The sequence below is a fragment of the Natrinema versiforme genome (assembly GCF_005576615.1).
Lineage (GTDB): Archaea > Halobacteriota > Halobacteria > Halobacteriales > Natrialbaceae > Natrinema > Natrinema versiforme_A.
Genome location: NZ_CP040330.1, coordinates 2529298 through 2584627, shown reverse-complemented (window position 1 = coordinate 2584627; position 55330 = coordinate 2529298). Strand labels below are relative to the sequence as shown.

Annotated in this window: 57 protein-coding genes, 1 tRNA gene and 1 other RNA gene (2 of these 59 running past the window's edge); 35 read left to right on the top strand and 24 right to left on the bottom strand. The window is 65.8% G+C overall.

Annotated features, from left to right (window positions below; genetic code table 11):
* On the bottom strand, nt 1–8 hold the 5' end (the start) of the coding sequence (locus tag FEJ81_RS12720; protein ID WP_006181938.1) for a hypothetical protein. 298 nt of this gene lie to the left of the window's left edge; only the first 8 of its 306 coding nucleotides appear in the window; it begins with the start codon at nt 6–8; its stop codon lies off the left edge, out of view.
* A 503-nt stretch (nt 9–511) separates the two neighbouring features.
* Here FEJ81_RS12720 and FEJ81_RS12715 point away from each other — a divergent pair.
* From FEJ81_RS12715 to FEJ81_RS12705, 3 genes are all read left to right on the top strand, one after another.
* Nucleotides 512–1876, top strand: coding sequence for an adenylosuccinate synthase (locus FEJ81_RS12715; protein ID WP_138245639.1), 1365 nt, complete (start codon nt 512–514; stop codon nt 1874–1876).
* 74 nt (nt 1877–1950) lie between these two features.
* On the top strand, nt 1951–2145 hold the full coding sequence (locus FEJ81_RS12710) for a methytransferase partner Trm112 (RefSeq protein WP_006186475.1): 195 nt from the start codon (nt 1951–1953) through the stop codon (nt 2143–2145).
* 12 nt (nt 2146–2157) lie between these two features.
* Nucleotides 2158–2748: a DUF7524 family protein gene (locus tag FEJ81_RS12705; protein ID WP_138245638.1), complete on the top strand. Its 591-nt coding sequence runs from the start codon at nt 2158–2160 to the stop codon at nt 2746–2748.
* A gap of 27 nt (nt 2749–2775) precedes the next feature.
* Here FEJ81_RS12705 and FEJ81_RS12700 read toward each other — a convergent pair whose 3' ends face one another.
* The 4 genes from FEJ81_RS12700 to FEJ81_RS12685 form a co-directional block, all read right to left on the bottom strand.
* Nucleotides 2776–3183 (bottom strand): hypothetical protein, encoded by a 408-nt coding sequence (locus tag FEJ81_RS12700; RefSeq protein WP_138245637.1) that lies wholly within the window; start codon nt 3181–3183, stop codon nt 2776–2778.
* 83 nt (nt 3184–3266) lie between these two features.
* A complete protein-coding gene (locus tag FEJ81_RS12695; protein ID WP_138245636.1) occupies nt 3267–4421 on the bottom strand; it encodes a DR2241 family protein in 1155 nt (384 codons plus the stop codon).
* Nucleotides 4421–5338 (bottom strand): CbiX/SirB N-terminal domain-containing protein, encoded by a 918-nt coding sequence (locus FEJ81_RS12690; RefSeq protein WP_138245635.1) that lies wholly within the window; start codon nt 5336–5338, stop codon nt 4421–4423. Before FEJ81_RS12690 ends, FEJ81_RS12695 begins: the two co-directional genes overlap by 1 nt.
* A gap of 115 nt (nt 5339–5453) precedes the next feature.
* The gene (locus FEJ81_RS12685) at nt 5454–5798 is read right to left on the bottom strand and encodes a BsuPI-related putative proteinase inhibitor (RefSeq protein ID WP_138245634.1); all 345 of its coding nucleotides are present in this window, start codon (nt 5796–5798) and stop codon (nt 5454–5456) included.
* Nucleotides 5799–5923: 125 nt separating this feature from the next.
* Between FEJ81_RS12685 and FEJ81_RS12680 the strand changes: the two genes are divergently transcribed.
* Nucleotides 5924–6682: a DUF2797 domain-containing protein gene (locus tag FEJ81_RS12680; protein WP_138245633.1), complete on the top strand. Its 759-nt coding sequence runs from the start codon at nt 5924–5926 to the stop codon at nt 6680–6682.
* Between the two features lie 31 nt (nt 6683–6713).
* Here the strand turns inward: FEJ81_RS12680 and FEJ81_RS12675 are convergent, their stop codons facing one another.
* Together FEJ81_RS12675 and FEJ81_RS12670 are read right to left on the bottom strand one after the other, a co-directional pair.
* The gene (locus FEJ81_RS12675; RefSeq protein WP_138245632.1) at nt 6714–7343 is read right to left on the bottom strand and encodes a hypothetical protein; all 630 of its coding nucleotides are present in this window, start codon (nt 7341–7343) and stop codon (nt 6714–6716) included.
* A gap of 177 nt (nt 7344–7520) precedes the next feature.
* Nucleotides 7521–7871, bottom strand: a complete 351-nt coding sequence (locus FEJ81_RS12670) for a hypothetical protein (RefSeq protein ID WP_138245631.1) — start codon at nt 7869–7871, stop codon at nt 7521–7523.
* Nucleotides 7872–8004: 133 nt separating this feature from the next.
* On the opposite strand from FEJ81_RS12670, the gene FEJ81_RS12665 reads away from it, so the two are divergent.
* Nucleotides 8005–8388: a hypothetical protein gene (locus FEJ81_RS12665; RefSeq protein WP_138245630.1), complete on the top strand. Its 384-nt coding sequence runs from the start codon at nt 8005–8007 to the stop codon at nt 8386–8388.
* A 114-nt stretch (nt 8389–8502) separates the two neighbouring features.
* Here the strand turns inward: FEJ81_RS12665 and FEJ81_RS12660 are convergent, their stop codons facing one another.
* The 3 genes from FEJ81_RS12660 to FEJ81_RS12650 form a co-directional block, all read right to left on the bottom strand.
* Entirely contained in the window at nt 8503–10212 is a 1710-nt protein-coding gene (locus FEJ81_RS12660; RefSeq protein ID WP_138246784.1) for an ABC transporter substrate-binding protein, read from the bottom strand.
* Nucleotides 10213–10426: 214 nt separating this feature from the next.
* Nucleotides 10427–11290, bottom strand: a complete 864-nt coding sequence (locus tag FEJ81_RS12655; protein WP_138245629.1) for a phosphatase PAP2 family protein — start codon at nt 11288–11290, stop codon at nt 10427–10429.
* 5 nt (nt 11291–11295) lie between these two features.
* Nucleotides 11296–13131: an ABC transporter substrate-binding protein gene (locus tag FEJ81_RS12650; RefSeq protein ID WP_138245628.1), complete on the bottom strand. Its 1836-nt coding sequence runs from the start codon at nt 13129–13131 to the stop codon at nt 11296–11298.
* 211 nt (nt 13132–13342) lie between these two features.
* On the opposite strand from FEJ81_RS12650, the gene FEJ81_RS12645 reads away from it, so the two are divergent.
* The 3 genes from FEJ81_RS12645 to FEJ81_RS12635 all read left to right on the top strand — a co-directional run bounded on the left by FEJ81_RS12645 (nt 13343) and on the right by FEJ81_RS12635 (nt 14892).
* Nucleotides 13343–13618, top strand: coding sequence for a ribonuclease P protein component 4 (locus FEJ81_RS12645; RefSeq protein WP_138245627.1), 276 nt, complete (start codon nt 13343–13345; stop codon nt 13616–13618).
* 96 nt (nt 13619–13714) lie between these two features.
* Entirely contained in the window at nt 13715–13963 is a 249-nt protein-coding gene (locus tag FEJ81_RS12640) for a YhbY family RNA-binding protein (RefSeq protein WP_138245626.1), read from the top strand.
* Nucleotides 13960–14892, top strand: a complete 933-nt coding sequence (locus tag FEJ81_RS12635) for a mechanosensitive ion channel family protein (RefSeq protein ID WP_138245625.1) — start codon at nt 13960–13962, stop codon at nt 14890–14892. Before FEJ81_RS12640 ends, FEJ81_RS12635 begins: the two co-directional genes overlap by 4 nt.
* Nucleotides 14893–15236: 344 nt before the next feature.
* Here FEJ81_RS12635 and ffs read toward each other — a convergent pair.
* Together ffs and FEJ81_RS12620 are read right to left on the bottom strand one after the other, a co-directional pair.
* Nucleotides 15237–15548, bottom strand: an RNA gene (gene ffs, locus FEJ81_RS12625) — signal recognition particle sRNA.
* Between the two features lie 227 nt (nt 15549–15775).
* Nucleotides 15776–16144, bottom strand: a complete 369-nt coding sequence (locus FEJ81_RS12620; protein WP_138245624.1) for an Hsp20/alpha crystallin family protein — start codon at nt 16142–16144, stop codon at nt 15776–15778.
* A gap of 138 nt (nt 16145–16282) precedes the next feature.
* Between FEJ81_RS12620 and FEJ81_RS12615 the strand changes: the two genes are divergently transcribed.
* The 3 genes from FEJ81_RS12615 (at nt 16283) to FEJ81_RS12605 (ending at nt 18906) form a co-directional block, all read left to right on the top strand.
* Nucleotides 16283–16627 (top strand): DUF5798 family protein, encoded by a 345-nt coding sequence (locus FEJ81_RS12615; RefSeq protein WP_138245623.1) that lies wholly within the window; start codon nt 16283–16285, stop codon nt 16625–16627.
* 102 nt (nt 16628–16729) lie between these two features.
* Entirely contained in the window at nt 16730–17710 is a 981-nt protein-coding gene (locus FEJ81_RS12610) for a PLP-dependent cysteine synthase family protein (protein WP_138245622.1), read from the top strand.
* A 53-nt stretch (nt 17711–17763) separates the two neighbouring features.
* On the top strand, nt 17764–18906 hold the full coding sequence (locus FEJ81_RS12605) for a hypothetical protein (RefSeq protein ID WP_138245621.1): 1143 nt from the start codon (nt 17764–17766) through the stop codon (nt 18904–18906).
* Between the two features lie 33 nt (nt 18907–18939).
* On the opposite strand, the gene FEJ81_RS12600 is transcribed toward FEJ81_RS12605, so the two are convergent.
* The 4 genes from FEJ81_RS12600 to FEJ81_RS12585 all read right to left on the bottom strand — a co-directional run bounded on the left by FEJ81_RS12600 (nt 18940) and on the right by FEJ81_RS12585 (nt 21552).
* Entirely contained in the window at nt 18940–19350 is a 411-nt protein-coding gene (locus tag FEJ81_RS12600) for a CoA-binding protein (protein WP_138245620.1), read from the bottom strand.
* 184 nt (nt 19351–19534) lie between these two features.
* Nucleotides 19535–20167 carry an RAD55 family ATPase gene (locus tag FEJ81_RS12595; RefSeq protein WP_138245619.1) on the bottom strand — a complete coding sequence of 211 codons (633 nt, stop codon included), beginning with the start codon at nt 20165–20167 and terminating at the stop codon, nt 19535–19537.
* A 178-nt stretch (nt 20168–20345) separates the two neighbouring features.
* Nucleotides 20346–21200, bottom strand: coding sequence for a geranylgeranylglycerol-phosphate geranylgeranyltransferase (locus FEJ81_RS12590; protein ID WP_138245618.1), 855 nt, complete (start codon nt 21198–21200; stop codon nt 20346–20348).
* A 169-nt stretch (nt 21201–21369) separates the two neighbouring features.
* Nucleotides 21370–21552 (bottom strand): DUF7511 domain-containing protein, encoded by a 183-nt coding sequence (locus FEJ81_RS12585; protein WP_138245617.1) that lies wholly within the window; start codon nt 21550–21552, stop codon nt 21370–21372.
* A gap of 149 nt (nt 21553–21701) precedes the next feature.
* Here FEJ81_RS12585 and FEJ81_RS12580 point away from each other — a divergent pair.
* The 4 genes from FEJ81_RS12580 to FEJ81_RS23220 all read left to right on the top strand — a co-directional run bounded on the left by FEJ81_RS12580 (nt 21702) and on the right by FEJ81_RS23220 (nt 25026).
* Nucleotides 21702–21776, top strand: a tRNA-Arg gene (locus FEJ81_RS12580).
* A 790-nt stretch (nt 21777–22566) separates the two neighbouring features.
* Entirely contained in the window at nt 22567–23826 is a 1260-nt protein-coding gene (locus tag FEJ81_RS12575; RefSeq protein ID WP_138245616.1) for a carboxylate--amine ligase, read from the top strand.
* Nucleotides 23827–23964: 138 nt separating this feature from the next.
* Nucleotides 23965–24390: a hypothetical protein gene (locus tag FEJ81_RS12570; RefSeq protein ID WP_229504705.1), complete on the top strand. Its 426-nt coding sequence runs from the start codon at nt 23965–23967 to the stop codon at nt 24388–24390.
* A 474-nt stretch (nt 24391–24864) separates the two neighbouring features.
* Complete coding sequence (locus FEJ81_RS23220) at nt 24865–25026, top strand: hypothetical protein (RefSeq protein WP_175416413.1); 162 nt, start codon at nt 24865–24867, stop codon at nt 25024–25026.
* Nucleotides 25027–25231: 205 nt separating this feature from the next.
* On the opposite strand, the gene FEJ81_RS12565 is transcribed toward FEJ81_RS23220, so the two are convergent.
* The 5 genes from FEJ81_RS12565 to FEJ81_RS12545 form a co-directional block, all read right to left on the bottom strand.
* On the bottom strand, nt 25232–25549 hold the full coding sequence (locus FEJ81_RS12565; RefSeq protein WP_138245615.1) for a hypothetical protein: 318 nt from the start codon (nt 25547–25549) through the stop codon (nt 25232–25234).
* Between the two features lie 343 nt (nt 25550–25892).
* Nucleotides 25893–26549 carry a MaoC family dehydratase gene (locus FEJ81_RS12560; protein WP_138245614.1) on the bottom strand — a complete coding sequence of 219 codons (657 nt, stop codon included), beginning with the start codon at nt 26547–26549 and terminating at the stop codon, nt 25893–25895.
* Between the two features lie 234 nt (nt 26550–26783).
* Nucleotides 26784–27611 (bottom strand): alpha/beta fold hydrolase, encoded by an 828-nt coding sequence (locus tag FEJ81_RS12555; RefSeq protein ID WP_138245613.1) that lies wholly within the window; start codon nt 27609–27611, stop codon nt 26784–26786.
* A gap of 69 nt (nt 27612–27680) precedes the next feature.
* On the bottom strand, nt 27681–29270 hold the full coding sequence (locus FEJ81_RS12550) for a uracil-xanthine permease family protein (protein ID WP_138245612.1): 1590 nt from the start codon (nt 29268–29270) through the stop codon (nt 27681–27683).
* Nucleotides 29271–29351: 81 nt separating this feature from the next.
* Nucleotides 29352–31598, bottom strand: a complete 2247-nt coding sequence (locus tag FEJ81_RS12545) for a VWA domain-containing protein (protein ID WP_138245611.1) — start codon at nt 31596–31598, stop codon at nt 29352–29354.
* Nucleotides 31599–31632: 34 nt separating this feature from the next.
* On the opposite strand from FEJ81_RS12545, the gene cobN reads away from it, so the two are divergent.
* Genes cobN through FEJ81_RS12530 form a run of 3 tightly spaced genes read left to right on the top strand, consistent with a single transcriptional unit; the run spans nt 31633 to nt 37130 of the window.
* Nucleotides 31633–35529, top strand: coding sequence for a cobaltochelatase subunit CobN (gene cobN, locus FEJ81_RS12540; RefSeq protein ID WP_138245610.1), 3897 nt, complete (start codon nt 31633–31635; stop codon nt 35527–35529).
* A gap of 60 nt (nt 35530–35589) precedes the next feature.
* Nucleotides 35590–36339, top strand: coding sequence for a precorrin-8X methylmutase (locus FEJ81_RS12535; RefSeq protein ID WP_138245609.1), 750 nt, complete (start codon nt 35590–35592; stop codon nt 36337–36339).
* The gene (locus FEJ81_RS12530; protein ID WP_138245608.1) at nt 36336–37130 is read left to right on the top strand and encodes a cobalt-precorrin-7 (C(5))-methyltransferase; all 795 of its coding nucleotides are present in this window, start codon (nt 36336–36338) and stop codon (nt 37128–37130) included. Before FEJ81_RS12535 ends, FEJ81_RS12530 begins: the two co-directional genes overlap by 4 nt.
* A 79-nt stretch (nt 37131–37209) precedes the next feature.
* Here FEJ81_RS12530 and FEJ81_RS12525 read toward each other — a convergent pair whose 3' ends face one another.
* The 3 genes from FEJ81_RS12525 to FEJ81_RS12520 all read right to left on the bottom strand — a co-directional run bounded on the left by FEJ81_RS12525 (nt 37210) and on the right by FEJ81_RS12520 (nt 38871).
* Entirely contained in the window at nt 37210–37890 is a 681-nt protein-coding gene (locus FEJ81_RS12525) for a class I SAM-dependent methyltransferase (protein ID WP_138245607.1), read from the bottom strand.
* 196 nt (nt 37891–38086) lie between these two features.
* Complete coding sequence (locus FEJ81_RS23215; RefSeq protein ID WP_175416412.1) at nt 38087–38254, bottom strand: hypothetical protein; 168 nt, start codon at nt 38252–38254, stop codon at nt 38087–38089.
* A gap of 56 nt (nt 38255–38310) precedes the next feature.
* Nucleotides 38311–38871 (bottom strand): DUF1802 family protein, encoded by a 561-nt coding sequence (locus FEJ81_RS12520; RefSeq protein WP_138245606.1) that lies wholly within the window; start codon nt 38869–38871, stop codon nt 38311–38313.
* Nucleotides 38872–39286: 415 nt separating this feature from the next.
* Here FEJ81_RS12520 and FEJ81_RS12515 point away from each other — a divergent pair, with 415 nt between their 5' ends.
* The 17 genes from FEJ81_RS12515 to FEJ81_RS12435 all read left to right on the top strand — a co-directional run.
* Complete coding sequence (locus FEJ81_RS12515) at nt 39287–40603, top strand: cobyrinic acid a,c-diamide synthase (RefSeq protein WP_138246782.1); 1317 nt, start codon at nt 39287–39289, stop codon at nt 40601–40603.
* A gap of 195 nt (nt 40604–40798) precedes the next feature.
* Nucleotides 40799–42193, top strand: a complete 1395-nt coding sequence (locus FEJ81_RS12510; protein ID WP_138245605.1) for an RDD family protein — start codon at nt 40799–40801, stop codon at nt 42191–42193.
* 120 nt (nt 42194–42313) lie between these two features.
* A complete protein-coding gene (locus FEJ81_RS12505) occupies nt 42314–43096 on the top strand; it encodes a 3-oxoacyl-ACP reductase family protein (protein WP_138245604.1) in 783 nt (260 codons plus the stop codon).
* Nucleotides 43097–43256: 160 nt separating this feature from the next.
* A complete protein-coding gene (gene cbiT, locus FEJ81_RS12500) occupies nt 43257–43871 on the top strand; it encodes a precorrin-6Y C5,15-methyltransferase (decarboxylating) subunit CbiT (protein ID WP_138245603.1) in 615 nt (204 codons plus the stop codon).
* Nucleotides 43868–44611, top strand: coding sequence for a cobalt-factor II C(20)-methyltransferase (locus FEJ81_RS12495; protein ID WP_138245602.1), 744 nt, complete (start codon nt 43868–43870; stop codon nt 44609–44611). Before cbiT ends, FEJ81_RS12495 begins: the two co-directional genes overlap by 4 nt.
* On the top strand, nt 44604–45500 hold the full coding sequence (locus FEJ81_RS12490) for a cobalt-precorrin-4/precorrin-4 C(11)-methyltransferase (protein WP_138245601.1): 897 nt from the start codon (nt 44604–44606) through the stop codon (nt 45498–45500). The genes FEJ81_RS12495 and FEJ81_RS12490 overlap by 8 nt, the downstream gene beginning before the upstream one ends.
* Before the next feature lie 222 nt (nt 45501–45722).
* Nucleotides 45723–46721, top strand: a complete 999-nt coding sequence (gene cbiG / locus FEJ81_RS12485) for a cobalt-precorrin 5A hydrolase (protein WP_138245600.1) — start codon at nt 45723–45725, stop codon at nt 46719–46721.
* Nucleotides 46718–47596 (top strand): precorrin-3B C(17)-methyltransferase, encoded by an 879-nt coding sequence (locus tag FEJ81_RS12480; protein ID WP_138245599.1) that lies wholly within the window; start codon nt 46718–46720, stop codon nt 47594–47596. Before cbiG ends, FEJ81_RS12480 begins: the two co-directional genes overlap by 4 nt.
* Before the next feature lie 15 nt (nt 47597–47611).
* Nucleotides 47612–48652, top strand: coding sequence for a precorrin-3B C(17)-methyltransferase (gene cobJ, locus FEJ81_RS12475; RefSeq protein WP_138245598.1), 1041 nt, complete (start codon nt 47612–47614; stop codon nt 48650–48652).
* Nucleotides 48653–48673: 21 nt separating this feature from the next.
* Nucleotides 48674–48940, top strand: coding sequence for a ferredoxin (locus FEJ81_RS12470; protein ID WP_138245597.1), 267 nt, complete (start codon nt 48674–48676; stop codon nt 48938–48940).
* Nucleotides 48937–49623 carry a cobalamin biosynthesis protein gene (locus tag FEJ81_RS12465; protein ID WP_138245596.1) on the top strand — a complete coding sequence of 229 codons (687 nt, stop codon included), beginning with the start codon at nt 48937–48939 and terminating at the stop codon, nt 49621–49623. The genes FEJ81_RS12470 and FEJ81_RS12465 overlap by 4 nt, the downstream gene beginning before the upstream one ends.
* Nucleotides 49624–49649: 26 nt before the next feature.
* Nucleotides 49650–50882 carry a CbiX/SirB N-terminal domain-containing protein gene (locus FEJ81_RS12460; protein ID WP_138245595.1) on the top strand — a complete coding sequence of 411 codons (1233 nt, stop codon included), beginning with the start codon at nt 49650–49652 and terminating at the stop codon, nt 50880–50882.
* Between the two features lie 47 nt (nt 50883–50929).
* A complete protein-coding gene (locus FEJ81_RS12455) occupies nt 50930–51301 on the top strand; it encodes a DUF3209 family protein (RefSeq protein WP_138245594.1) in 372 nt (123 codons plus the stop codon).
* A 2-nt stretch (nt 51302–51303) separates the two neighbouring features.
* A complete protein-coding gene (locus tag FEJ81_RS12450; RefSeq protein ID WP_138245593.1) occupies nt 51304–52596 on the top strand; it encodes an outer membrane protein assembly factor BamB family protein in 1293 nt (430 codons plus the stop codon).
* Between the two features lie 117 nt (nt 52597–52713).
* Nucleotides 52714–54057 (top strand): DNA primase, encoded by a 1344-nt coding sequence (locus FEJ81_RS12445; protein WP_138245592.1) that lies wholly within the window; start codon nt 52714–52716, stop codon nt 54055–54057.
* Complete coding sequence (locus FEJ81_RS12440) at nt 54054–54581, top strand: hypothetical protein (protein ID WP_138245591.1); 528 nt, start codon at nt 54054–54056, stop codon at nt 54579–54581. The genes FEJ81_RS12445 and FEJ81_RS12440 overlap by 4 nt, the downstream gene beginning before the upstream one ends.
* A gap of 47 nt (nt 54582–54628) precedes the next feature.
* Nucleotides 54629–55330, top strand: the 5' portion of a protein-coding gene (locus FEJ81_RS12435) for a hypothetical protein (RefSeq protein WP_138245590.1). It continues 165 nt past the right edge of the window; the window shows 702 of its 867 coding nt (coding positions 1–702); its start codon is at nt 54629–54631; its stop codon lies off the right edge, out of view.

Here is a 55330-nt window from a genome sequence, read left to right as displayed (position 1 = left end):
TCTATCATGGCATTTGTTAACTTGTCTTTGGGCCTTTTAAAAGTTACTCTCGGCGACTGAAAGGTCCACTCTCAACCGAATGATCGGTCCTGTCAGTAGTTAACGTTTCCGATCCCGGTGGTCATAGGGTCTCGCTCCCTCTCTCGAAACCCCGGGTGTCAGTGGCTGCACGACCATGCGGCCACGCGATTTGATGGGGCCCACGCGATTGGATGGAACGGGTCGACGAGGACGGCATCCGTCGATCGCCCGGCGACTCGCGACTGGAAACCGACGGTCGTCGTGGCTCCGTGTTTCGGTCGTTAGCCCTGCCGGTATATATACTGATAGTTCTCCCGTCGCCCGCTCGTGTCGAGATTCGCCCGACCGATCGCGGCGAATCGGATCCCCGAGTACGGCCGGCAGCTATCCGGAGACGACGATTCGGCCGCGTTTCTCGGCGCGCTCGGTCAGTGTCAGCCACCCGTATACCGAAATCTGTTTATCGGCCCGGCAAGAATCCGCCGCTGTTATGACCGTCACTATCGTCGGGTCGCAACTCGGCGACGAAGGCAAGGGTGGGGTCGTCGACCTCTACGGCGACGCCGCCGACGTCGTGGCCCGCTATCAGGGCGGCGACAACGCTGGACATACCGTCGTCCACGACGGTACGAAGTACAAACTGTCGCTGGTGCCGTCGGGAGCCGTCCGCGGCAAGGTCGGCGTCCTCGGCAACGGCTGCGTCGTCAACCCCGAGACACTGTTCGACGAGATCGATACCCTCCGCGAACGCGGCCTCGAGCCCGACGTTCGCGTCGCCGAGCGCGCACACGTTATTCTCCCCTATCACCGCGCGCTCGACGGCATCGAGGAGGAAGAGAAGGAAGACCTCGCCGCCGGGACGACCAAGCGCGGCATCGGACCGACCTACGAGGACAAGGCCGGCCGCCGCGGCGTCCGAGTGGGCGACTTACTCGACCCCGATACGCTCCGCGAACGGCTCGAGTACGTCGTGCCCCAGAAGAAGGCCCTCGCCGAGGAGGTCTTCGACAAGGAGACCGGCGAGGCGTTCGACATCGATCACCTCTACGAAACCTACCGCGAGTACGGCGAACGCCTCGCCGAGGAGGACATGACCGTCGACTGCGGGACCTTCCTGCAGGACCGGATCGACGCCGGCGACAACGTCATGCTCGAGGGCGCACAGGGTACCTCGCTCGACATCGACCACGGGGTTTACCCCTACGTCACCTCCTCGAACCCGACTGCCGGCGGCGCGACCGTCGGCACCGGCCTCGGCCCGACCGTCATCGGCGACGGCGAGGTCATCGGCATCGTCAAGGCCTACCTCTCCCGTGTCGGAACCGGCCCACTGCCGACCGAACTCGGCGGCGTCGAGGACCAGACGCCCGACTACGACGCCGAACAGGGCAGCGCCGACGACGAGGAGGAACTCGCGACCTACATCCGCGACGAGGGCGGGGAGTACGGCACCGTCACCGGTCGCCCGCGCCGCGTCGGCTGGCTCGACATGCCCATGCTGCGCCACGCGGCCCGCGCGAACGGCTTTACGGGTCTCGCGGTCAACCACATCGACGTGCTCGCCGGGCTCGACACGGTCAAAGTCGGCCACAGCTACGAGTTCGACGGCGAGGAAATCTTCACGATGCCCCCGACGACCGAGCAGTGGGGGCGCTGTGAGGCCACGTTCAAATCGTTCGACGGCTGGCCCGCGGTCGACTGGGCCGCGGTCGCCGAGGACGGCTACGAGGCCATCCCGGAGAACGCGAAGGTCTACCTCGACTACATCGCCGAGGAACTCGACGCGCCGATCTACGCGGTCGGCGTCGGCCCCGGCCGCGAGGAGACCGTCATCGTCGAGAACCCCTACGAGTAGAACGCGCCGCGTCGGCCGCGCTTCGCTCGCGGCGTTCCCGAAACCTTTTGCTGGAGGCGGCAAGCCTACGTAGTATGAAGGAGTCGTTGCTGGAGATTCTCTGCTGTCCGCTCGACAAACACGACCTGGAACTCGAGGACGCCGAGTACGACGGCGAGGAAGTCGTCGGCGGCGACCTCGTCTGCACCGAATGCGGCGAGGCCTACCCGATCGAAGACGGGATTCCGAACCTGCTGCCGCCGGACATGCGCGAGGAGACGCCGGCCTGAGGCCACCCGACTATGTCCGGGACCGAGGTCACCGTCCACGTCAATCGCAGGGCCGCCGATGAACTCGAGGCGGCGAGCGACGCGCTCGAGACCAGCGAGTCGTTCGCGCTCCTGTTACAGGGCCACGAGACGCCCGCACACGTCCACTGTCGCCTCGGCGGTGACCTCGAACGGATCGCATCGCTCGGTGAAACGAACTACTACGTCGAACCCGACGGCGTCACCGCCGTCCCAGTTACCGTCACCGCGGACGCGATCGACCGGCCCGTCGACGGCCGCCTCGAGGTGCTAACCGGCTACGGGTCCGAATCGGTCTCGATCGCCGTCACCGTCACCCCCGGGCCGCCGGGCGTCGACATCGACGACTCGCTCGCCGAACCCGCGCGCTCGGAGCCCGAACCGACGGCGCTCGAGCGGGTCGTCGATCAGTTCGCCGCCGTGAGCGGCATCGAGCCGGCGACGCTCGTGGTCCTCGCGCTCGGACTGGTCGCGGTCGGGATCGCGGCGCTGACGGCGGCGACGATCGGCGGCCCGGTCGCAACGGTCGGGACGGGAATCGTCATCGTCGGCGTTCTCGTGGCGTTGTTTCTGTTGGTTCAGTAGCGTAGTGCGGCCAGCGTCGCGTGGTGCTCACGTGACATCGACGACCGTTCGATAGCGCCGCCCGTCGTACCGGCTCGGGGTTTCGAACGACGTTTCGTGGTCGACCTGCGGATCGTGCCCGACGTGGCGGGCGATCAGCTGGATTACCATCCGGAACGCCATCGTGATCCCCTCGCGACCGGGCAGCGAGTCCCAGTTGACGTTCGCTTCGCTGTACGTTCCCGTTCGGGCCGCTTCGTCGACGATCTTCGCCTGACTGCTGGCCAGTCCCGCGGTGTCGAAATCGAGCGGTCGCTCGTCGGGCTCGTCGAGCGCGTCCGAGAAGGTAAGCGTGTAGGTGTAGCCCGTTTCCTCGTCGCCGAGGCTCGAGCAGCCGGCGATCGCCGGCAGCGACGGCGCCACTGCTGTGGTCACGAGGAAGTCGCGACGGTTCACGATCGGAGTGTGCGACCGCCGGGATACCAAGATTGTGGCCGTCGACGGGTCGGCTGGAAAGGACAAGCGGGGGCAGCCGGCCGTCAATCGTCGACCTGCGTCGCCTCGAGGTTCCCCTCGTCGTCGAACCGCTTGGATCGCAGGTACCGCGCCCGATAGCGGTTCGCGCCGTCGTTGACGTCCGCCTCGCGGATCTCGTCGGTGCGGCCATCGGCGACGGCGTCGATCAGGTCCTCGAGCTGGTTCAGTTCGCTGGTAGTCAACTCGAGTTCGTAGGTCCGTTCCTCCTCGGACTCGAGGATGGCCCACTTGCGGGCCGCGGCGATCACGAGCGAGCAGGGCTCGCGACAGGGGAAGGGACCGTCGCCGCCGTCGGCGTCGAGGTCGTCGCCTTCCTCGTACTGCCACTCGCGGCGGCGCAGACACTGGGAGTCGACACAGCAGGCCTCGGCCATCCACTCGACGGCCTCGCGCGGGAGCTCGTCGATCACGTCGTAGATCCCCGTCTGTCGCTCGGCGGTCTCGAGCCAGTGGTCGATATCGAGGTTGCCCCGCAGTTCGCGGTGCCAGTTGGCGACCGTCGCGGGATAGAAGAACTCGACCGTCTCGACGAGGTCCGCGCCCGAGAGGCCGGTAAAGGCCCAGCCACCGGGCAGCGTCGGCGCGGTCTTCAGCGGTCGGTAGCGGCCGTCCTCGTCGTAGGTTGCGAGTTCCCGCGCCTCCCGCGGGTCGTCGTAGACCTCGAGATCCGTGATATCGCTGCCGGCGTCGTCGACGTGCCACAGGTCGTAGACGCGCTCGCCGTCGGGGTCGTCGACGTCGACGAACCGGGCCGTGATCGATAGCTGGCCCCACTCGCGGTCGATGCCGTCACGGAGCGCGCGGTACCGTTCGGGGACTGCGAGCGGTTCGGGAGCGTCGCCGTCGCTCCACGGCCCGGTCGTCGCGTCGGCGTCCGCGGCGTCGGCGAGCGGCGCTCGCTCGCACCAGCGGAGGAACGCGCGCCGGGCGGTTCCCTCGCCATCGACCGTCTCCTGCCAGTAGCGCCAGTTCGTGACGTACTCCTCGATCGATTCCAGCGCGCGCCGGCAGTCGGCCTCGTCGAGGCCGGTCCACTCGTTCGCCGGCGTCTCGAGGGTGTACTCCCCGTCCGTTTCCGTAACGTGCAGGCCGTCGAACGCGACGCCCGCGGACGCGCGTTCGAGCAGCGTCTCGAGGGCGTCCGTCGATACCGTCATCAGTCACCCGCGCCCGCTCCCGCGTTCGGTTCGGGGCCGGACTCGGCCCCGCTCTCCGCGACCGACGCGGCGAGTTCGCGGACCGCCTCGCGGGCGTCGCCGATGTCGGCCCCGGCGTCGGCCGCTCGCTCGAGGAGGACATCGGCCATCAGATCCTCGGTGCCGACCGCGCCCGTGTACCAGATTTGGTAGCCGTCGACCTCGCTCGGCACGTCCCAACCGAGGCGGTAGTCCTCGGTCAGCCCCATGTCCTCGGGGATGTCCTCTTGAGTGTGGTAGCCGTCGGCGATAAAGAGCGGGACGACGACGATGTCCTCGCTCTCGAAGTACTCAGTGACATCGTCGACCTCCGGCTCTTCGTCCATGAACAGCGCCTTCACCTCGTCGAAGCGGTCGCGCTCGGCGATGCGGTCGCTGTGGTACTCGATGGCCTTCGCGGAGTTCTCGTTCCGGTCGGTGCCGTGGCCGACGACCGAGAGGGCGACCCCCTCGCCGACGTCCGGATCGCCCGTCGCGGTCTCGGCCCGCTGGACGATCACGTCCGTCATGGCGTCGTGGGTGCCGACCGGCCCGCAGTAGTGGATCGTCTTCCCGACGTCCTCGGCCTCGAGGGTCGCCTGTGAGGCGCTCGTTCCGTCGGAGTCCCACTGCTCGGGGTCCCAGTCGTCGAGGCGCAGTTCCCGCGGGATGACCTGCTCGGTGAAGTAGCCCTCGCTGATAAACAGCGGGACGACGAACACCTCGTCGGACTCGAGGGTGCGGATCACCTCGCGGAAGTGCGGTTCCTCCTTCCAGAACGCCTCGCGGACCTCGTCGAACGCGCCCGTCTCGCGGATCGTGTCCGCGTGGGCGTAGGTCGGATCCGAGGCGTCCGGATTCAGGTGCGATCCGTGTGCCGCGATGACCAGCGCTTGCATGCCCGCGGCTTAGGATGGCGACGGTATATGGACTTCGCTGTCGGCCCTCGTCGCCGGCTCCGATGACGGCGCGTTCGACTGGTTCACCCCGCAAAAGACGGGTCTCGGAGACGAGTCACGACGGCACCGAAACGTCGGCCCGCGCCGCGCAGTGCTCGTCCTGCGCTCGCAACTCCGCGACCGCGGTGTAGTCGCCCGGGTCGGGATCGGACCACTCCGCCTCGTAGGTCGTCGCCTCGCCCGGCGCGAGGGCGTCCGAACTGAGCACCTGCGCGAACATGCGCCCCTCGGTGAACCGCCATATTTCGTCGCCGTCGTCCTCGAGCACGAACTCCGCCTTGCACGCGTCCGAGAACTGGAGATCGACCGGCTCGTCGCCCGAATTGGTGACGGTGAACACGAACATCACGGCGTCTCTGGTGCCGTCCGCCGCCGTCTCGAGCGAACCCTCGAGGCTCATGGGCCGGGCTTCGTGGCGGTCGCGGATAGGTCTTTTCTGCGACCGGCGGCGGGCGGTCGATCCGAGCGGGACCGCCACGACCGGAGAGCGCTACGTCTATTTGCGCCCGGTTCCAATCCGAACGCGTGCAACTGGTCGGGTATCAGCCGAGCGGGCGGGGATCGGCGCTGCTGGTCAGCGACGACAGCGGCGAGGTCGAACACCGCCCGCTCGAGGCCGGCGACGACCTCGCCTACTCGCTCGGGGAGCGCCACTGCGCCGGCACCATCGACGACGAGGGCGAACACGTCGCTTGCGACCGGCCGTCGACGCCCTACTGCGACTACCACACGAGCACGTGGGTCTGTGCGCGCTGTACGGGGACCTGCCTGAAAGACGAGATGGACTGCCACGAGGAGCACGCGGTCTACATCGCCGCGTTCGCCCCCGACACGTTCAAAGTCGGCGTCACGAAGCGGTGGCGGCTCGAGACCCGACTGCGCGAGCAGGGGGCCGATCGCGGGGCCCACGTTCATACGGTCTCGAACGGAAAAATCGCCCGCGAACTCGAGGCCGAGATCGCGACTCGACTTCCCGACCGCGTTCGAACCGGCACGAAGGTCGCCGCGCTCGCGGCCGCGGTCGACGAGGCCGGCTGGGAGGCCGCCCTCAAAGAATTCGACGTCATCGACACTCTCGAGTTCGACTACGGACTCGGCCTCGAGTCCCGCCCGGTGCGCGAGACCATCGCCTCGGGAACCGTCGTCGGCGTCAGGGGTCGACTGCTAATCCTCGAAAACGGCGGCACGACCTACGCCGTCGACATGCGCGACCTCGTCGGCTACGACCTCGAGGTCGGTCAGGCGGATCGCGACCTCCAGTCGTCGCTGGGATCGTTCGGGTGAGCGCGGTCGCGTTTTCCCGTCTGCGCTGCGGTCAGCCGGACACGTACTCGAGTTTCGTATCCCCGGTCGCACCCCAGTCCTCTCGTTTCCCCTCGTCGACGCTGTACTCGATACTGTAGGGCGTTTCCCGACGCCAGTCGTCCGCGGCGAGGTGCGCCCGGACCTCCCGCGTGGCAGCGTCGTAGCGAGCGCCGCGGTGGAAATAGTCGTACTCGAGGTCGATGACGTCTAAGTGCGCGTGTACCGCGGCGCGGTCCGCGTCAACTTCCCAGACGTGGACGTGGTTCCATTCGTCACCCAGCCGCGGCCGGCGAACCGAGACGTCCGAGGCGACGAATTCCTCGCCGTCGCTGTCCCACGCTCCGGCCTCCGAATCCGGAAAGACCCGTGTCCAGCGCGGGTTCTCGAGGCCGGTGAACTCGTCTTCGATCGCGGCGAGCGCCGCACGCTCGCCGGGGACGGTGACGTGCATATTGATCGGCATCGTGACCGCCCAGCCGTCGCCGTCGGGCTGGTAGACACATCGGGGAAAGTCACTCTCGCGGTCCGCCTCGGGGACCGACGACGGATCCGCCGCTCCGGTGACGACGCTCGCTCCGCCCGTGGACGCCAGCGCAGTTCCGATGCCGGCGATCGCTTCTCGTCTCGTTGCCCGCGTCATCGCCCGGCAGATCGTCGGTCCGATGGCGTTCGGTCGGGTCGTCGGTGCGTGCGTCTGACCATGCTGACTCAGTCTGTGCCGATTCGGCGACGCCCGTTACAACCGTTCGGCCTTCGCACTCGTGGTGGGTCGATCACGAACACTGATCTCCCCTCTCTCGAGTACGTCTCGCGGGGATTACGGCCCGATCCCCTCGACGGGGACCTCCGTCTCACAGTTCGGACACGATGCGTGCTCGTCCGATCCGGTGTACGTCCACGTCTTGCCACAGTCGTGGCAGGTCAGTTCGACCGACTCCGACGACTCCTCGGCGTCGGTTTTCAGCCCTCGAAGCCGGGAGACGGTGGTCGCGAGATTGTCGATAGCGGTCTCGTCGACCGGAACCTGGTACCGGTGCTCGTCCGCGTCGGCCGTCTCGTCACCTCGACTCGAGACGAGCCAGTAGTCCGCCGGGTCGCTATCGGTCGCGTCGACGATCGCGTACGGTCCCTCGCTGACGATCGGCTCTCGATTGGAGCGGTCGGTCATATGGCGGCTACCAGCTCAGGTCGGGTCGGTTTTGTGCAAGCATTGATCGCCGCGCGGGCACCGGAGAGCGACGGTCACCGCCGACATCGAAAACATGGCAACCCTTTTCCCTCACGCAACGGAATCCGATGGTATGACGGACGAAAACGAATCACCCGACGGAGACGCAGGCGACGACAGCGAGGAGAAATCCTTCCGCGAGCGGGTCGAGGAGATCCGCGAGAAGCGAGCCGAGGAAGGCGAGGGCGAGGGTGAGGCCCCCGAGAGCCCGTTCGGCGGCGGTGGCGGCCCCGGCGGCATGGGCGGTGGCGGCAACCCGTTCGCACAGATGATGGGCGGCATGATGGGCGGCGGCCCCGGCGGCCCCGGTCCGGGCGGCCCGGGTGCCGGCCCCGGCGCTGGCGGACAGGACGAGAGCAACGAGGAACTCGTCCGCGAAGTCCGACAGATGCGCGACGAAATGCGCGACCAGACCCGCGCGCTGAAGCGCATCGCCGACGCGCTCGAGGACCAGTAACCCGCTTTCGTCCCGCTTTTGCCGGTTGCGATACTCGCGTAGCGGTAAGTGTCTCGGTAACTGCAGCGAGGACGGGAAATCAACTGCGACTATCGGCCGTCTCCGACCGACGGCTCACTGTCTGGTTCGAAGCCGCCCTTGGTCGTCATACCGGAAGCCGGCGTCTTCGAACGCGATCTTTACTGCCTCGACATCGACCTCCCCGTCCGTTCCCAGAAACGGCATTTCGGGATCTCTGTCGTCCCATTCGAGACTCTCGGGAACCCAGTCGCCGGTAACGGGGGTCGCGATGGGACGAGCGTGGCCGTGGAATACGTCGTCGCACAGCCACTCCTTGTCGACGAGCTGTGCGATGATCTGCCGGAATCGGGGGTTGCTAAACGGCGCTTTACGCGTGTTGAATCCGAGGAAGTAAAACGACCACGACGGCGACTCGAGTAACGCCACGCTGTCGGATTCGTCGACGCCGTCGATCGTGTGGGCGTCGAGCGGGAGGCTCGTTACGTCGGCCCCGTCCTCCTGGACGGCTTCCGCCACCGTCGTGCTGCCCGGATGAATCGTGATCGGACAGTCGCCGACCGTCAGTTCCGGGAGGTCAACGCCGAGTCTGCGTGTGAAGTGGTCGTCGAAGCGCTCGAGTGTCAACTGGCCGCCCTCGGTCCGGCTTTCGAACTGGAAGGGGCCGCTTCCGATCGGCGGGACGTTGTCCGTGACCACCGCCTCAGTGGTGCCTTGCGCGACGCTGGGGCCGCCCGGTCCCGGCGTCTCGGTCGCGTACTCGTGCCAGATGTGTTCGGGGAGTATCGGGACGAGAAGCGCGCGTTCACCGACCGCTTGCGTCGTTTCGATCGGGAGTTCGACGTGGTGGTCGGTACGGATCGAGATCGACTCGACATCGACGGCGTCGACCTGCCCCCGATACATGGGAGCGGGCGATGGCGCATCGCGATCGTCGAGCGACGTATCCTGCAGGAATCGATACGTAAAGGCGACATCTTTGGCGGTTACCGGTTTGCCGTCGTGGAACTCGCACTCGTCTCGGAGTCGGACATCGATCGTTCCGTCGTCCCACTCCCACGACTCCGCGAGCCACGGTTGGATCTCGCCGTCACCGTTCTGCGTCGCCACCGAGTCGTACAGCAGGTCCATGATCATCCCGCGGCGACGATAGTCGGCTGCGATCGGATTGAGGTTCTCCGTCGGTCTGGCGTCGGTGTGGCCGACCCGAAGCGTATCGACGCCCACGGACGGCTCGAGGCCGAGATAGCCGTGGCGCGTCGCGAGGTGGCCCTCGCTCCAGCCGTCGAACCGATCGGTCCTGACGACCCGGTGTTCCTCGGGGAGACAGATCGGAACGAACGGCTGTTGGGTCGCGATTTCCTCGAGAACCGCTGTGATGGCCTCGCGACGCGCCTCGCCCTCGGCGTTGCGTTGCTCCTCGAGGAGTTCGTCGATATCCAAGTTGGTGAATCCGAAGGGGTTCTGCCAGCCGGATTCGTCGGCGTACCGCGAGTACAGCGCCTCGTAGAGGAAGTCGGGATCGGTCTCGCCCGGGTGACGACCGATGCAGATATCGAACTCGTGGTCGTACAGTACCGTCCGACGGAAGTCGATCTCGGATCGGATGTCGAGGGAAACGTCGATCCCGACGGCCTGGAAGTTCTCCTCGAGGCGACGGGCGATCTGGACGTTCTGCCTGTCCGAATCGGCCGGAATCGTCGTGATCGCTACGGAGAGCTGGTCGATATTATCCGGCATGACGATATCCCGGAGCCGGAGACAGCCGCTACTCGAGACCGTCAGCCCGGCCGTCGCTGCCAGCATCGCTCGCCGACTGCAGGTACCGCTGTCACCGCCGGGGTTGTCTCGGTTCGGGGCGGCCGATCTCCCGTTCATTTCGCTCGTTTCTCATAGTTGAAGAGCCACGATATAACAGTATTGTGCTCTTCCGACGCACAGAAACGCAGCCGATCGCCGTGCTGAACGGTGATTTGCCGTCCACGGTAGCTGCCAGCGACTGCGACCGATCGACAGGCGATCACTCGTCTCGGTCCAGCCACGGTAACCGATCCTCGATCTGGGGGAACCGGTCACCGAGTTCCTCGGACAGCGACCAGCGCCCGACGAGGCGATCCGAGAGGACGACACAGAGGGCCGCGAGAAGCAGCCCGCCCGCCACGTCGATCCCCCAATGGATCCCGAGGAACATGGTCGAAATCGCGACGCTGGCTGCCAGCACGACCGCGACTGGGAACCACTTCGGAAACGACGAGCGAGTCATCGCCGCGAACGTCGCAACGGTCGCCGAGAGCGAGGTGTGAAGCGACGGGAAGACGTTGGTGTTGCTGTTGACTTCGCGAGTGAGGTACTTGTACTGCGGATTGGTATCGTACAGCATCGTTTCCGCGACTTCCGCCGGCATCAGGTTCCGGGGTCCGTACGCGATGACGAAGATGTACAGGACGAGGCCGATCGCGTAGTTGAGTGCATACGCCGTCAACAGCCGCCGAAACGTCCGCGTATCCGAAAGCGTAAAGTAGGCTATGATCGGGAAGATCAACAGGAACGTATAGCCGTAGACGTAGATCGCCGAGAAGTACGCTGTCGTCTCGGGGTTTGCGATGGACTGGAAGAGCAGGATGAACTCCCCTTCGATATTATAAAAGCTCGAGGTGAGATGGAGCCCGATCTCCCGGGAGAGCCGCGGCGCTCGTTGTCTGGCGATCCGATTGATCAGCAACACCACGAGCAAGACGGCGATGGCCGGGGCGGCGGTCCTGAGTCGCGTTCGCCACTCCGATCGTGTCCGTACGAGGCGCTCACGACCGATGAAGATGGCTATCGATATCGGTAACAGGATACCGATGACGATGACGAGCTGTGTCAGCACCTCGGCGAGCATCGCTCCTAGTTGCCTCCAAGCAGCCGTCCGTTATCATCGTGTCGGAACCCGGCTCGCTCGAACGCCAGTTTCGCAACTTCGACGTTGAGGCTGCCGTTAGAGCCGGCAAACGGCGTTACTGGATCCTCTCCGTCCCACTCGAGGGCGTCCGGTACCCACTCGCCGGTCAGCGGTGTCGCGACGGGCGTCGCGTTCCCGTAGAACACCTCCTCGGTGATCCCCTTCTTATCGAGTAACTGGGTAATCGCTCTGCGGAAGTGGGGGTTGCTAAAGGGTTCGTTGCGGACGTTAAAGCCGATGTGATAGAACATCCGCGATTGCGTTTCCAGTCGTTCGACGCTCGAGGAGTCGGGGATCGCACCGAGCGAGTACGCGTCGAGCGTCGACGCCGTCACATCGGCACCACCGTCGGCGACCCGGCCGATAGCGGACGGACTGCCGGGATCGACCTCGAACAGGAGTTCCGAGACGGTCGGCTCGGACAGGTCGGCGATCGGGTCGGCGAGATCGATGTCCTCCCGGAGCGTAAAGTGCTCCTCGAATCGCTGCAGTGTGAGGTGTTCGTCTTCGCTCCGACTGTCGAACTGGAACGGACCGCTGCCGACGGGTGGGATATTGGTCATCGTGACCATGGCCCACTGTCCCTGCGTCGGGTCGAACGAATCGTCGTCTGCGCGCCGGTTGACCCGTTCGCTCCAGACGTGTTTCGGCAGGATTGGGACGGTAAGCGCCCGTTCGGCGGCCGCTCGACCGCCCGTGACGGTCATCGTCAGCTGATACTCGTCGTCACCGACGGCGATCTCGTCGATCGTATCGGCGTGGCTCCGGTACCGCGGTGCTGGCGACGGCATCTGAGACAGCGTCCACGACGTGTCCGTTATGAACCGGTAGGTGAATGCGACGTCCTCGGCGGTCACCGGCTCGCCGTCGTGGAACTGACAGTCCTCCCGGAGCGTCACCGTCGCAGTCAGCGACGGCTCGTCCCTGTCCTCGTCACCGTTCGATTCCGATTCGGCTGCCGGCTCGGACCACTCCACCGACTCGGCGAGCCACGGATAGAGGGAGCCGTCGTGCTCGGTCAGCAGCGAGTCGTAGAGCAGATCGATGATCGTATCGCGCTCCCGAAACACCGCCGAGATCGGATTGAGGTTCCGCGTCATGCGGCTGTCGGTCACGAGCGCGTGCAACTGATCGGTGTCGTCGGTCGGCTCGAGTCCCAGATAGCCGTGTCGGGACGCGAGCACATCCTGTCGCTCGCTCCAGCCATCGAACCGATCGTTGCTGGCGACGCGAATCTCGTCGGGGAGACAGATCGGCTCGAAGGGCTTTTCCTGTGCCAGTCCCGTCAGGAGCGACTGGACGTGTCGCTTCCGTTCGTCGCCGTCGGCTCGGCGCTGGTTCTCGAGGAGGGTATCGAAGTATATGGCACTGTACCCGAAGGGGTTCTGCCAACCGGATTCGTCGGCGTACCGCGAGTACAGCGCCTCGTAGAGGAAGTCCGGGTCGTAATCGGCGGGGTGGAGGCCGACGTAGATGTCGAAGTCGTGATTGATCAGCACCGACTCCAACAGCTCCGACCGCGACCGCATGTCCAGTGACACGTCGATGCCGACCTTCTCGAGGTTTCGCTCGAGCCGTCGGGCGATTTGGATGTTTTGCCTGTCCGCGTCGGCCGGAACCGTGGTGATGGACAGCGAGACTTGGTCGTCTCCGTTCTGATCGACGACGCTTCGGACGCGATTGATACAGCCGCCGGTCGTGACAGCAGCACCGGTCGCTCCGGCGGCGAGGAAGGAACGTCTGCTAACGCCGTCGTCGGACGGCGTGGGGGGCCAATTCATAACGTTGTGTAACACCTCATTTCAGTTAATATATAACAATATTGCGTACTACAACCCAATACGGGGTACCATAAAGAATCTTTTCACTCGATAGCACATTCGCCTCAACTGTCGACTGGTGTGATAATAGCTGACAAGTCCCTCGAGAGGCGTCGGCGAATTCGCCTCGACGGAGCGCAACATCAATAGGCCGACCGACGAAAAGCAGGGTATGGACGTCGCCGCCGAGCGGATCGACCGCCTACACGACCTCGCTCGAGCGGCGGCAGCGGACGGCGACGACGATCGCGCCCGGTACTACGTTCGTCTCGCGCGACGGGTCGCGGAGCGAAATCGACTGACGCTTCCCCGGGAGTTTCGACGGTTCACGTGCGATCGGTGCGACGCGTACCTTCGGCCGGGCGCGAACGCTCGCGTCAGATTGCGGGACGGCCACGTCGTGATCACCTGTGACTGCGGCGCGCACGCCAGATATCCCTACGAGTGATGATGCCGGTTTCCCCGCGGCGACGACAGTATTCGCTCCGCTGTGCGCTGCTACCGAATCGAGAAGATTGAAGCGCCTCGATTCGCTATTCAGGCCATGGATAAACAGGACCTTCGGCAGCGAGCACACGATCTCGACGTCACCGTCTGGGTCGGCAAGAGCGGTATCGACTCGGTCGTCGACGAACTCGACGACCAACTCTCCGACCGAGACCTCGTGAAGGTGAAATTCCTGCGTGCCGCCCGTGCGGGCAGTTCGACCGAGGAGAAGGCGGCCGATCTCGCCGAGACCGTCAGTGCGGACCTGATCGAGACGCGCGGGCACACGGCGGTGCTGCATCGATGAGTGCCGCCCTTGGTTCGACACTGCTGCAGAGTGGGGACCTGGGGCCGATCGGAGAGGCACTCGAGAGCACGAACCTCTTCGGGTCGTCGCTCGCCGCGAGCGCGGAGGGCGCGATCCGGTTCGTCCTCGCCTTCGTCGCGATCTGGGTCGTCGGTCGCTTCGTCGTACTCCCGCTCGTCGAGCGCGCGTTCGACAGGCGCGGCCTCGATGAACACGCCCAGAACCCGCTCCTGATGCTCACGAGATTCGGGGTCGCGTTCTTCGCGGTCGCGGTCGCGTTCGGCTTCGCCGGCTTCGGAAACTTCCTCGTCTCGATGGCCGGTATCGCGGCGGCCGGCGCGCTCGCGATCGGGCTCGCGATGCAGGACGTGATCTCGAACTTCGTGGCGGGCGTCTTCATCTACACCGACAAACCGTTTCGTATCGGTGACTGGATCGAGTGGGACAACGGCGACTACGCCGGCGTCGTCGAGGACATCAGTCTCCGCGTGACGCGCGTGCGGACGTTCGATAACGAACTGCTGACGGTGCCGAACTCGGCGCTCACTGACGGCGTGCTCAAGAACCCAGTCGACGCCGACAAGCTCCGACTGAAGTTCGTCTTCGGAATCGGCTACGACGACGACATCGAGCGGGCGACCGAGATCATCGTCGACGAGGCCGAGCGCCACCCCGACATCATGGACGACCCCGCTCCCTCGGTGCGACTGACGGAACTGGGCGACTCCGATGTCGGGCTCCAGTCCAGATTCTGGATCGCGAACCCGTCTCGAGCCGATTTCGTCCGAACGCGCGGGGAGTACGTCACCGCAGTCAAGGGCCGGTTCGACGATGAAGGGATCGACATCCCCTACCCGGTCCGAACGCTCGAGGGCGGGCTTAACCTCGAGAGCGGCGACGGCCAGAGCGTCGTGCAGCCCGCAGAATAAGGATCACCACTCCTCGATAGTGGTGTTTTCCGGCGGCCCGAACGCCAACCGTTCGTCCTCAAGGCCGACGGCGAACGCGATCGACTCGTACTCCATAAATCCAATCCCTCGAGCAACCAGCGGACGGCCGAGAGGACGACTCGAACGACAGTGAGGGTCGTCCGATCCGGGGGATGGCAGGCTATTGACCGATAGAACCGCGAGCGACCGCAGGGAGCGAGCGGGCCGATGACCGATGTGGAGTGAACGTAGTGAACGGAACGGAGGGAAGAGTGCTTTTGATCGAAATTTTACCGAAGGCGCGGCGAAGGCGCGCCTACAGAGTAAAATTTCGTGCCGTATGAATGCGGACGACCGCGATTGCCCGGCGTTCCGACCGGGGGAATCTCGGTTGCCTTCTCCACCCCGCGACCCGTCGAGCGACAGGTGTCCGGCGGTCCACTGCTCGCTTCCGCGCCTGATGGGCTGTCGCCGACTAACCGCGATGGGTCGTCCCTGCGGACGGCCATCACGGACCGCTGTCCCCGACGGACGAGGCTTCTCTGTTGGCTCCCGAGGCCCCGGTCGGTCTGACCGGACGCCTGCGGTGTTCGGTCCCCGCTGATGACCATAGCGCGGGTAACGAGCAGGGCCAAACTGCCCGACCTAGTCCATCCCATCATAGGCGACTGGTCCTTAAGGGCCTTTCGCCTCCGGAATCGCCCGACGGAATAGGGGAGACGAACACCCACTCGAGTACCGGCGAGGAGCGCGAGATCGCCGACACAGGGAACGGAACAGCTCCATCGATTCCCGACGGGGAGGCAATTCATCGGCTGGAGCCGGGGGTCGATTCATCGCCGGTGTCGATGCTGGGATTCGGGTGTGCCGACTCAGAGAGCGGTTAGCTCTCGAGCGGGATTTCCTTCCCGTGGGCGGTCGACTCGGCGGTCGGCAGCCGGACCTCGAGCACGCCGTTGGTGTAGTCCGCGCTGATCTCCTCATCGTCGACCGTCTTGGGGAAGCGGAACCGACGGTGGTAGGTCTTCTTCCGACCGCGGCCCTCGTCCGCATGTTCGGCGGCGACGTTCAGGACGCCGTCGTCCCACGCCAGTTGGATCTCGTCGGTTTCGAAGCCCGGCATGTCGATCGTGAGGACGAACTCATCGTCCTCCTCGTACAGTTCGTAGTCGTTACCGCCGGTGTCTCCGAACAGTTGGGACGGCAGGTCGAGGCCTTGCATCCATGTGCTCGGTGGGCTCGCTCGCACCATGGCTGATCACCTCGAGTTCAGTAGATGATTGTCCACGGTTCGTAATAAATTTGACGAATCACGAGGTATAGTACCACACTATCTCGCTCGAGCGAGGGGAGGAAAAGGCCCATTAGTTACCCGACACATCGTTCGAGTATGGGACTCGGCAGCACTGCGAAGAAGATTCAGAGCCTCTCGGATCGGGCCGAAGCGATGTATAAGCAGGTACAGAAACTCCAGCAGCGGATCACCGGACTGGAAGAGGAGATGGACGAAACCCACGAGACGGTCACGCGGATGGACCACCAGCTCACCGAGCAGCGCGCACTGCTGCTTGCGATGGCCGAGGAACAGGGGATCGACGGCGAGGAAATCCTCGCGGAGGCGGCGATCGACGAAGCCGAACTCGAGGGCGAGGGCGACGCCGAAAGCGCCGACGAGTCGGCGACCGGCGAGGACGGTGCGGCCGACGCGACCGCCGGCGAGACGACTGCAGAATAACGCCGCGTGGGCTGCGATCGCGTCCGCGTTCGATCTCCCTTTTGGCTTGCGGTCGGTTCCTCAGGATAAAAGCTAACAACGGGGGCAACTTTTGCCGAACCAATGACGACCCACGAGGAGCCAGTGGATTCTGTTCTCGAGACGATCGGTCGAACGCCACTCGTTCGGCTCCACGACGGCCCCGAGACGGTGCCGATCTACGCGAAACTCGAGACGTTCAACCCCGGCGGGAGCATCAAGGACCGAATCGGCCGGTACATGCTCGAGGCGATGCTCGAGCGCGGCGACGTCTCCGAGGGGGGGACGATCATCGAGCCGACGGCGGGCAACACGGGGATCGGGCTGGCGGTCGCGGCCGAGCAACTGGGCTTGGACGCCGTCTTCGTCGTCCCGGAGCGGTTCAGCGTGGAGAAACAGCAGTTGATGGCGGCGCTGGGCGCGGAGGTCATCAACACGCCCACGGAGGACGGCATGGACCGCGCTATCGACCGCGCTCACGAACTCGCCGCGGAGCTCGACGACGCCGCCGTCCCCCAGCAGTTCTCGAACCCGCTGAACACGGAGGCCCACTACGAGACCACCGCCCCCGAAATCTTCGGTGCACTCGACGGACAGGTTGGCGCAATCGTCGCCGGCTGCGGAACGGCGGGGACGCTCATGGGACTCGCCCGCTACTCCCTCGAGCAGGACCCCGACACCCACATCGTCGCGGTCGAGCCCGAGGGATCGGTCTACGGCGAACTCCTCGGGGACGAGCGCGCGGAAGCCGAGTACAAGACCGAAGGGATCGGCACCCACGACACCGCGACCAACGAACTGTTCGAGCCCGAACTGGTCGACGCGGTCGACGCGATTTCGGACCGCGACGCCCACGACGAACTCAAACGCCTCGCCCGCGAGGAGGGCCATCTGGTGGCCTCGAGTGCGGGTGCCGCGAGCGTGGCCGCGAAGCGAGTTGCTCGGCAAATCGCCGACGGCGACCTCGAAGTGCCCCACGAGACGGTCGTGACGCTCTTTCCGGACTCGAGCGAGCGCTACCTCTCGAAGGGAATCTACCGGTCGTTCGAGGAGTGGACGTCGTAGGCCGAGCGGGAGAGTACCAATAGACTCATTAAATTTCCTCGAACAGAGTGGATATGAGCCGGTTGTCGGATGCCCTCTCCTCGGAAGCCGACCTGCCGCCCGCCCTCCGGACGAAAGCCGACGCCTACGCCGATCAGGGCGGACTACTCGGTGCGTTCACGTACTTCTTTACGGTCCTCGAGACCGACGACGATGCCCTCGCCAAAACGCTCGGCTCGATCCCGACCGATCTCTTCGTGACGAGCGCGCTCCACGACGACGCCATCGACCAGGCCGACGAGTGGGACACGGACCGAAAGCGACGCCTGAACGAGCACGTCTCGCTCGGTGATATCGTCTACACGAACGTCGTCGAGGCCGTCAGCGAGGTCCCGGACGATGCCGATCTGCGCCCGGTCCTCGAGACCGTCCGCGACATCGGCGCGGGCCAGCTCGCCGAGGAGGAGTTCGACGCCGCGACGGCGTCCGTCGACGACGCGATCGCACGCGTCGAAGCGCGCGGGAGCATCTGGGGCGACCTCGCGGTACGGCTCGTCGCGACCACCGGCCGCTACTCCGACGCCCAACTCGAGCATCTCCGAACGATCGCGACGGACGGCCTGTTCGTCCTGACCGTCATCGACGACCTCGCGGATCTGCCGGAAGACGTCGAGAACGGCGTCGCGACGCTCCCGCTCGTCTGCTTCGACGGCGATCCCGACGAGTACGACTCGACCGAGGCGCTGGTCGAGGCCGTCCTCGCGTCCGACGTTCCCGACAGACTCGAGGCACTCGTGGCCCGCCGGCGAGCCGAAATCGACGCCGCCGCGACCGAGCTCGCCGACTCGCTCGAGCGGTCGAACGAAGCGCTGCTCGCGGCCGCCGCTCGCGCGTTGACGTGGTACTGCGAGTCGATCTGTTCGGTTCCGGTCGCCGAGACCGTCTCGCCGGCCGAGCAGCGGGAGATCCGTGAGAGGCTGACCGGCGACGAGCGCTCGACGCGTCGCTACGTCGATGAGCGCGTTTCGGAGTATCAGCGACAGGCTCCCGTCGATACGGCTGACGTGGCCGCAACCGTGGCCGAACTCCCCGACGAGCCGGTCGTTCGGACGGCGACCCGCCTGCGACACCTCGAGTCGATCGTCGACGGCGTGATGCACACGACGCTCGAGGACGCGCTCGCGGAACTTCGGAGCGCGACTACCCCGGCACCGTGATCGGGAGTCGGAGCGCGGTATCCCCTCGTCGCGTTACGCCGCAAGCCGTCGGTGTTGGACCTTCATACACCGGTCCTGTACGACGGTTCGGCCGTCGCTTTCCGCGCGGGCCGCCGCCTTGTCGTCGCGGATGCCCTGCTGGGTCCAGATGACGCTCACGTCGTCGCGCTCGAGGGCCGCGTCGACGATCCCGCCGACTTCGTCACTCGGTCGGAAGATACAGACGACATCGATTTCCTCCGCGACGTCCGCGAGGGAATCGTAGACCTCCCGGCCGAAGATCTCGTCCGCGAAGGGGTTGACCGGAATCACGTCGTAGCCGTGATCGAGCAGGTACTTCGGCACGTCGTGGGCCGCCTTGCCGGGCGTGCTCGAGCAGCCGACGACGGCGATCGTCTCGTACTCCAGTATCGCCTCGAGTTCGTCCGCGGATTCGACTGGCATACGCGGAGATAGGGGCTCGAGGAGTAAACGTCTCGGGGTCGTGGAACGGTCGGTTCGGATAGTCGATGACTTCGAGACGATATTCGCTGTGGCCATGCGCCGGCGTGCCGAGACCGCCCTGAGTCCTCGCTCAGCGGCGGCTGTGTGTGCTGTGTGTGGGTCGTCGGCTCCAGACTCGGACTGTCTATACCGAGAGGCCGGCAGTCCGGATCTCGGGCTCCTCGCCGTCGGCCGTCTCCTCGACTTCGACGACGGCGTCGAAGAGCTGCTTGAGCGTGTTCATCGTCTGGTCGTCGTGGGCCGTCGAATCGATGACGTAGACGCCCAGCGCGTCGGCGCTCTGGATCCGGCCCGTGAAGACGTGGAGGAACCGGAAGACGGTCTGGAGATCGGAGTACATCAGGAGCGTCGAGACGGAGTGTAAGAGCACACGGTTCTCGGTGAGCCCGCGGGTCTCGTAGAACTCCTGGAGGAACTCCGAGAGCTTGATCCCGATCCCGGTCATGTCGACGGGCGAGGAGGCGTACTTGATCCGGGGGTCATCGTCGACCGTCCCGATACCGCGTTGTTTCGTGACACAGTCGACGACGCCGATATCCGGCTCGACGCCCTCGTCGACGTGATCGCCGAAGCTCTCGAGAACCGTGTCGGCGCTGTCTTTCGTGGTGACGACGATCGAGCCGTCGCCGCGGTTCGCGCCGCTCCCGAGGATATCGAAGGCGATCCGTCGTTTCCCCGTCAGCGGCGGACCCGCAACGAGTACGTTCGTCCCCGGGTCGAGTTCGGTGTCCGGCAGGACATCTGCGAGGTCATACATATGGATACTCACATCCATCGCCGTGGCGACGACCGTTGCTGATACCGCATCCCACTCCGGTCCGGCGTGTTGTATGAAAATACGCGAAGCGGCTTATAGTACTTTTGATTATAAATCCCACTGGTTACGTTCGCTCCCGCGACGGCCGTCAGTCGGCCGGTACCGCCGCTCTTGCCCGCTACGTCACACCCGGTAGCTCGAGGGCGGCACGCCCGACGATAAACGCCAGCGCGGCGAGGAACATCCCGTACTTGAGCCGCGATTGGCCGACAGTCGGCTCCTCGAAGCTCTCGTAGGCCGCGGCGAGCATGACCGCGTCGGCGGGGGCGACGACCAGCAGATAGGCGATCCCGAACTCTCCGAGGAGGTACGGGACTGGGCTCGCGACGACGGCCGCGACGAGGAGAACGGCGGCGACGACCAGCGCTCGGCGCTCCCCGATCGCGATCGGAAGCGTGTGCAGCCCCTCCTCTCGGTCGCCCTCGATGTCCTCGACGTCCTTGATGATCTCTCGGGTCAGCGTCGCGATCGCCGCGAGCACGAAGAGCACGACCGCCGGCCCGATCTCGTCGACCGCCGCGGCACCGAAGAGGAACGTGCTGCCGACGAGGTAGGCGACGAGCGCGTTGCCGAGACCCGGAAGCCCCTTGAAGAGTTCGGTGTACGCGATCAGCGCGAGGAGATTGACCGCCGCGATTCCGATCGCCAACCGGGGGAGCGTGAGTGCGAGCGCGACCGCACCCGCGAAGAGAACGATACTGAACACGAGCGCGCCGCGCGGGCTCACCGCACCGCGCGGGATCGCCCGCTCGGGCTGATTGATCCGGTCGATCTCCCGATCGAAGTAGTCGTTGATCGCGTTCCCCGCGCCGACCGCCAGCGCCGTCGCTCCGACCGCCGCGGCGACCGCGACCGGCTTCTCGGCCACCCCGCCCGCGACGAACGCGCCGATGAACGTCAGCACGCCCGCCGCGATCACGTTCACCGGCCGCGTCAACTCGAGCAACCCGCGACCCGTCTCCCCGACTGTCATACGCGGCAGTGGTCATGCGGGCTGGTTAAACGGTGCGGTCCGCTGTCGGGTCGTGTAGACTAGTCGCGGACTGTTCGATCCGCGTCCTCAGCTCTGGGGACGAGGGCGGCTGCTCGAGGAGAGATAGAGACGGCAACTGGTCTCGCCGCCGCCACCGCCGATCGGCGTCTCAGCGCCACTCCTCGAGATCGCAGAGCACGTCGTCCTCGATCTCGAGCCACTTGCTCACCCGCTCGTCACCGCTCGCGTCCGCGGGGACGGCGGTCCAAGAGCCATCGTCGTCCGAGAGCAACTCGAGCGGTGTCGCGCCGGTCTGGGCCTCGTCTGGAACGGGGGATTCGGTTTCCGTCATGACTTACCTAGACGTTGAGACTACATAACAAAGACCCCCGGCGGCGATTGTCATCGGGTGAGAATTCACGACGGGTGAGTGTGTCGTTCCCTGTCGGAATCGGTGAAAATCGAGTGACTTATACGGAACCGGCCGGAACAAAGCGGTGCGGGCGCTTAGCTCAGTCTGGACAGAGTACTTGGCTTCGGACCAAGCTGTCACGGGTTCAAATCCTGTAGCGCCCACTCACAAACGGCCCGATTCTCGACTAATCCTCATTCTCCAGTAGAGGTATCGATAGTCGGCTTTTCAGCCTTTTCGGCGTTCGGAAGACGGAGGCCGAAATCTGATACCAGTTCGGAACGGGTTGCGGACCCACCACGTCACGGTGGACTGCCCTCGAGCGGGATTTGTCGATTACTCTATTCGCTTAGTCGTCGGCTGATCTCGGTGATCACCACGGAAATCGTAATTATTCCGCCAACAAAGGCCAGCAGAACCAATTGCGGTATCACTGCTGCAAACGCAGTCATCTGTATTGCGAAGGCCATCAAGATTAGATCCTTCTGGCGTGCTTCTCGATTTCCCATATTATCTTACATATATTATCCTAATCAAGTATCTTCTATCTTCCGACGAAACAATCGATCACTACAGCCGGGAACTGATCGAACGGACGGTGGTTCACGATGACCCGCCTCGTCGAATCCGACAAGTGCGAACGCTGTGGTGATCACGTCGGCGCACTCCGTCGGCTCTGCCCAGAGTGTACGCGCGCCGTCCGGAACTCGCGGGAGGGCCCGCTATAGGTTCTCGAGCGTCGGAACGCGATGGCATCTGCCTCCAGTTCGACAGCATGTCGGTAATTCCCGTGACAACATCCGTGGCATACGTTATTTCCGTCTCGATATCGGGAATAATCTCTCCGAAGGCAGCGAAGGAGTCGGCGGTGCAGAACGAGACAGCGCCGTAATACGTATCAACTCCTGTCTACGTGCTTAGGTATTAATATCGGAAGGGTGTCGGGGAAGATCGATGGAGAAGAGACCGCCAGAGCACGCACAGAGGCAGGAGCGACCGGAATCGGAGACTGAAGAGGTGACGGTACTCGTGACTGCGGCCCAGCGCAAACCGGCGCTCGCGATCGCCCGGACGTTAGGGAAGCGCGAGTACGAGGTGGTCGTCGCGAGCCACCACAGGATCGCACAGTCGTTCTTCTCGAGGTACGCGACCCACACTGCGGTGTATACGGATCCGAAGCGGAACGAACGAGCGTTCGTGGCCGACCTGCTGGCGACGGTGGCGCGGTACGACGTCGACGTGCTCTTGCCGACCGACCACGTGACGACCATTTCGGTACTGCGGTTCCGTGACCGGTTCGCGTCCGACCTCTCGATCCCCGCCGTCGAGTACGAGACCCTGCTCGCGACCGAAGACAAGGCGCGACTGCTCTCGATCGCCGACGATATCGGGATTCCGACCCCTGACACCCATCGGCCCGGGTCGCTGGCCGAACTCGAGGAGATCGCGGCCGAAATCGACTATCCCGCGGTGATCAAGCACAACAAGGGCGTCGGTGCGAGCGGCGTCCAGTATGTTACGTCGCCCGCGGAACTCCGCAGTGCCTACGACTCGAGCGGGGAGTCCACACAGCACATCGAGCGCGATTGGCCGCTCGTCCAGGAATACGTCCCCGGCGAGACCCACGACGTGAACGCGCTGTTCGCCGAGGGCGAGCCCCGGGTCGCGTTCACCGCCCATCGGACGTCGACGTTTCCCCGCTCGGGCGGGCGCGCGGTCATCACGGAATCGACGCGCGAACCGGAACTCGTCGACTCCGCGACCCGGCTGCTCGAGCACCTCGAGTGGCACGGCGTCGCCGAGGTCGAGTTCAAACTCGACGCCGACGGCGACCCGAAACTCATGGAGATCAACCCGCGGATCTGGGGCAACATCGACCTCGCGATTCGGGCGGGCGTCGACTTCCCGGCATTGCTCTGCGACCTCGCCCTGACAGGTGCTGTCACCCCGCCGATGTCGTACGCCGTCGGGCGGAAAGTGATCTGGATCGACGAGGGACTCGCGTCGAACCTGTGGGCCTCGAGCGGCCGGCTCGACTACGCGCGGTACGTCGCTCGCGAGTACGTCACCGGTGCGGAGACCCCGGTCGAACTGAGCGATGTCGCACCGCATGTCGTCCGACTGCTTCAGCTCGGAGCGCGAGGGGCGCGGGCGGCCGTGCAGGGCGGCTGGCAGACACTCGCATCGTCCGTGGCCGGGGAATCAGGAGCGTGACTGCTGACTCGGGCGCTCACTGAGCCGGTCTCGTCGTGGAGCATCCCGATGGCTCCCAATTCCCGCGGTCTCGATCGCATGGCGTCGATGGAATTACATGCTAGAGTTCGGAACTATATCGTGTATGCCCTCCAACACATGGAACCGACTCGCTCGTTCGACGCCGACGAGACCATGAACGAACGCCGTAATCGGCGACTCAGCGCCGTCGTCGGTGTATTTCTGGTACTCGTCGCCGCCGCCCTCCTGTTGCTCTCGCGGCCCCTCCTCGAGGCACCGATGGAGTTCGGGCAGGCGATTGTGTTCGGATTGGCCGGCGTGTTCGACATCGTGGCAGCGACCGACACCCGACTCACCGACCGCTGGGCGTGGTACCAGTGGAGCGGACTCGGGAATATCCTGCTGGGGCTGGCGTTCCCGCTCTCGTTCGTCGATACCGGCGGACTGCTGTTGCTCGTCGTAACCGTCGTCGGCGGTCTCTCGCTCGTGATGACTGGCGTCGACATGCTCGTGTATCACGGGGAGTATACTCGAGAGGACCGACTCGACCGCAACGGTGCCTGACCGGAGCGGTTGCAGTTATTCGTCCGCTCTACTCCAGAGGTAATGTGAAGTCCGATACCGAGAATCCGTTTTCAAACAGTCTCTTATCGATCCCACAGTGAGAAACGTGACGCGCTCACCGGCCTGAGAGACGAGTATACCGACGCATACAGTGATGCATCGAATGGTGGCCCGAAATGAGAGTTATCTATAGCCCGCATCTGATCGACCTGATTCTCGCACATTAGCAGTAGATATAAGTCATTATGGATCAACAATAAGAACGGAAGCCACTCTCTACGAGTCGCGAGGGGCATGCGCGCAAATGCCCGGGTGGTGGAGCACCCGAGACGTGGCTTCCAAATCCCCACGAGGGATTCGAAGCCATGATTCCGTACATTCTACCGGGATATAAACATCCCGCACGACGATCGATTGCACCGCCTCGAGGAGCCTCGCAACTCGTCTTCACCAGAGCCACGTCCGGAGGTCGCCGTGTCTGACCGTTCCGACTCGAGCGGCGATCTGCTCCCGGACTGTCCCGACTGCGGCCGACCGGTCGTCGGCGTGACGGCCGTCGGGCCGACGGAGGGCTACGCCTCGCCCTGTGGCTGTCAGGTGCCGCCCGGACTGATCGGGGAGGGCTGCGAACCCTAACGGCTCGAGTCGGCAACTGACACACCAGCCGCCGCTCGAGCCGCGGCGGGCAGTCGGGCCGTCGACGGCGGTCGTCTCACTGCCGTCTTGAAACCACCACCAGACGCCGCAGTCGGGACTCGGCCCGTGAGCGAGGCTCGAGCGCGGGACGTTCTTTTCGAGAAGGGCATTCGCTACCAACGCGGCCCACCCGCGAGACGAGCGCTCAGTTATCGGCCGCGAGCCACGACTCGAGGCGAGACACGACGGCGTCGGCGATGGCCTCGCCGATGCGGTCGGGCGAGTCGGAGAGGTCCCAGACGTAGTCGCCGCTCTGCGTAACGGTTACCCAGTCGACGTACTCGTGGCGATCCAACTCGAGCAGGAGGTCCTCGAAGACGGATTCGTTGAGGCGACAGCCCAGCGAGTCCTCGATGGAGTCGGCGAGTTGGGGCGTCGTCGCGACGATGGCGTCCTCGAGGGCGGTGTCGACGATCGTGGGGCCGGTCGCCGGCGTCGACGGGGATGGCGGTCGATCGGTCATGTCCGGACACTGGTTGTGAGCGTGGTAGTAATAGGTCTGGTGGTAGTCACGGAGCCACGACCATGACGGATTGATACCTGTTGAGACATTTTCGACGGAGAGCGACGAGCGAGACGACGGTTTCGACGGGGACTCGAGCGCGCTGCTCACGCCGACGGCAGGCGATCGCACGCCCCCGGCCGAGCCCTACGTACGCTGCTAGCCGTCAGTTGGGAAACAGGACAATACCGAACTCGAGGATCACTGGTCGTCAAATCCTGCGATCAGAAGGAGACCCAAGGCACCGCTCTTCGCCGTGTCGCTGGCCGCGTCTCCCGCGTGTCTGCCGAATTGAATCCGCCCGCTACGTCTCGGACATCTCGTTGATGATGACGACCGCCTCGCCGTCGATGACCGTCTCCTCGTCCTCGCCGACGACGGTCGTGTGCAGCCGGTAGCGGTCGCCGCCGAGGTCCTCGACGATCTCGCACTCGGCGGTGACCGTCTCGCCGATCCGAACCGGTCCCGTGAACTCGAGGTCCTGCGAGAGGTAGACCGTCACCCCGGGGAGCCGGGCCAGTGCGGCGCTGATCGTGCCGGCGACGAGCGTGCCGTGGGCGATCCGGCCCTCGAACTGGGTTGCCTCGGCGAACTCCGACTCGAGGTGGAGCCGGTTGGTGTCGCCGGAGACCTGCGCGAACGCGGTTACGTCGGTGTCCGCGATCGGTTTGCTGAATCGGACGTAGTCGCCGACGCCGAGCGAGTCGTAGTCGTCGGTCGAGCGCTCCATGACCCACGTCTCGTCGCCGAACGACACTTCGGCGGTCGACGGCGGGGTCGTCGTCTCTCCCTCCGCTCGGGCAGTGGACGTCTCGCCCGCCGCGGAGCCAAAGCCCATCGCCGCGAGGAACGCGTTGTTAGCTTCGACGTAGCTGTTGACGACGTGTTTCGAGATGCTGGACCACTGGTCGGCCGCCGGCGTGGCGTCTGCGCTATCGGTGTCCGGACATTGGCTACTCATAGCATTGAATGTTGAAAGCTACCATTCGACGGGAGCTGACGATTCCGGGTTGAGCTAGTACGGTCGTCGTCTTTGTGGTATCGCCAAATCACATTGGGATATTGACAGCGATCATCACCGATACTGACAGTTAGAGCACAGCGGTCCGAGACGGCACTGTGACTCGAGCCGAGCAGTCAGGGAACCCGGGATTCGAGTGAGGGACCCGAGACGCGGCGACGATGTGCAGTGACCCTACGCCGCGGGGAGGGCCGCGAGAAAGTCGGCCGCCGCCGAGTTGAACACCCGCGGTCGGTCCTGATTGACGAGGTGGCCCGAGTCGGCGAGTTCCAGCCGATCGCCGTCGGCGACCGCCGAGGCGATCTGGCGGCCCTGTCGCTTGACCAGCGGGGCCTCCTGCTCGCCGTGGACCACGAGCGTCGGCGTCTCGAGGCCGGTCAGTTCGGGCGGGTCGTACCGGTAGAGCGCGCCGAAGATCTTGCGGAACTCCGCCGCCGGGATGTCGCCGACGTCTTCGATCGCCGCGACCCTGGTCTCGGGATCGACTGACAGCCACCGCTCGCCGGTCGTCGCCTGAATCGACTGCAACATCGATCGGAAGGTCCCCTTCGAGCCGGACACCGACAGCGACGCCGACATCGCCGGCAGCGGCGACCAGAACGACTTCATCCCCGCCGGCAACTCCACCGGCGGCATCGACCGCACCGCACCGCCCAGAATCGCCCCCGTCGCGCCGTCGGGGTGGCGGGCTACGTACTCCTGGACGACCATCGACCCCAGCGAGAGCCCACAGAGGATCGGCCGCTCGATCTCGAGTTCCGAGAGCAGCGCTTCGAGGTCGTCGGTAAAGAGGCCGATCGAATACCGATCGGGCTCGGTCGCGCCGGTGTCGCCGTGGCCCCGCACGTCGAGCGTGACGACCCGGTAGTCGTCGGCGAAGCGCTCGACCTGCGGGTCCCACGCCTGCCCGTTCATCCAGCCGCCGTGGACGAACACCAGCGGGGGGCCTGCACCGCTCGTCTCGTAGTGGATCGTCCCGTCCGCGAGTTCGAGTGCTGCCATACGACTACTGGGGCTCGTGCGCTCTTAGAACGAGTGGTTGCGCTCGCACGGGCAGCGAGTCGCCCGCAATCAGTCCTCGCTGCGGGCCTCGGTCCGAACCCAGCGATCCCAGAACGATTCGAACTCCGACTCGTCTTCTGTGAGCCGGTTCCACTCCGCGAGGCCGCGTTCCTCGCGGGTTCCCGGGATCGTGTTGTCGAGGACGAGCGCCGCGAGCCCGCCGACGGCCATCCCCGTCGTGCCGATGATGAAGATGGTGTCGACGACGGCTTGCGCCGCGGCTTCGATCCACGTCGCAGCAGCGGTTCCCGCGACCCCGAGCGTTCCGACCAGCGCGTTGACGCCGGCCTCGAGGCCGACCGCCTCCCGGAACACGATCGTGCTCTCGAAGTTGCCCATGTACGCCGGGATCGCCAGTCCGACGAAGAGCGCGAAGCCGATGACGAAGGTGTTGCGCGAGGAGTCGAGATCGACGTGGCGCAGGTTCGAGATCCCGACGGCGACGATCTGGCCGAACATGGCGATGAAGAGGCCGCCGACGATCGGGTCCGGAATCGTCGCGATCAGCTGGCCGAAGTAACCGATGAAGCCGACGAACAGCATGATCACGGCCCCGATCTGGACGACGTACCTCGAGGCGACGCCGGTCAGCCCGATCGCGCCGATGTTCTCGGAGTAGGAGGTCGAGCCGGCGGTGCCCATCACGCCCGAGAAGACGTTCATGAGCCCCTCCATCCCGATGCCGTGATTGATCCGCTTCCCGCTCGGAGCGCCGGAGCCCGTGATGTTCGCCACCGCGTAGTAGTCGCCGATGCTCTCGACGATCGAGGCGAGCACCCCGGCGAACATGCCGACGACGAAGGCGGTCGTCACCTGCGGCGTCCCCCATTGGAAGGGGTAGATCGGCAGCAGGGCACGGGTGTCCGTTACCTGTCCGAGTTCGACGTACCCCGGATGGCTTCCGCCGATCACGCCGAGTACCGACAATGTGGCAGCAGCGAACCACGCGATGACGAGCGCCAGAATAACCGGATAGAGGCGGAACGCCCTGTGTTTGACGTCGAGGTACTGCGAGAACAGCAGAATGAGCCCGAGCGTGAGCCCGAGTAGCCACCAGCTCTGGTTCGCCGCGGTGATCTGATCGGCGTTGAACAGCGACAGTCCGATCAGCGCGATCGTGGGTGCGATGACGACCGGTGAGAGGAACCGCCGGAGCTTCCCGACCAGTCCGAAATAACCCATCGCGACTTCGACGACTGCAGCGACGATGATCGCCCCCTGTAACTGCAACAGCGCGGCCTCCCAGCCCGAGCCACCCGAGACGCCGCCGGCGGTCACGACGCCGACGATCGCCAGCGCGGGTGCGAGCATGGAAAACGGCGCGCCTTGGACGATCGGGTACCGGTTCCCGAACGTCGTCTGGGCGAGCGTCGCGATCCCGGAGACGACGAAGAACGTCCCGATGAACCGCGCGGTCACCCCGGGTGGCATCCCCATCGCGTCGGCCAATATCAGCGGCACTGCGATGTTCGCACCCACCATCGTCAGGTAGTGCTGAATCCCCAGCACCATCGATTCGCCGACCGGCGGCTGTTCGTCGATCCCGTATTCGATGCCGTCACCGACGGACTCGTCGGCGACTGGCTCGTCCCCCGTCATCGATTCTCGTCGGATAACGACCGAGGGTGGTCAAAGGGGTGTTGGTCCGTCCCTGCACCCAACCCCGATCGCTCGAGAACACTATCGCTGTGTCCCGTCGGCCGCCCGCTCGGCGGCCGCCCGCACCGTGTCGACCGACAGCGAGGCGAGGTCGACCAGTTCGCCCTCGGTTTCGCCGGCGACCAGTTCCGAGAGGCCGGCCCGGGAGTCGTCGCCCGCGTCGACGACGACCACCCGAGTATCGCTGGACGCCAGCGCTCGAGCCGCGGTTCGGGTCGCCTCGGTCGGGCTCCCGTCGGCGACGTTCGCCCGACCGTCAGTGACGAGGACGACGACTGAGGCGTCGGTTTCGGCCCGCTCGAGCACTCGTCTCGAGGTCTCGAGGCCGGCCGGTAGCGGGGTACGGTCGCCCGAGGGGAGGGTTTTGAGATGGCGGGCGGCCAGCGAGACGCTGTCGGTCGGCGGGAGCAAGACGTCGGCGTCTTCGCCGGCGAAGGCGACGAACGCGACCCGATCGCGGTGTTCGTAGCTGTCGCGCAGGAGTTCGAGGACGACGCCTTTCGCGGTCCGCATCGCCGGCCGCATCGAGGCGCTGGCGTCGACGGCGAAGACGATCGTCACCGACGTTTCGCCGGTACGAACCGATTGCCGGAGGTCCCGCTCCTCGACGCGGGACTCGCCTCGAGAGGCGGCCGAGCGGACCGACGCCGCGGCGTCGATCGATCCCTCGCCCGAGGCGGGTTCGGTGCGGACCCGAGCGCCCCGGTTGTCCGTACTCGGTGCCGTGCTCGCCCGGGACCCGGTCGCCGTCGCGTTCCCGCTGTGTTCGGCCGTCGGCGTCTCGAGGTCCGGCGCTCGCGCCTCGCCGATGTCGGCCCGCTGCTGGCCGGGGACCAGCGGCTGGGCGGTTTCGTCGTCCCCGTCGTCCCCGCCGTCCTCGGGCGATTCGTCCGAGTCCGAATCCCGCTCGCTCGAGTCGTCGTCTGACTCGCCGTCACCGGCTTCGGCGGGCGACTGGTTCGCCGACGCCGGCCGCTCGCCGTCGTCGGGTCGCCGTTCGGGACTCGAGTCCTCACCGGTTCCAGACTCGTCGCCGTCGGAACCCTCCTCGTCGCTCTCGCCGTCGCCGTCCGCGCCACCGTCACTCTCGCCGCCGTCTCCGCGTTCGTCCCCGTCGCCGGGTTCCGACTCGGCTCCCTCGTCCCTACCGTCCGCGCCGTCCTCGCTGGCACCGTCGTCCGCGTCGCTCTCGTCGTCTCCGTTTCCCTCGTCCGGCGACTCCTCATCGAATCGATCCTCGAGCAGGTCGTCGAGATCCGGTTCGTCCTCGAAGGGCGTGCTCCGGAGGCGGTGGGGGAGCGCGTACGTCGCGGCCTCGTGGATATCGGACTCGATGACCGTCTTGCGGCCCTCGAGCGCGGCCAGGGTCATGGCGGTCCGCGCCGTCGCCACGTCGCCGCGGTGACCGTCGACGCCGGCCTCGAGACAGAGTTCGGCAATTTCCGCCTTGAACTCGGCGGGGAGCGAGACGCTCGAGATCGCCGCTCGAGCGGCGGCCAGATCGTCGCGAAGGGCGTCGACCTCGTCGGCGTACTCCGTTCGCGGATCGGAACCGCCGTCACTGCCAGCGCCGCCGTCGGCCTCGAGCGCGCGGTCGATAATCTCGACCCGGTCGTCAATCTCGCGACAGCCCTCGACGCTGGCCTGTAGGGCGAAGCGGTCCCGCAACTGAGGGCGCAGATCGCCCTCTTCAGGGTTCATCGTCCCGATCAGGGTGAAGTTCGCGGGATGGGAGACGCTGACCCCATCCCGCTCGACGGTGTTGACGCCGCTCGCAGCCGAATCGAGGATCACGTCGACGAGGTGGTCGTCCAGCAGGTTGACCTCGTCGACGTAGAGGATGCCGCGATTGGCGCGGGCCAATAGGCCGGGGTCGAAGTCCGCGTCTCCCGCGAGGGCGTCCTCGACCGAGAGGGTGCCGACGACGCGGTCCCGCGTCGCGCCGAGCGGGAGGGTCACGAGGGGAACCGGTCGCGTCTCGACCGGCAGGTCGTCGGGGTCGCGGTCGCGGCACGTCTCGCACTGCAGATTCGGTTCGTCGGGGGAACAGCCGTACGGACAGTCCGCGACGGCTCGCTGCTCGGGCAGGAGATCGACGAGCGCCCGAACGGCGGTCGACTTCGCGGTTCCTTTCTCGCCGACGATCAGGGCCCCGTCGAGGCCGTCGTTGGCCGCCACGGCGAGCAGCACGCGCTTTAACTCCTCCTGTCCGACGATCGCCGGAAAGGGGAGTGACGATAGCTTTTTGCCTCCGGCGTCTGCAACCATACTTGAGCTAATACAACAGAGGTTTAAAAGTACGATGACACGGATCGGGATCTACACCGCGACGGAGAACGAACTCGGCTCGATCGGCCGGGCCGCACAGCGCCTCGAGGACGTCGAGTTGGTCGTCCGCTCGGAGAGCGACCTTGAGGACGAGGCCGACGTCGAGGAGTTCGTCGAGGAATTGCACGACGCCGCGGCGGCGATCTTCTGGCTGCACGGGGCCGAAGACAGCATGCCGGGCTACGACTACGCGACGGGCGCGCTCGAGGAGGCCGGCGTCCCGCTGGTCGTCAAGGCAACCGGCGACGCATTTGCGTTCGAGGACACGACGGTCTCGGCCGAACACCGCGATCTGATCTACGACTATCTGGAGAAGGGCGGGACGATCAACGTCGCGAACCTGTGTCGCTTCCTCGCCGCCGAGTACGAGGGACGGGACCTCGCGTACGACGAGCCGACTGAACTCCCCACCGAGGGCGTCTACCATCCCGACCATCCGGGCATCGAGTACGAGGACCTGCTCGCGACCCACGACCCCGACAAGCCGACGGTCGCGGTCTGGTTCTACGAGTCCCACTGGACCCACGAGAACACCCGGTACGTCGACGCGCAGGTCCGCGCGCTCGAGGCACAGGGGGCGAACGCCCTGCCGATCTTCTGTAACCCGGCAACGGATACGGACGAACAGGAAGACGCCGAATGGGTGACTGACAACTGGCTGCTCGATGCCGACGGGAATTCGATCGTCGACGCCGTGCTCTCCTCCTTTATGTTCTCGCTCTCGATGGACGAGCGCGGCCGCAGCGCCGACGACGAAGGCAGTAGTGCGGAGGACGTCTTCCTCGACCGACTCGGTGTCCCGGTCCTGCAAACGGTCACCACGATGCGCTCCCGATCGCGGTACGAGTCCAGCGACACGGGCGTCATGGGCTTCGAACTCGCCCTCTCCGTGGCGCTGCCGGAGTTCGACGGGAACGTCATCACCCATCCGATCTCCGGCAAGGAGCGAACCGACGACGAGGCCGGTATCGGCTCCGCGCCGAAACACCACTTCCCGATCGAGGACCGAATCGACCACGCGACGCGGCTCGCGGTCAACTGGGCCGAACTGCGACACACCCCGAACGAGGACAAACAGGTCGCCGTCGTCCTCCACAACTACCCGCCGAGCGACGACGGGATCGGCACTGCGTTCGGGCTCGATTCGCCCGAGTCGACGGTCAACCTGCTCGAGGAACTCGAGGCTCGCGGCTACGATTTAGGCGACGAAATGCCGGACAGCGGCCAGTCGCTGGTGGAGAAACTCACTGCTCAACTCACCCTCGAGGACCGCTGGGTCGCCCCGGAGGACGTTCGCGACCTCTCGGTCGACGTCGTTTCGTCGGATACGTACGCAGAGTGGTTTGCCGACACCGACGAACGCTTTCAGGAGAATATCGTCGAGGAGTGGGGCGAGGTTCCGGACCGCCCGTTCGCGGTTCCGGGCGTCGAGTTCGGCAACGTGCTCGTCACCGTCCAGCCCCCGCGCGGGTTCGGGATGGACCCCTCGAAGGTCTACCACGACTCGAATCTGCAGCCGCCACACGACTACTTCGCCTTCTACGGCTGGCTCCGGAATACCTTCGAGACCGACGCTGTCGTCCATCTGGGCACCCACGGCAGCCTCGAGTGGCTCCCCGGGAAGACGGTCGGCCTGAACGGCGAGAGCGCGCCGGATCAGCTGATCGACGACATCCCGAACGTCTACCCCTACATCGTCAACAACCCCGGCGAGGGGACGCAGGCCAAGCGCCGCTCGTATGCGGCGATCGTCGACTACCTGACCCCCGTCATGCGGAACGCGGGCACCTACGACGAGCTCTCGGAACTCGAGGAACTCGCGAACCAGTACCGCGAGGCCGGGATGGAAGACGCCCGCGCCGACGACGGCGACCACCTCGCGGACCTCATGCGCGAGAAAGTCGCGGAACTCGATCTCGCCGTCGAACTCGGTATCTCGGGCACTATCGACGAGAAGGCAGACGTTCGCGGCCCCGACGAAGCCGGCTCGAGTCTCGCGGAGGGCGACGTAGCTGGCGATGAGGTCGACATCGACGAACTGGTCGAGCGCATCCACGAGTACCTCACCGACGTGAAGACGACCCAGATCCGGCTCGGACTGCACACCATGTCCGAACCGCCGAAGGACGAGCGCCTGACAGAGTATCTGGTCGCGCTCACCCGGCTCGAGAACCCCGGTGCGCCGAGCCTGCGCGAGAGCGTGGCCGGCGCGCTCGGTGTGGATTACGAGAAAATGCTGAACGCGCCCGGCGAGTACGCCGACGACCTCGGGATGACTTACGCCGAGGCGGCCGACGAGGTCTACGAGACCAGCGTCGACCTGATCGAGACGCTCGCGGAACACGACTTCGACATCCCGGTCTCCGAGCGCGAGGCCGGCCCCGACGACGAGGTCAACATGAATCTGCTCGTGGTCGACCTCGAGACGATCGGCGACGGGCGCGCGAAGTCGGGTGCCCACAACGACCTGCGGAAGGCGCTGGCCTACATCTGCGAGGAGGCCCAGCCCCGCGTGCAGGGGGCCGAAGACGAGATTCCCCGGACCGCGGACGCCCTCTCGGGCGAGTACGTGCCGCCGGGCGGCTCCGGCGCGCCGACCCGCGGCGGCGTCGACCTGCTGCCGACCGCGCGGAACTTCTACACGCTGGACCCGCGGAAGGTGCCCGCGAAAGCCGCGTGGCAGGTCGGCAGCGACGTCGCGGAGGGCGTGCTCGAGCGCCACCACTCCGAAAACGGCGAGTACCCCGAAGAGATCGGCGTGGTCGCGTGGGGGACCCCCACAGTTCGCACCCGCGGCGAGACGATCGCACAGGTGCTGGCCATGATGGGCGTCGAACCGCAGTGGACCGACGCCGGCCGGATCGACGATGTCGAGCCGATCCCGCTCGAGGAACTCGACCGGCCCCGCGTCGACGTGACGACGCGCGTCTCCGGCCTCTTCCGGGACGCCTTCCCGGCCGCGGCGGGGGTCATCCACGACGCCGTCGACGCGGTCGTCGACCTCGACGAACCGCACGACATGAACTACGTGAAGAAACACGTCGAGGAAGAGCAGGCCGAACTCGAGGACGAAGAAGGCCTCGACAAATCGGACGCCCGCAAGGCGGCCAAACACCGCGTGTTCACGACCCGGCCGGGCGGCTACGGTGCCGGGACGAACAAGGCCGTCGACGAGGGTAACTGGGACGACCGCTCGGATCTCGCCGAGGTCTACGTCCAGTGGGGCGGCTACGCGATGGGATCGAGAGGGCGCGTCTCCGACGCCCACGCATCCTTCGAGCGCCGCCTCTCGAGCGTCGACGCGACGGTCAAGATCGAGGACACGATGGAGCAAGACGAGTTCGACTCCTCGGACTGGTACGCGTTCCACGGCGGCTTCATCTCCGCCGTGAGCGAGATTTCCGGCGAGGAGCCGGCTTCCTACGTCGGCGACTCCTCGGACCCCGACAACGTCGATGTCTACACGAACGAGGAGAAGGTCCGCAAGGCGATGCGCTCGCGCGTGTTGAATCCCGACTGGCTCGAGTCCATGGAGGAACACGGCTACAAGGGCGCAGGCGACCTCTCGACGACGGTCGACGTGACGCTGGGCTGGGACGCGACCACTGGCGTCGTCTCGGATACCCTCTGGGCGGAAGTCGCCGAGAAGTTCGCCTTCGACGAGGAGCGCCAGGACTGGATGCGCGACGTGAACCCGTGGGCGCTCGAGTCCATCACGGACACCCTACTCGAGGCCATCGAGCGCGACCTCTGGGACGCCGACGACGAGACGGTCGACCAACTTCGCGATTTGAATCTCGAGGTGGAAGGTGACCTCGAGGCGCGGACGACTAACGAGGCCGTCGGTGCGGAGGTATCGACCGATGACTGACGACGGGAGCGAACGGGTTCGGCCGACAGTCAATATTCGGAGCGCGGAGTGTGATACCAAATGAGCGACAGTCAAGAGTTCGAGGAGGAGTACGCCGATTTAGGCGCGACGACACAGAACGCGATGGACATCGCGGAGACGAGCATGGACATCGTCCGCCAGTTCGTCCCCGACGAGACGCTGGCCGACCGCGTTCGACAGAAGTCGGTTCACTCGATGGGCGACATCGAGTTCCAGCACCTGATCGAGTTCACCGGCGGGGACGACCTCGGCGACGACGAGGACGCGCCTGTCCGTGCGGGGGCTCGAGCCGTCCTCGACGAGGCCACGATCGTCACGGACATCACAATGTCGAAGGCCGGCATCACCGGTCGCGGCCACAACTGCGAGAAGCGCAAGGCGATCGGCAACGGCGCCGAACTGGCGGAGAAGACGGGGATGACCCGGACCGCGGCCTCGGTGCTCGAACTCGACAAGCAGGGCGTCTACGACGGCGCGATCGCGACGATCGGCAACGCGCCGACGGCCGCCTTCGCGCTGGCCGATTGCATCGAGAACGGCACCCGTCCTGCAGCCATCGTCGCGACTCCGGTCGGCTTCGTCAAGGCCGAGGAGAGCCGCCAGCGCATCCGCGAGATCAGCGCGGAGTACGACGTGCCCGCGATCACGAACGTCGGCCGACGCGGCGGGAGCGGCCTCGCCGCGGCCCTGACGAACGAACTGATCCACGTCGCCAAAGACGTTCGGACCGACGAGATCGACCTCGAGCTCGATGCCGAGACGCGGGCCGCGGACGGCCGGAACCGATGAGCGGCGAGTACGACCTCGAGTCGGGACCGGATCCGGCTACGTTCGCGGCGGGAGCGGCGGAGCCCGATAGTGACGAGCGCGCTGTCGACCCCGTCTACGCCGTCGGCGTCGGCCCGGGCAATCAGGAGTATCTGACTCCGCGCGGTCGGCGGGCGATCCGGGAGGCCGACGTCGTCGTCGGCTTCACTACCGTCGTGGAGTTCGTCGCGGACCTGACCGACGCGGACCTGCTGACCTGCGGCTACAAGGACGAGGCCGACGCGCTCGAGGCGTTCGGCGAGCGCGTCGCCGCCGGCGAGTCGGGGACTGCGGTCGCGATGGGCGATCCGAATCACTCGGGCTACCAGTTCGTCGGAAAGGTACAGGATACGGTGGAACGCCACGATTCCGAGATTCCGGTCCGCGTGATCCCCGGCATCTCCTCGATCCAAATGGCCGCGAGCCGCGCCCGGACGCCGATGGAGGACACCGAGTTCGTCACGCTCCACAAGAGCGGCGACCTCGAGTCGGACATGGACCGACTCGCGAGGGCAGCGACGGACGACGAGCGACACCTGCTCGTGCTCCCGCGGCCCTACGATCGGATGCCCGGCGACATCGCGGAGTTCCTGCTCGAGGAGGGCGCTGATCCGGATCTCGAGGCGCTGGTACTCGAGAAGTTAACCCACGACGACGAGCAAATTCATCGGTTCACACTGGCCGAGTTGTCCGAGCACGCTGGTGGCTCCGGACCGGAAGACACGCCGTTCTCGGATCTGGTCGTGCTCGCGGTTCGGCAACCGGTTCCGTAGTCGAACGGCAGAACGGATCGGTCGCGGGTATCGCAGGCGATCTCTCCGTCGTCGTCCCCGTTCGGTCTCCGCTGCCGTCTCACTCCGGAACGTCGCCGGCGACGACGTACTGCTCGTAGTTCGGCTCTTCGCCCCAGAGTACCGACTCCATCAGCGGCTCGTATTCGACCCGCTCGAGCCCGTGTTCTTCGAGTATGTCGACCAACGCTTCGGGCGGGCGTCCGTCGTACAGCGGTAACTCGTCGTGGATCTCTTGATAGCCGTCGAACGGTTCCTCGAAGTCCCAGTGGCCCTCGATCAAGACGATCCGGCCGCCCGGACGGACGACCCGTTGCCACTCCCGAAGCGCCGCCGACGGGTTCGGCAGCGTCCAGACGAGGTGCCGAGCCGTCAGCGTGTCGTATGCGTTCTCGGGATCCGAGATCGATTCCGCGTCCCCGTTTCGGAACTCGACCGACAGGTCCCGTTCGTCGGCTTTCGCTCGAGCGCGCTCGAGCATGTCCGTCGAGAGGTCGACGCCGGAGACGTCGTGACCGAGTTCGGCCAGCAACAGCGAGATGACGCCGGTTCCACAGCCGACGTCGAGAACCCGCTGGGGTGGGTCACCGTCACCGAACCAGTCCCGAAGGATCGACAGCCAGGCGTCGCGCTGCTCGTCGCCGTGTACGGCGTGGTGGCTGTCTCCGTCGTACGATTCCGCGCGGTCGTTCCAGTACTGCTGGACGCGCTCTTTGACGGCCTCGTCGTCTCGATCCGTCACGACTGTCTCCCCCTCCGGACTGCGGATCGGTGTGAACCGACGCGACGGTCCTCGAATGCCATTGTTCGCTGTGATTGTCGGCTGAACAAAATAACTGTTTCGCGAACGGGTAGCGGATTCTGCGCGGGCCCGTGAACGACGTATCTGCGATCGGCGGCCACGGAGCAGTCCGGTGACGGGCGACCGCTCGGGTCGGTCACTCGTCTTGCTCGTACTCCCGTAGGACCGTCGAGACGGTATTCTCGACCTCTTCGAGCGCGACGGAATGGGTCTTCCGCAGGTCCTCGTCGTCCTGTGTCTCCCCTAAGTGTCTGAGCGCCTCTCGGAGGTGCCGTTCGGTGTCGGGTCCTGTTTCTTCACTCATAGTTCGAGCGGCGAATCGTAACCGACTCGAGCGGTTAAGTTCGTCGGTGGGTGGGGTCACTCGAGCGCGTCTCGGACCGCCGCCCGCCATTCGGCGAAGGTCGCGTCGTCCAGCACGGGAGCGGTCGACTCGAGATCTACAGCCACCTCGTCGGCCAGTTCGATCCACGCGCGACAGCCCCGGTAGCTCCCGCGTTCCTCGATGAGACGCGGCGACTCGAGTGCCGACACCCGGAGCAACAGCACCCGCAGGTCGTCGTCCGGATCGTACTTGTCGCGGAGTCCCTCGGGCGTGTAGACGTAGTGGCGCGCGAGGGCGGCGAGGTCGTCGCTCGAGATCGTGTACTCCTCGCGGACCTCGGCGACGGCGCGGACCGGCACGCCGTCGTCAGGTTTCGCGCTCGAACGGTGGTAGTACTGCTCGTACCGGGACTGGTAGCGGGCCGGTTCTTGATGGCTGTAGGCCGGATAGAGGACGAACCGGTCGTCGATCGTTCCCGGATCGAGGGTCGGGTGGCGAACGAGCACCGTCTGCGCGCCGTCGAGCAGGGCGTTGACGACGCCGGCGCGTTCTTTCAGCGCCGGCACGGTCTCAGCGGCCGTCGTCGCGTCAGTCATTGATCTCGCGTTCTCGAACGCAGAGGACGCCCAACTCGGTTTCGGTTGCCTCAGATTGCGACGCGGATATCGATCGCTGTACACTGTCCTGAGAACAGCGCACTCCGGGAAACTAGCGTGTCGTGGCGCGCGCTCGGCCACGGTGAGCGACTGCGAACCGTGGTCCGAAGCCGCGCGAGGTCTTCGCGAACGTGTGAGCGAAGGCGTGTCAGCGCTCGCTCTGGCAATGGATGAGCGAACGAACCTGCGAGTGAGCGAATCGGCTGGGGAGGACGTGGTAATTCCCTGTTGGCACGATAGCAGAACGTTGTCCGATCTCTCGCCCTCTCTCGAGCGAACCGCTCTCCCATCGAAACAGCCGCTGACGCCCCGTTCCGACGGATTCAAGTTCAGTTGTGCGAACGCAACCACAATGATGAACGGATTCGTCCTCGGTGGCGTCAGCTCCGGCGTCGGAAAGACAGTCGCGACGCTGTCGATCATTCAGGCGCTCGAGGACGCCGGCCACGAGGTCCAGCCCGCCAAGGCGGGCCCGGACTTCATCGATCCGAGCCACCACGAGGCGATCGCCGGTCGGCCCTCCCGCACGCTCGATCTGTGGCTCTGCGGCGCGGACGGCCTCCGGCGGAACTACCGGCGCGGCGAGGGCGACGTTTGCGTCGTCGAGGGCGTGATGGGACTGTACGACGGCGACGGCTCGAGCACCGCGATGGTCGCCGAAGCGCTCGACCTACCGGTCGTCCTCGTGGTCGACGCCAAGGCGGGCATGGAGAGCGTCGCGGCGACCGCGCTCGGCTTCCGGGAGTACGCCGACACCATCGGTCGCGATATCGAAGTGGCCGGCGTCGTCGCCCAGCGCGCCCACGGCGGCCGCCACGAGCAGGGGATCCGCGACGCCCTACCCGACGACCTCGCATACTTCGGTCGGATTCCGCCGAACGACGACCTCGAGATTCCGGATCGACACCTTGGGCTCGAGATGGGCGGTGAAGCCGCCTTGCCGAGAGCGGCGTTGCGGGAGGCCGCCGAATCGCTCGAGGCCGAGCGATTGGCCGCCGTTGCGAGCGAGCCCCCGACTCCCGAATCCCCAGCACCGAGCGCCGCGAGTGCGGAGCCGGTCGACGCGACGATCGCCGTCGCCAGCGACGCCGCGTTTTGCTTCCGGTATCCCGCGACGCTCGAACGGTTCCGGGAGCGCGCCGAGATTGTCACGTTCTCGCCGGTCGCGGGCGATCCCGTCCCGGACGCCGACGCGGTCTACCTCCCCGGCGGCTACCCCGAACTTCACACCGCCGAACTCGAGTCGGCCGGCACCCTCGCCGAACTCGGCAATCTGGCCGCCGACGGGTTTCCGGTCCTCGGCGAGTGCGGCGGGCTGATGGCCATGAGCCAGTCGCTGACCACTGCGGCGGGCGAGCGCCACGAGATGGCTGGCATCCTCCCCGCGGACGTGACCATGCACGACCGCTATCAGGCGCTCGATCACGTCGAACTCGAGGCCGTCGAGGGGACGCTGACCGCCGACGCCGGCGAGACGATACGGGGCCACGAGTTCCACTACTCGAGCGCCGACGTCGACGGCGACGCCCGCTTCGCTTTCGAGACGGTGCGAGGCGACGGTATCGACGGCGACCACGATGGCCTGACTGAGTACGACTCGCTCGGTACGTACGTCCACGTGCACGTCGAAAGCGGGGCGTTCGATCGGTTCCTCGAGCGTGTCGAGGGATGACAAAGTGCGTCGGTCGCGCCCGGAACGCATCTCGGTTCGTCCTCGGCGATAGCGTTCGTCGGTCGGTGAATCCCACCGATCACGCCGACCGGCTGCGTTGACGGCATCTCTGCTTCGCGGCGATCAAACGTGGCCACTCTCGGTGAGCCATAGATAGCTGTATTTATGCGACTACGATTGGAAATTTGACTATAGATGGCGAAGCTCAGGATCTTCGGGTCGATCCACCCCAACACTCGGGGCGTCGTCGAAGACGACCTCCGGGAGTTCTCGCGTGGGGCGGACGCGATCGCGGTCGAACACCCGCGGCTCGGGGAGACCGCTCGTTCCGCGGTCGCTCTCGTCCTCCGGTATCCGTTCCTTTTTGTCGGGCTCCAGTTGGTGTTCCTCTTCCAGATGCCGCTGTACGCACTGTTCAATCGGGATCTGCGCTCTACCGAGTCCCTCGCCGCCCAGGCGGTGGCGGGGGAGCGGCCGGTCCACGAGGTCGATCGCCACCCGCTTGCGATCCTCGAGGACCGGAGTCCCGGATGGCTCGTCGCCAACTGGGTCGCGTTTCTTGCGCTCGCGATCGCGTACCCGGCCGAGACGTTCGTTGCGGCGGGACTCGCTGTCGGACTGCTCGCTATCGTGACGGTCCGATCCCGGTACGGCGTCCGGCGTCCGATGGTCGTTGCAGCAGTGGTGCTGACCGCGGTCGGCTGCGGGCTGGTCGCTGTCGATCTCTTCCGGACCGATATCGGGTCGAGTTTCGTCGCCCTGTCGTATCTCGTCGGCGGAATCGGTCTCATCAGGTACACACTCGAGGCGCGCAACGAGGCGATGCTCGAGGACATCGCCACGCTCGCGGCGACCCACGACTACGAGCGGATCTGTCTCACGACCGGGTATGCACACCTCCCGGGGCTGGTCGAACGGGCGGCCGACCACGGTCTGACGACGGTCGACATCTTCAAACCGCGGTGGCGAGCATCGGGCGAGATGGTCGACCCCGAAGCGGTCCTCGCGTCGGACGATCACGACGTTCGACCCGACATGGAAGCCGCGGGCAACGTCCTCGGCAGACGAGTCGTGGCGACGGTGATCGACTTGCTGGTACTCGCCCTGATCGCGCTCGCTGGTCCGGTAGTCATCGTCGGTATCGACTCGGCGCATTCGATCGGTGGCGATGCGGTTTTCAGCGCTTTCACACTCTGCTGGTGGCTGCTGTCGCCGCCGGCGTACTACGTGATCGGCGAAGCGATATACGGGCAGACCGTCGGGAAATCGATCCTCGATCTGACGGTCGTTCGGATCGACGGCTCCCCGTGTACGGTCCGCGATGCGGTCGTTCGAACGACGGTACGCCCGCTCGATTTCCTCCCGGCCGGCTATTTCCTCGGCGGTGTCATCGCCGCGGTAACCGACTACGGCCAGCGGCTGGGCGACCTCGCGGCCGGCACGACCGTCGTGAAACTTACCGAAGCGAACACCGGATCGTCGACAGCGGCCGCTCGCTCGGCTGACGATCGACGTGCGGGCCCCGCCGTCGATCGGCCGGTCGGAGCCGATGAGACGGAGCAGACGCCGACGGCTAGGCGGAAGCCGTAGCCGCCTTGTCGCCACTCGCGGGAGACCGGACTCACTGGTCGTATTGTACTCACGAAAGAAATTCACCCGATGCGACTGGTGGATAATTAATTAACAGACACTATCGATGGTAGCAATCGTATGGCCGAAACCGTCCAGCGCCTCGAGCCCCTGTCGCGTCGCCCGCTGACCGACCGAACCTGTCTCGTAACGGGATCGTCTCGCGGGATCGGTCGCGAGATCGCGTTCGAACTCGCTCGCTGCGGTGCCGACGTGGCGGTCAACTACCGCTCCTCGGAGGCACAGGCACGCGAGGTCACCGAGACGATCGAGGAAAACGGCGAGACGGCGGTTCCCGTCCAGGCCGACGTGTCGGACCCGGCGGCCGTCGAGCGGATGGCCGCGGCGGTCCGCGAGGAACTCGGCGAAATCGACGTGCTGGTCAACAACGCGGGGATCACCGTCGACCGGACGTTCGAGGACATGACCTACGAGGACTGGCAGACGGTCATCGACGTCAACCTCAATGGAACGTTCAACTGCACGAAGGCGTTCTACGAGGACATCAAAACGTCCGAGCACGGCCGGCTGATCAATATCTCGAGCGTGGTCGGCCAGCAGGGCAACTACGGGCAGGCCAACTACGCGACCTCGAAGGGCGGGCTCTTCGCGTTCACCCGGACGCTGGCGCTCGAACTCGCCAGCCACGGCTCGACGGCTAACTGCGTCGCGCCGGGCTTTACCGAGACGGACATGCTCGAGAAGGTGCCCGAACGAGTTCAGGAGAAGATCCGTGCGGACATTCCCCTCGATCGGTTCGCCGACCCCGAGGACATCGTCGGCATGGTCCGATTCCTTGCCGGCGATCAGGCCGAATACATGACCGGGCAGGTCCTCGGAATCAACGGCGGAATGGAGTGGTGACCGTCCGCTGCGGCGGCTTCTCGGCGGCATTTTCAGTCTGAGCGAACGGTCCGGCTGTGTTCGACAACTCCCGTTGTCCTACTCCAACTCCACCTGAGCAATCGTAGTTGTTCTACCCCAAACAAAATTGTTTTAGGGACGGGCTCTGTTCCAACGGATGATGCCACCCATCGCGCTTCCACACGACGCGAAGGCCGGACCCACGAAGTCGGAGGTCCGCGCCGTCGTCCGCTCGAAGCTCGCGCTCGAGCCGGACGACCACTTCGCGGAGGTCGGCTCCTGTACGGGGGCCGTCACCATCGAAGCCGCACAGCGAGCCGGGCGGGTGACCGCTCTCGAGCGGAAACCCGAACGACTCGAGACGACCGAGAAGAACCTCGCCGCGAACGAGGACGCCGTGCGAGCGGACGTCGAACTCCGCAACGCGGAAGCGCCCGAGGGGCTGCCCGACGACGCCGATGCGCTCTTTCTGGGCGGGAGCCGGAACTTCGAGGCGGTCCTCGACCACGCCGTCGAGACCGAGATCGACCGCGTCGTCATGAACGTCTCGCGGCTCGAGGTCGCGGGCGAAGCGACCGAGGCCTTCCGCGAGCGGGACCTGCTCGAGGAGGTCATCCAGTTCCAGGTGAGCCACGGCTACGAACTCGCCGGGGCGACGAGTTTCAACTCGGACAACCCGGTGTACATGCTGGTCGGGAGTGCAACGCCGGACGACGAGGACGGAGACGGCGGGAAGACAGTTGCAGCCGACGGTAGCGGGGAGAGTCGACAATGACGCTCTACGGCGTCGGACTCGGCCCCGGCGAGGCAGACCTCGTGACCGTTCGCGGGCAGGAAGTCCTCGAGAACGCGGACGTGGTCTACTCGCCGGGCCGCCTCTCCCGGACCGTCGCGCTGAACCACGTCGACGAGTCGAAGATCGGGGACCTCGACTTCCCGATGACGAAAGACGAAGAGAAGCTGCGAGCGGCCTGGAAGGAGGCCGCGGCGGAGATCGCACCCAACGCTCGCGACGGCGATGTCGCCTTCGTGACGCTGGGCGATCCGAACGTCTACTCGACCTTCGGACACTTGCGTCGGACGATCGACGCCTTCCATTCGGACATCGACCTCGAGATCGTCCCCGGCGTCAGCGCCGTGACCGCGTTCGCGACCGCGATGGGGGTCGAGATCGAGGCCGGTGCCGGGCTCTCCCTACGGGAGGCCGCGAGCGGCGCGAGTCCGACGGGACCGGACCGGATGATCCTGTTCAAGGTCACCGACGCGCCGGCGACCCACGAGGGACTCGTCGCGGCCGGCTACGACGTGACCTACGGCCGCCGGCTGTTCATGGAACAGGGCGAGACCCTCGTCACCGACGACCCAAGCGAGATCGACGAACGGGACTACTACACCCTCGCCTACGCCGAGAAGGAGGACCTCGAGGTCGAGCAGGCGACAGCCGCCTTCGCTGACGACGAGTCCGGATCGGAAGAGGCGACAAGTGCGGACACGGCGGAGGCCATCGATGACTGACGACACACCGAACGACCCACAGGACGCGATCGACTCCCAGGGCGAGCGCCGCCGCGAGGAACTCGACGACCGGATCTTCGAGCACAGCGCCGGCGACGAACAGGAGGGGATTCCCTTCGTCGGTGCCGGCCCCGGCAACCCGCGACTGCTGACCGTCGCCGGGAAGGAACTGCTCGAGGAAGCCGACCTCGTCGTGCACGCGGGTTCGCTGGTCAACAGCGAACTGTTGGACGAGTACTGCGGCCACGCCGAACTCGTGAATTCGGTCGGGAAGGACCTCGAGGAACTGATCCCGCTGATGCGGGACGCCTACGAGGACGGCGACAACGTCGTCCGCCTGCACAGCGGCGATCCGGCCATCTACGGCGCGGCGCTCGAGCAGATGGACGCGCTGGAACACGAGGGCGTGCCGACCCACTTCGTCCCCGGCGTCACGTCGGCGTTCGCGGCCAGTGCGACGCTGCGGACCCAACTGACGCTCAACGAGGTCTCGAATCACGTCGCGTTCACCCGGCCGCAGGGCAAGACCCTGACCCCGGAGGAGGACCACATCTCCGACTTCGTCGAGATGGGCGACGTGACGACCTGCATCTACCTTGGCACCCACGCGGTTCGGGACACGATGGACCGACTGCTCGAGGACGACCACGACCCCGAGACGCCGGTCGCGGTGATCTACCACGCCTCGTGGCCGGACGAGGACGTGATCATCGGTTCGATCGGCGATATCGCCGATAAAGTGGAGGAGGCAGGGTATCGGGCCTCGGCGCTGGTCGTCATCGGCGACGCCGTGACCGGCGCGGGCTACGAACGATCCTTCCTCTACGGTGATTGGGCCAATCGCGGTTCTTCGGAAAATTCGGCTGAAACGGAGGCGAGCGATGATTGAGATGATTCGGACTCGAGACCGCAACCACGGTGAAAGCCCCCAGTTCCCTCGACTCGGGGGCCTCGCTGCGCGTCTCGGTCGGTCGCAGGGCTCCCTCCCTGCGGTGCTTGCTTCGTCCGCCTTCGCCGAGGGAACTGGCCCCTTTCAGTCCCACCCGAGCGGTGGACTGGACGGGTCGGTTAGACGTGGAACGGACAATTTCGGTACGAGAGGAGTTACACAATGAGTTCAGGCACTGAGAACGCGGATACGACGGACGATTCTGGATCGGACTCCGGCGGCGGCCACTGTTCGACGGCGGACTCGGACGGCGAAGTCGCCGAGGAGATCGCGATCATCTCCTTCGGCCGGAAGATGGACACCGCCGAGGAGATCAAAGCGGAGATCGGCGATCGCTACGAGGCGATCGACATCATCGAGTACCACGGCGACGTCTTCGAGGAACATTGGGGCGAGTACGACTGTTTCATCGGGCTCATGGCCTCGGGGATCGCGATGCGGAAGACGGCCCACCTGCTCGACGACAAGTGGGACGATCCCGCGATCTGCGTCGTCGACGAGGAACTGACGTGGGCGATTCCGATCACGGGCGGCCACCACGGCGCGAATCAGGTCGCCCAGGATCTGGCAACGATGGGTGCCGTGCCGGCGATGACCACCGCGAGCGAGGCCGCCGGCAAGCAGGGCGTCGAGTCCCGCGCGAAGGCGATGGACACCCACGTCGTCAACGGCGATTCGACGGTCAAGACCAACCTCGCTGTCCTCGACGACAATCTCGGCCCCGTCGAGCGACTCGAGGGCCCGAAGGCCGTCCTCGTCGGCGACGACGTGACGGTGCTCAAGCGCAACGAGGACGACGGCTGCGTCCTCGGCACCGGCAGCGTCTCCGGCGCGAGCAAAGAGGCGTTCCTCGCCGCGTGGGAGGACGCCCTCGAGCAGACCGACTACGACCTCGCGGACGTCGAGTTCGTCGGCACCGCGACCCGGAAGGAAGACGAGGAAGGCCTGCTCGAGGCAGCCCAAGAACTCGATCTGGGCGTCGTCGCCTTCGACAAGGAGACGCTGCTCGAACACGAGGGGCCGACCCCCTCGAAATCGAAGGAGCTGATCGGCTGGCCGGGCGTTTCGGAAGCGTCGGCGATCGCCGGCGGAGCCGAGCAGGAACTGATCCTCGAGAAAATCAGCTACGAGAACGAGGTCACGGTGGCGATCGGCCGATGAGTTCGGACGCCGAATCGACCGACGCGACGGCCGGCGGCACCCCCGACGACCACGGCACGCTCTACGTCGTCGGCATCGGTCCCGGCCTGCCCGAGCACATGACCAAGCGGGCCAAGGAGGTCATCGAGTCCTCGGAGGTCGTCATCGCCTCGAGCCTCTATCAGGAGTTCCTGCGCGACGACGGCACCCTGCTGCCGGAGGAGGAGACGGACGATGACGGCATCGCGGTCCGCGACGATGGCTTCGAGCAGGAGATCATCCGCTCGACGATGGGTCGCCAGATCGAACTCGCCCGCGCGGCGTTCGACCACGTCCGCGAGGGGAAGGACGTAGCCCACGTCTCCGGCGGCGATCCGTCGGTCTACGGCAAGTCCGACCTCATCTTCAAGATGGCCGAGGAGGACGACGCGACGGACGTACCGATCGAGATCGTCCCCGGTCTCACCGCGGCACTCGGCGGGTCGGCCAACGTCGGCGCACCGCTGTGTAACGACTTCTGTACGGTCTCGCTGTCGGACAAGTGGCGCGGCTGGGACGAGATCGAGGAGAAGCTTCGCGCGGCGGCGATCTCCGATTTCGTGATCGTCCTCTACAACTGCTGGCGCAACTACGAGAAGGCCGTCGAGATCGTCCGCGAGGAGCGGACCGACGACGCCTACGTGGCCATCGTCAACGACGCCGGGCGCGCGGATGCCGGCCGGAACGGCGAGAGCCAGTTCATCACCACCCTCGGCGAGGCCGCCGACCACGACGACAAGGTCTCCGGGATGGGCACCTCGCTGATCATCGGCAACCACGAGACCGAAACGTGGCGCAACGACGACCGAACGTACCTCGTCACCCCGCGCGGCGGGCGTGATGTCGACGACTTCTGAAACACTACCACACCCATGAGTACGGACACTAACGCGGACACCGACGACGAATCGACTTCCAAATGCGGAGCCTCGAGCACGGAGAGCAACAGCGAGGCCAGCACCGATAGCTCGAGTTCGAAGTGTGGCGCGTCGAGCACGAGTACGGACGACTCGAGCAGTTCGAAGTGCGGAGCGTCTTCGAGTTCCAGTTCCTCGTCGTCCTCGAGTTGCGGTGCGAGTTCGGACGACGACAGTTCGAACGAGAAGGAGGTCGGCTCCACGGTCGACGACTTCGACGCCGAACCGGGCCAGCTGAGCGCCGTCGGCCTCGGCCCGGGCCACCCGGAGGGGATGACCGATCGCGCGAAGACCGCGCTGCTCGAGGCCGACCATATCGTCGGCTACACGACCTACATCGACCTCATTCCGGACGAGATCACCGAAGCGGCCGACGAGCTGTACGACACGCCGATGTGCGGCGAAGTGTCCCGCACCGAGGAAGCCATCGACCGCGCGCTCGCAGGCAACGACGTCGCCATCGTCGGCAGCGGCGACCCCAACGTCTACGCACTGGGCGGGCTCGCGCTCGAGATCCTCGAGTCCAAGGGCGCGACGGCGTCGATGGTCGACTTCGAGGCCGTGCCGGGCGTCCCGGCGGCCCAGTCCTGTGCGGCCCGACTGGGTGCGCCGCTGGTCAACGACACCGTCTCGATCTCGCTGTCGGATCACCTCGTCCCGATGCCCGAGATCGAGTCGCGACTCCACTCCGCCGCCAAGGAGTCCTTTACGATCACGATCTACAACCCGTGGAGCCGCAAGCGCCGGGAGAACTTCGAGAAGGCCTGCGAGATCCTCATGGCCCACCGCGACGCGGACACACCCGTTGGCATCGTCCACGGCGCCGGCCGCGAGGACGAGCAGGTGATGATCACCGAACTCGGCGAACTCGAGGAGTTAGGCGAGAGCGAGATCATCGACATGACGACGACGATCGTCGTCGGGAACGAGGACACCTACGTCTGGGACGACCGGATGGTCACCCCGCGCGGCTACGAGACGAAGTACGACTACTGAGGATTCGGAGGACACCCCACAATGCCACGATACGAAGTTACAATCGAAAAGGACGCCTGCGACGGCATCTTTGCCTGCCTGACCCGCGACCCGCGCTTTATCGAGGGCGAGGACGGGCTCGCGACCGTCGACCCCGGCGCGGACCCGGTCTACGACTGCGAGGGCGAGGTCACCGACAACGCCGAGCGCGTCGTCGCAACGTTCGACGACGATCGCATCGACGAAGCTCAGCAGGCTGCAGCGGCCTGTCCGACGGACGCGATCATCGTCGAGGAGGTAGGCGAATGAGCGAGACCGAAGCGACCGAAATCGAAGTGCCGGCCGATCCGCTCGCGGGTCACGCCGCCACGGCGTACTTCTGGGGTCACGTCGCCGGGAGCGGCGACGTTTCCGATAACGGCATCGAGGTCGTCGCCAACGACGAGGCATCAGCGCAGGTGCTCGCCGCCGTCGCCGGCGGCGACCTCGAGCACGACACGACGACTCGAGACTACGCCCACGACACCTCGATCACGCGCACGGAAGACGAGTACACGCTGACGATCGGCGGCGACGAGTCGGGGCTGCTCGGTCGCAGCGGCGCGCTCGGGCTGCCAGTCGACGGCCGTGGGAACTACCGCTTCGGCGCGTTCTCGGACTACGATCGGGAACTGCTCCGGGGCCTGCTCGAGGGGTGTGGCACCGTCTGTTTCAAGTCCTCGAGCGGTACCGTCGGCATCTCGTTCGTCCACGACGATCGGGACCTGCTCGCGTTCGCGCGGGAACTGATCGACGAGTGTCCGGTCGACGCGCCGATGGGCGACCTCTCCGAGACCTCCTCGGGCGGCTACTGGTTCGGCGTCGACGACGACGCCGCGCCCGAGTTCGGCACGTGGCTCTACGAGAACTGCGAGGAAACCGGGCTGTTCGCCCCGAGTCGCCGCCGCAAACTCGAGCGGAGCCTCGAGCAGGCAGCGGCGTACGACGAGTAGCTACCCGATCGACATCCACGATATCGATGAGCACACCCGACCAGACCACGCCCGCATCGACAGCCGGGTTCGACGACGAGGCCGTCCTCCTGATCGGTCACGGCTCCCGGCGCGAGAAGTCCAACGAACAGGTCCGCGAACTGGCCGCCGCCCTCGAGTCCCGACTGGGGATTCCGGTCGACGCCGCGTTCCTCGAACTCGCGGAGCCGGCGATCGACGAGGCGTTCGCGCAACTCGCACCCGTCGCGTCGCAGGTAACCGTCGTTCACTGCTCGCTGTTCGCCGCGAGCCACGTCAAAAACGACGTGCCGCTGGCGATCGAACAGGCCCGCGCCGAACACGACCTCGAGATCAACAACGGGTCGCATCTCGGGGTCCATCCCGCGATCTTGGACCTGCTTGACGACCGCGCCGCTGCGGTCGAAGCGGAACTGGGCGTCGATCGGACGGAAGACGACGTGGCCGTCGTCGTCTGTGGCCGCGGCTCGAGCGATCCGGACGCCAACGGCGACGTGCACAAACTCGCCCGGCTGCTCTACGAGGGCCGCGCGTTCGACCGCGTCGAGGCGACGTTCATCGGCGTCACGGAGCCGACGCTCGAGGAGAGTCTGCACGGACTCTCGAAGCACCGCCCCGACGCGGTCGTCGTCCTGCCGTACATGCTCGGCGACGGCGTGTTGACCCAGCGGGTCCGGGACTGGACCGCGGAGTTCGACGCGGACTACCCCTACGTCGACGCGCTGGCCGGCGACCCGCTCGGCACCGACTCGCGGCTGCTGGACGTCTTCGCCGACCGCTGGCAGGAGGCCCGCACCGACAGCGTCGAGATGTCCTGTGACACGTGCAAGTACAAGGTCGACCTCGAGGGCTATGAGGAAGACGTCGGCGGGGCGCGAGCCATGCTCCGGGCGCTGGCCCATCAGGAGGCCCACGCCGACCGCGAGGACATCGACGACGAACCCCACAGCCACGACGCGCCCGAAAAGCACGTCGCGGTCTGTACCAACCAGACCTGCGCGAAGATGGGCTCGCCGGCGGTCCTCGAGCGACTCCGGCAGGAAGTGCGGGACTCGGAGCACTGCGATGCCCGCATCACCCGCTCCTCGTGTCTCGGCCGCTGTGGCGACGGACCGATGGTCGCGGTCTACCCCGACGGCATCTGGTACGGCGGCGTCGAGGACGACGACGCCGAACGGATCGTGGGCGACCACCTCGATCGGGACCGCATCGTCAGCGACCTCGTCGATCAGACGCTGTAGCACTGAGACGAAACCAGAATTCGATACCCGAAATTCACCATACACCTATGAGCTGCTACGAAATCGAAGCACTACGACTCGGACTGATGAACGTCCTCGGCGTCGGGGACGACAGCGCCCGCGATCACGCGGAGAAGGAACTCGAAGGCCATCTCGAGGGCCCCATTCAGGGGCTCGCGGAGGCCGACAGCCTCGCCGAGGTCGAGCGCCACCTCGACGCGGCGCTGGTCGACCTCGAGGAGGAGGTCGCGTCGATGGACAGTGACGACCCCGAGTACGACTACACGCGGGGGCGGCTGCTGGCGGTCCGCGATGCCGAGCGAGCCGTGCAACGGCTGAGCGCGCAGGGCGAGCACATCGTCGGCGGACTCGGCGACGCCCACGACACGCTCCACGAGACCTTCCCCGTCGAGGAGTGACGATGGCCGACACTGCCGATATCGAACGCGACCGGCCCCGCCAGTTCCGCTCGGTCCCGCTCGGCGAGATCGAAACGGCCCGCAGCCGCCACATGTGGACCCGATCCGCGGTCGGGTTCGCCGAATCCGGCGACCTCGTCGTCACCGGCGAGTGGGACGGGACCGTCACCGCCCGCGAAACCGACTCGCTCGAGGCCCGGTGGACGGTCGATCATCCGGACCATGCAGTTGGAATCGCATCGCTCGCGGACGATGGAGCCCAGCACGATGAGACGATCGTCGTCGCCGGCCGCGGCGAGAGCGGGACGATCGCGGCCTACGACGCCGAGACGGGAGCGCGGCGCTGGCGGTACGACACCGTCGACGACCTCGGCGAGGCGGTCAAAGACACCGTCTTCTACCTGCCCTACGTCGTCGCCTGTGAGACGGGGATCGACGCCGACGGCAACGAGCGACTCTACGCCGCTGCCCGGCGCTACGAACGCGACGGCGAACGGCGGCAGTGGCACAGCACCGTCTACGCGTTCGACGCCGACGGCTCGATCCGCTGGACGTACGAGACCGACGCCTCGCCGATCGCGCTCGATCTCGACACTGCGGGCGAGCGACTGGCGGTCGGCTACAACCGCTGTATGGGCGACCACGACACCGGTCTGGTCGTCCTCGCAACCGAATCGGGCGACCTCGAGTGGACGTGGGACCCCGGCACGGAGGGCGACCGCCGCGTCGGCGACGTCTCGTTCGACGGCGATTCGATCGCGGTCTCGAGCCACGGCGACAAGCGGGGCTACCTGCTCGGTCCCCGCGGTGCCGAGCGCTGGCGCGTCGACCTCGCGACGGAGACCGAGATCGACGGCGAGCGGCTGTACGCCTATCCGAACCACGCGTACGCGAGCGACGGCCGCGTGGCGTTCGTGACCGGCAACACCTACGCGGTCGAGAGCCGGGAGACCGACTCCCGCCATCCGAACGAACACCGAGTGGCCGCGTTCGACGCCGACGGCGACCTCCTGTGGGACGACGCGGTTCGGGGCTTCGTCCACGGTCTCGCCGCAGACCGCGGGCGGTTGGTCGCGCCCTGCGCCCAGAACTTCCGCGTCCGTGATCCCGATACGCACGCCGTCCGCTGGTTCGACCTCGAGTCCGGCGACGGCGGCTGCGAGCGCGTCGACGGCATCGCGACCGCGGCCGCCGTCGAGAACGAGACTGTCGCGGCCGTCGAGGAACCCGTCGAGTACCACGACGAGGGCGAGACCCGCGGCGAGTACGCGCTCCGGGTCGGCTCGCTCGAGTAGCGACGGTCGCCGGTTCGACCGATTTTCCGCGACGACTTTTTTGTTCCGTACCTGTCGGAGAGTCGCATACGCAAGGCCAACCACCACAACGCTCACTGCCGTCTCTTCGTCCGTATAATGACCAAGGATTTCGCACATGACGGCCGCGAGGACCGTTCGGATCCCGCGAGGGTCGAGCGCTCCTCGAGCCGTCCCGATGAGGAAGACCGGGAGGCGGGACCGCCGCCCCGGGTGATGACTGACGGCGGGCAAGCGGAGATGGAAGAGGCCGACGAGGACGCCGAAGCCGAAGACACGCCCGAGGGTGACGAAGCGGCTGAATCGGAATCTGAAGAAGAGTCCCAAGAGGTCGAGGAAGAAGCCGAAACGGAAGCTGAGGAAGCGGATCAAGAGTCCGAAGCGGAGACTGAAGAAGAAGCTGAGGAAGGGTCCCAAGAGGTCGAGGAAGAGGCTGAGGAGGAAGTCGAAGAAGAATCCCCCAAAGAGGAGGCTGACGAAGAGGAGGCTGACGAAGAGGAGACCGACGAAGAAGGGATTGAAGAGGAGGTCGACGAAGACGAGGAAGCCGGCGAAGACGAGGACGAACGCGAGGACACCGGGGACCTCGTCGACGACGACCGCGAGGACGGCCACGCCGAGGACGCCGAAGACGTCTACGAGGGCGACGACGCGTCCGGCGTCCTCCACCTCGACCTCGACGGCCTCTTTCTCGACGTGCTCGGCCTCGAGGTGAACCTGAATCCGGTCCAACTCGACGTCTCGGCGCGACCGGGCGGGAACAATCTGCTCGGAAATCTGCTGTCGGCGGTGACGGGACTGCTGGACGGTCCCGGTGCCATGCTGGACAAGGTAAAGTCGCTCCTGAGTAAGCCGGTAGAACTGCTCAAGCAGCTCCCAGGAAAGGCCAAAGAGGCCCTCAGCGGGCTGCTCGAGCGACCGAAGGAGTTCCTCACCGGACTGCTCAGCAAGCCAAAGGAGTGGCTCACCAGTCTGCTCGGTATCGGCGGTGACGAAGCAGAGGGTGACGCGGACGAAGCGGCTGAGGGAGAGGGCGAAGACGGTGAGTCCACTGGACCGCTCTCGTCGGCCGCCGGGTGGCTGAAATCGATCCTCGCCAAGCCCGTGGAGTGGCTCCGCGGGCTCTTCGGTGGAGAGCCAGCCGAGGCCGAGGAGGGAGCCGATGAAGAATCCGCAGCGGAAGATGAGGAAGCCGCGGAACCCGAAGAGGCAGCAGACGAGGAGGAGACTGGAGCGGAGACCCCCGGTCCCCTCTCCAGAGCGGCCGGCTGGCTGAAGGAGAAACTCGCCGGCCTCGTCCCCGGGTTCCCCGTCGAGGAACTCGTGGCGACGGTCGTCAGCGAAGTGATCGAACAGTTGATCGAGCAACTCGAGCCCGAGAGCGACGAGGAAGCGTCCGGCGGCGGCCCCGATGCGACGTCACAGGCAGAGGCATCATCATGAGCGACGAATCACTCACACAGCGGATTGACACGGAGAAGATCACGGAAAACATCGATGTCGATCAACTGGTCGAAGGGACCCAGTGGGAAGAGGAGATCGACGGGGACATGCCCCTCGGCGCGGCGCTGGGCGGCCAGATCGGTGCGCTCGTCGGCCGGAAGGTCGGCGAGTCCCTCGGCCGGACGATCGGCGATATGGTCGTTGAGGAACTGCTCAGCAGCGACGAGGCCGAGTCGGAGAGCGAGGACGACGAATCCGAGGAGGATGCCGAAGACGAAGAGACGGCAGAGGAGGAATCGGAGGAGTCCGAGGACGAAGACGAGGACGAGGAATCGGCGGACGAGGAAAGCGCCGAACCCGATGAATCCGAAGACGGCGAAGCCGAGGAGGAAGGCGACGCGGAAGCCGAGGCTGAAGGCGAGAGCGACGCCGAATCGGGCGAGGAAGAGGCGTCCGATCAGGACGACGCCACCGAGGAGACGGAAGACGACGAAGAGATGGAAGCGGAAGCCGAGGAGGAGTAAGCCCATGACACGGAATCGCGACACCACCGAATCGGATCACACGCGAGGTGATCGCCGTGAGTGACGGATCGGGGCTGAAGAGCATGGTCGCCGAAGAGGTCAGCAATCAGGTCGACGTGGCCGATATGCTCGGCGACGGCAGCATCGAGGACAGCATCGACGGGAGCGAAATCGGAGCCGCGGTCGGCCGCCAGTTCGGCGAGCAACTCGGCCGCGAACTGGGGACCGCGATCGGCCGCGAGATCCACGAGACGATCGACGAGGGCGTCGAGGAAGGGAAGGACCTCGGCGACCTGCAGTCGGAACTCCCGACGGCGATTCGGAACGCCATCCGTGACTCGGTCTCGGAGATGGAGGGCCGCGAGTCCCTCGAGTCGATGGCCAAGGGCGTCACCGAGGGGAGCAGCGTCGACGGACTCCTCGAGGGGATCGGCGGCGGCGAGAGCGACGAGGCCGAGGACGAATCGGCGGACGAAGCGGACTCGGAACCGACGGACGAAGACGAGGAGCCGGCGGAGTCCGAGGATGAAGACGAGGAATCGGTGGACGAAGCGGAAGAGGAGGACGGCGGTGACGAGCAGGTCGCCGACGAGGCGGATGATGAAAGCGACGAAAGCGACGAACCGGATACCGAAGCGTCCGAAGACGCTGACGAGGACGCCGATACGGCCGATGAGGGTGAGGACGAGTCCGAGCCGTCCGTGGAGGACCTCGAGGACCTCAGGAAGGACACCCTCGAGGACTTCCTC

Excerpts from the sequence above, each read along its gene's own strand:
- FEJ81_RS12520 (WP_138245606.1), bottom strand. The coding sequence starts at position 38,871 with ATGACTGACGCGACGACGGCCGCTGAGACCGTGCCGGCGCTGAAAGAA.
- FEJ81_RS12710 (WP_006186475.1), top strand. The coding sequence starts at position 1,951 with ATGAAGGAGTCGTTGCTGGAGATTCTCTGCTGTCCGCTCGACAAACAC.
- FEJ81_RS12515 (WP_138246782.1), top strand. The coding sequence starts at position 39,287 with ATGAACGGATTCGTCCTCGGTGGCGTCAGCTCCGGCGTCGGAAAGACA.
- FEJ81_RS12490 (WP_138245601.1), top strand. The coding sequence starts at position 44,604 with ATGACTGACGACACACCGAACGACCCACAGGACGCGATCGACTCCCAG.
- FEJ81_RS12715 (WP_138245639.1), top strand. The coding sequence starts at position 512 with ATGACCGTCACTATCGTCGGGTCGCAACTCGGCGACGAAGGCAAGGGT.
- FEJ81_RS12560 (WP_138245614.1), bottom strand. The coding sequence starts at position 26,549 with ATGAGTAGCCAATGTCCGGACACCGATAGCGCAGACGCCACGCCGGCG.
- FEJ81_RS12450 (WP_138245593.1), top strand. The coding sequence starts at position 51,304 with ATGGCCGACACTGCCGATATCGAACGCGACCGGCCCCGCCAGTTCCGC.
- FEJ81_RS12455 (WP_138245594.1), top strand. The coding sequence starts at position 50,930 with ATGAGCTGCTACGAAATCGAAGCACTACGACTCGGACTGATGAACGTC.
- FEJ81_RS12565 (WP_138245615.1), bottom strand. The coding sequence starts at position 25,549 with ATGACCGATCGACCGCCATCCCCGTCGACGCCGGCGACCGGCCCCACG.
- cbiG (WP_138245600.1), top strand. The coding sequence starts at position 45,723 with ATGAGTTCAGGCACTGAGAACGCGGATACGACGGACGATTCTGGATCG.
- FEJ81_RS12575 (WP_138245616.1), top strand. The coding sequence starts at position 22,567 with ATGGAGAAGAGACCGCCAGAGCACGCACAGAGGCAGGAGCGACCGGAA.
- FEJ81_RS12595 (WP_138245619.1), bottom strand. The coding sequence starts at position 20,167 with ATGTATGACCTCGCAGATGTCCTGCCGGACACCGAACTCGACCCGGGG.
- FEJ81_RS12665 (WP_138245630.1), top strand. The coding sequence starts at position 8,005 with ATGACGGACGAAAACGAATCACCCGACGGAGACGCAGGCGACGACAGC.
- FEJ81_RS12600 (WP_138245620.1), bottom strand. The coding sequence starts at position 19,350 with ATGCCAGTCGAATCCGCGGACGAACTCGAGGCGATACTGGAGTACGAG.
- FEJ81_RS12530 (WP_138245608.1), top strand. The coding sequence starts at position 36,336 with ATGAGCGGCGAGTACGACCTCGAGTCGGGACCGGATCCGGCTACGTTC.
- FEJ81_RS12460 (WP_138245595.1), top strand. The coding sequence starts at position 49,650 with ATGAGCACACCCGACCAGACCACGCCCGCATCGACAGCCGGGTTCGAC.
- FEJ81_RS12590 (WP_138245618.1), bottom strand. The coding sequence starts at position 21,200 with ATGACAGTCGGGGAGACGGGTCGCGGGTTGCTCGAGTTGACGCGGCCG.
- FEJ81_RS12535 (WP_138245609.1), top strand. The coding sequence starts at position 35,590 with ATGAGCGACAGTCAAGAGTTCGAGGAGGAGTACGCCGATTTAGGCGCG.
- FEJ81_RS12610 (WP_138245622.1), top strand. The coding sequence starts at position 16,730 with ATGACGACCCACGAGGAGCCAGTGGATTCTGTTCTCGAGACGATCGGT.
- FEJ81_RS12650 (WP_138245628.1), bottom strand. The coding sequence starts at position 13,131 with ATGAATTGGCCCCCCACGCCGTCCGACGACGGCGTTAGCAGACGTTCC.
- cobJ (WP_138245598.1), top strand. The coding sequence starts at position 47,612 with ATGAGTACGGACACTAACGCGGACACCGACGACGAATCGACTTCCAAA.
- FEJ81_RS12605 (WP_138245621.1), top strand. The coding sequence starts at position 17,764 with ATGAGCCGGTTGTCGGATGCCCTCTCCTCGGAAGCCGACCTGCCGCCC.
- FEJ81_RS12465 (WP_138245596.1), top strand. The coding sequence starts at position 48,937 with ATGAGCGAGACCGAAGCGACCGAAATCGAAGTGCCGGCCGATCCGCTC.
- FEJ81_RS12705 (WP_138245638.1), top strand. The coding sequence starts at position 2,158 with ATGTCCGGGACCGAGGTCACCGTCCACGTCAATCGCAGGGCCGCCGAT.
- FEJ81_RS12615 (WP_138245623.1), top strand. The coding sequence starts at position 16,283 with ATGGGACTCGGCAGCACTGCGAAGAAGATTCAGAGCCTCTCGGATCGG.
- FEJ81_RS12675 (WP_138245632.1), bottom strand. The coding sequence starts at position 7,343 with ATGACGCGGGCAACGAGACGAGAAGCGATCGCCGGCATCGGAACTGCG.
- FEJ81_RS12550 (WP_138245612.1), bottom strand. The coding sequence starts at position 29,270 with ATGACGGGGGACGAGCCAGTCGCCGACGAGTCCGTCGGTGACGGCATC.
- FEJ81_RS12495 (WP_138245602.1), top strand. The coding sequence starts at position 43,868 with ATGACGCTCTACGGCGTCGGACTCGGCCCCGGCGAGGCAGACCTCGTG.
- FEJ81_RS12510 (WP_138245605.1), top strand. The coding sequence starts at position 40,799 with ATGGCGAAGCTCAGGATCTTCGGGTCGATCCACCCCAACACTCGGGGC.
- FEJ81_RS12440 (WP_138245591.1), top strand. The coding sequence starts at position 54,054 with ATGAGCGACGAATCACTCACACAGCGGATTGACACGGAGAAGATCACG.
- FEJ81_RS12635 (WP_138245625.1), top strand. The coding sequence starts at position 13,960 with ATGAGTGCCGCCCTTGGTTCGACACTGCTGCAGAGTGGGGACCTGGGG.
- FEJ81_RS12570 (WP_229504705.1), top strand. The coding sequence starts at position 23,965 with ATGGAACCGACTCGCTCGTTCGACGCCGACGAGACCATGAACGAACGC.
- FEJ81_RS12470 (WP_138245597.1), top strand. The coding sequence starts at position 48,674 with ATGCCACGATACGAAGTTACAATCGAAAAGGACGCCTGCGACGGCATC.
- FEJ81_RS23215 (WP_175416412.1), bottom strand. The coding sequence starts at position 38,254 with ATGAGTGAAGAAACAGGACCCGACACCGAACGGCACCTCCGAGAGGCG.
- cbiT (WP_138245603.1), top strand. The coding sequence starts at position 43,257 with ATGCCACCCATCGCGCTTCCACACGACGCGAAGGCCGGACCCACGAAG.
- FEJ81_RS12695 (WP_138245636.1), bottom strand. The coding sequence starts at position 4,421 with ATGACGGTATCGACGGACGCCCTCGAGACGCTGCTCGAACGCGCGTCC.
- FEJ81_RS12655 (WP_138245629.1), bottom strand. The coding sequence starts at position 11,290 with ATGCTCGCCGAGGTGCTGACACAGCTCGTCATCGTCATCGGTATCCTG.
- cobN (WP_138245610.1), top strand. The coding sequence starts at position 31,633 with ATGACACGGATCGGGATCTACACCGCGACGGAGAACGAACTCGGCTCG.
- FEJ81_RS12620 (WP_138245624.1), bottom strand. The coding sequence starts at position 16,144 with ATGGTGCGAGCGAGCCCACCGAGCACATGGATGCAAGGCCTCGACCTG.
- FEJ81_RS12640 (WP_138245626.1), top strand. The coding sequence starts at position 13,715 with ATGGATAAACAGGACCTTCGGCAGCGAGCACACGATCTCGACGTCACC.
- FEJ81_RS12445 (WP_138245592.1), top strand. The coding sequence starts at position 52,714 with ATGACCAAGGATTTCGCACATGACGGCCGCGAGGACCGTTCGGATCCC.
- FEJ81_RS12645 (WP_138245627.1), top strand. The coding sequence starts at position 13,343 with ATGGACGTCGCCGCCGAGCGGATCGACCGCCTACACGACCTCGCTCGA.
- FEJ81_RS12685 (WP_138245634.1), bottom strand. The coding sequence starts at position 5,798 with ATGAGCCTCGAGGGTTCGCTCGAGACGGCGGCGGACGGCACCAGAGAC.
- FEJ81_RS12480 (WP_138245599.1), top strand. The coding sequence starts at position 46,718 with ATGAGTTCGGACGCCGAATCGACCGACGCGACGGCCGGCGGCACCCCC.
- FEJ81_RS12505 (WP_138245604.1), top strand. The coding sequence starts at position 42,314 with ATGGCCGAAACCGTCCAGCGCCTCGAGCCCCTGTCGCGTCGCCCGCTG.
- FEJ81_RS12555 (WP_138245613.1), bottom strand. The coding sequence starts at position 27,611 with ATGGCAGCACTCGAACTCGCGGACGGGACGATCCACTACGAGACGAGC.
- FEJ81_RS12670 (WP_138245631.1), bottom strand. The coding sequence starts at position 7,871 with ATGACCGACCGCTCCAATCGAGAGCCGATCGTCAGCGAGGGACCGTAC.
- FEJ81_RS12690 (WP_138245635.1), bottom strand. The coding sequence starts at position 5,338 with ATGCAAGCGCTGGTCATCGCGGCACACGGATCGCACCTGAATCCGGAC.
- FEJ81_RS12660 (WP_138246784.1), bottom strand. The coding sequence starts at position 10,212 with ATGCTGGCAGCGACGGCCGGGCTGACGGTCTCGAGTAGCGGCTGTCTC.
- FEJ81_RS12545 (WP_138245611.1), bottom strand. The coding sequence starts at position 31,598 with ATGGTTGCAGACGCCGGAGGCAAAAAGCTATCGTCACTCCCCTTTCCG.
- FEJ81_RS12585 (WP_138245617.1), bottom strand. The coding sequence starts at position 21,552 with ATGACGGAAACCGAATCCCCCGTTCCAGACGAGGCCCAGACCGGCGCG.